The 57,671-nt window shown below is 43.5% G+C and carries 51 protein-coding genes (2 of these 51 cut by a window edge); 24 read left to right on the top strand and 27 right to left on the bottom strand.

What is annotated here, in order from left to right:
* Both FHS68_RS14190 and FHS68_RS14185 read right to left on the bottom strand, forming a co-directional pair.
* Window positions 1-645, bottom strand: partial view of a DUF481 domain-containing protein gene (locus FHS68_RS14190; RefSeq protein ID WP_167271226.1) — the 5' portion only. The gene continues 180 nt to the left of window position 1, outside the view; 645 of the gene's 825 nt are visible here — the first part of the coding sequence; its start codon is at window positions 643-645; the stop codon falls past the left edge of the window.
* A complete protein-coding gene (locus FHS68_RS14185) occupies window positions 642-1,085 on the bottom strand; it encodes an RpiB/LacA/LacB family sugar-phosphate isomerase (RefSeq protein WP_167271224.1) in 444 nt (147 codons plus the stop codon). The genes FHS68_RS14190 and FHS68_RS14185 overlap by 4 nt, the downstream gene beginning before the upstream one ends.
* 138 nt (window positions 1,086-1,223) lie before the next feature.
* Here FHS68_RS14185 and FHS68_RS14180 point away from each other — a divergent pair, with 138 nt between their 5' ends.
* Window positions 1,224-4,625, top strand: a complete 3,402-nt coding sequence (locus tag FHS68_RS14180; RefSeq protein WP_167271222.1) for a DEAD/DEAH box helicase — start codon at window positions 1,224-1,226, stop codon at window positions 4,623-4,625.
* Here the strand turns inward: FHS68_RS14180 and FHS68_RS14175 are convergent.
* From FHS68_RS14175 to FHS68_RS14145, 7 genes are all read right to left on the bottom strand, one after another.
* On the bottom strand, window positions 4,606-5,733 hold the full coding sequence (locus tag FHS68_RS14175) for a glycoside hydrolase family 18 protein (protein WP_167271220.1): 1,128 nt from the start codon (window positions 5,731-5,733) through the stop codon (window positions 4,606-4,608). The genes FHS68_RS14180 and FHS68_RS14175 overlap by 20 nt on opposite strands.
* 21 nt (window positions 5,734-5,754) lie before the next feature.
* Window positions 5,755-7,227 (bottom strand): fibronectin type III domain-containing protein, encoded by a 1,473-nt coding sequence (locus FHS68_RS14170; RefSeq protein WP_167271218.1) that lies wholly within the window; start codon window positions 7,225-7,227, stop codon window positions 5,755-5,757.
* A gap of 41 nt (window positions 7,228-7,268) precedes the next feature.
* Window positions 7,269-8,171 (bottom strand): magnesium transporter CorA family protein, encoded by a 903-nt coding sequence (locus FHS68_RS14165; RefSeq protein ID WP_167271216.1) that lies wholly within the window; start codon window positions 8,169-8,171, stop codon window positions 7,269-7,271.
* 56 nt (window positions 8,172-8,227) lie between these two features.
* Window positions 8,228-9,490, bottom strand: coding sequence for an NAD(P)/FAD-dependent oxidoreductase (locus FHS68_RS14160; protein WP_167271214.1), 1,263 nt, complete (start codon window positions 9,488-9,490; stop codon window positions 8,228-8,230).
* 131 nt (window positions 9,491-9,621) lie between these two features.
* Window positions 9,622-10,014 (bottom strand): response regulator, encoded by a 393-nt coding sequence (locus FHS68_RS14155; protein ID WP_167271212.1) that lies wholly within the window; start codon window positions 10,012-10,014, stop codon window positions 9,622-9,624.
* A 29-nt stretch (window positions 10,015-10,043) separates the two neighbouring features.
* Entirely contained in the window at window positions 10,044-11,870 is a 1,827-nt protein-coding gene (locus tag FHS68_RS14150) for a tetratricopeptide repeat-containing sensor histidine kinase (protein ID WP_167271210.1), read from the bottom strand.
* 5 nt (window positions 11,871-11,875) lie between these two features.
* Complete coding sequence (locus FHS68_RS14145; protein WP_167271208.1) at window positions 11,876-15,364, bottom strand: PAS domain-containing hybrid sensor histidine kinase/response regulator; 3,489 nt, start codon at window positions 15,362-15,364, stop codon at window positions 11,876-11,878.
* Window positions 15,365-15,616: 252 nt separating this feature from the next.
* On the opposite strand from FHS68_RS14145, the gene FHS68_RS14140 reads away from it, so the two are divergent.
* Genes FHS68_RS14140 through FHS68_RS14125 form a run of 4 tightly spaced genes read left to right on the top strand, consistent with a single transcriptional unit; the run spans window position 15,617 to window position 18,258 of the window.
* A complete protein-coding gene (locus tag FHS68_RS14140) occupies window positions 15,617-16,957 on the top strand; it encodes an amidohydrolase family protein (protein WP_229211906.1) in 1,341 nt (446 codons plus the stop codon).
* Between the two features lie 3 nt (window positions 16,958-16,960).
* Window positions 16,961-17,269: a DUF6922 domain-containing protein gene (locus FHS68_RS14135; protein ID WP_167271204.1), complete on the top strand. Its 309-nt coding sequence runs from the start codon at window positions 16,961-16,963 to the stop codon at window positions 17,267-17,269.
* A complete protein-coding gene (locus FHS68_RS14130) occupies window positions 17,224-17,853 on the top strand; it encodes a nucleotidyl transferase AbiEii/AbiGii toxin family protein (protein WP_167271202.1) in 630 nt (209 codons plus the stop codon). The genes FHS68_RS14135 and FHS68_RS14130 overlap by 46 nt, the downstream gene beginning before the upstream one ends.
* Window positions 17,854-17,889: 36 nt before the next feature.
* Window positions 17,890-18,258 (top strand): VOC family protein, encoded by a 369-nt coding sequence (locus tag FHS68_RS14125; RefSeq protein ID WP_167271200.1) that lies wholly within the window; start codon window positions 17,890-17,892, stop codon window positions 18,256-18,258.
* 54 nt (window positions 18,259-18,312) lie between these two features.
* On the opposite strand, the gene FHS68_RS14120 is transcribed toward FHS68_RS14125, so the two are convergent.
* Window positions 18,313-19,191: an alpha/beta fold hydrolase gene (locus FHS68_RS14120; RefSeq protein ID WP_167271198.1), complete on the bottom strand. Its 879-nt coding sequence runs from the start codon at window positions 19,189-19,191 to the stop codon at window positions 18,313-18,315.
* Window positions 19,192-19,386: 195 nt separating this feature from the next.
* Here FHS68_RS14120 and FHS68_RS14115 point away from each other — a divergent pair, with 195 nt between their 5' ends.
* The 9 genes from FHS68_RS14115 to FHS68_RS14075 all read left to right on the top strand — a co-directional run bounded on the left by FHS68_RS14115 (window position 19,387) and on the right by FHS68_RS14075 (window position 30,051).
* Window positions 19,387-20,397, top strand: a complete 1,011-nt coding sequence (locus tag FHS68_RS14115) for a hypothetical protein (protein WP_167271196.1) — start codon at window positions 19,387-19,389, stop codon at window positions 20,395-20,397.
* A complete protein-coding gene (locus tag FHS68_RS14110; RefSeq protein WP_167271194.1) occupies window positions 20,397-21,542 on the top strand; it encodes a glycosyltransferase family 4 protein in 1,146 nt (381 codons plus the stop codon). The genes FHS68_RS14115 and FHS68_RS14110 overlap by 1 nt, the downstream gene beginning before the upstream one ends.
* Window positions 21,543-21,594: 52 nt before the next feature.
* Window positions 21,595-22,752, top strand: a complete 1,158-nt coding sequence (locus FHS68_RS14105; protein WP_167271192.1) for a glycosyltransferase — start codon at window positions 21,595-21,597, stop codon at window positions 22,750-22,752.
* A 48-nt stretch (window positions 22,753-22,800) separates the two neighbouring features.
* Window positions 22,801-23,727 (top strand): glycosyltransferase family 2 protein, encoded by a 927-nt coding sequence (locus FHS68_RS14100; RefSeq protein WP_167271190.1) that lies wholly within the window; start codon window positions 22,801-22,803, stop codon window positions 23,725-23,727.
* On the top strand, window positions 23,684-24,250 hold the full coding sequence (locus tag FHS68_RS14095; RefSeq protein ID WP_167271188.1) for a WcaF family extracellular polysaccharide biosynthesis acetyltransferase: 567 nt from the start codon (window positions 23,684-23,686) through the stop codon (window positions 24,248-24,250). The genes FHS68_RS14100 and FHS68_RS14095 overlap by 44 nt, the downstream gene beginning before the upstream one ends.
* Window positions 24,247-24,990, top strand: a complete 744-nt coding sequence (locus tag FHS68_RS14090) for a glycosyltransferase family 2 protein (RefSeq protein WP_167271186.1) — start codon at window positions 24,247-24,249, stop codon at window positions 24,988-24,990. The genes FHS68_RS14095 and FHS68_RS14090 overlap by 4 nt, the downstream gene beginning before the upstream one ends.
* A 150-nt stretch (window positions 24,991-25,140) precedes the next feature.
* A complete protein-coding gene (locus tag FHS68_RS14085; RefSeq protein WP_167271184.1) occupies window positions 25,141-26,349 on the top strand; it encodes an MraY family glycosyltransferase in 1,209 nt (402 codons plus the stop codon).
* Window positions 26,350-26,443: 94 nt separating this feature from the next.
* Entirely contained in the window at window positions 26,444-28,738 is a 2,295-nt protein-coding gene (locus tag FHS68_RS14080) for an NADP-dependent malic enzyme (protein WP_167271182.1), read from the top strand.
* Window positions 28,739-28,944: 206 nt separating this feature from the next.
* Window positions 28,945-30,051, top strand: coding sequence for a T9SS type A sorting domain-containing protein (locus FHS68_RS14075; protein WP_167271181.1), 1,107 nt, complete (start codon window positions 28,945-28,947; stop codon window positions 30,049-30,051).
* A gap of 18 nt (window positions 30,052-30,069) precedes the next feature.
* Here FHS68_RS14075 and FHS68_RS14070 read toward each other — a convergent pair whose 3' ends face one another.
* Complete coding sequence (locus FHS68_RS14070; RefSeq protein ID WP_167271179.1) at window positions 30,070-30,984, bottom strand: alpha/beta fold hydrolase; 915 nt, start codon at window positions 30,982-30,984, stop codon at window positions 30,070-30,072.
* A 195-nt stretch (window positions 30,985-31,179) separates the two neighbouring features.
* Between FHS68_RS14070 and epsC the strand changes: the two genes are divergently transcribed.
* Window positions 31,180-32,016: a serine O-acetyltransferase EpsC gene (gene epsC / locus FHS68_RS14065; protein ID WP_167271177.1), complete on the top strand. Its 837-nt coding sequence runs from the start codon at window positions 31,180-31,182 to the stop codon at window positions 32,014-32,016.
* Here the strand turns inward: epsC and FHS68_RS14060 are convergent.
* The 4 genes from FHS68_RS14060 to FHS68_RS14045 form a co-directional block, all read right to left on the bottom strand.
* Entirely contained in the window at window positions 32,009-32,602 is a 594-nt protein-coding gene (locus FHS68_RS14060) for a TetR/AcrR family transcriptional regulator (RefSeq protein WP_167271175.1), read from the bottom strand. The genes epsC and FHS68_RS14060 overlap by 8 nt on opposite strands.
* 207 nt (window positions 32,603-32,809) lie before the next feature.
* Window positions 32,810-34,906 (bottom strand): polyphosphate kinase 1, encoded by a 2,097-nt coding sequence (ppk1, locus tag FHS68_RS14055; protein WP_167271173.1) that lies wholly within the window; start codon window positions 34,904-34,906, stop codon window positions 32,810-32,812.
* 87 nt (window positions 34,907-34,993) lie between these two features.
* Window positions 34,994-35,635, bottom strand: a complete 642-nt coding sequence (gene pyrE, locus FHS68_RS14050; protein ID WP_167271171.1) for an orotate phosphoribosyltransferase — start codon at window positions 35,633-35,635, stop codon at window positions 34,994-34,996.
* A 2-nt stretch (window positions 35,636-35,637) separates the two neighbouring features.
* Window positions 35,638-36,942: a hemolysin family protein gene (locus FHS68_RS14045; protein WP_167271169.1), complete on the bottom strand. Its 1,305-nt coding sequence runs from the start codon at window positions 36,940-36,942 to the stop codon at window positions 35,638-35,640.
* A gap of 101 nt (window positions 36,943-37,043) precedes the next feature.
* Here FHS68_RS14045 and FHS68_RS14040 point away from each other — a divergent pair, with 101 nt between their 5' ends.
* Entirely contained in the window at window positions 37,044-37,730 is a 687-nt protein-coding gene (locus FHS68_RS14040; RefSeq protein ID WP_167271167.1) for an NUDIX hydrolase, read from the top strand.
* Window position 37,731: 1 nt separating this feature from the next.
* Here the strand turns inward: FHS68_RS14040 and coaD are convergent, their stop codons facing one another.
* The 4 genes from coaD to FHS68_RS14020 all read right to left on the bottom strand — a co-directional run bounded on the left by coaD (window position 37,732) and on the right by FHS68_RS14020 (window position 40,232).
* Window positions 37,732-38,214 (bottom strand): pantetheine-phosphate adenylyltransferase, encoded by a 483-nt coding sequence (gene coaD / locus FHS68_RS14035; protein ID WP_167271165.1) that lies wholly within the window; start codon window positions 38,212-38,214, stop codon window positions 37,732-37,734.
* 12 nt (window positions 38,215-38,226) lie between these two features.
* Window positions 38,227-39,132 (bottom strand): DUF3822 family protein, encoded by a 906-nt coding sequence (locus tag FHS68_RS14030; protein ID WP_208408319.1) that lies wholly within the window; start codon window positions 39,130-39,132, stop codon window positions 38,227-38,229.
* Between the two features lie 27 nt (window positions 39,133-39,159).
* Window positions 39,160-39,660 (bottom strand): NUDIX domain-containing protein, encoded by a 501-nt coding sequence (locus tag FHS68_RS14025; protein ID WP_167271163.1) that lies wholly within the window; start codon window positions 39,658-39,660, stop codon window positions 39,160-39,162.
* Window positions 39,661-39,791: 131 nt separating this feature from the next.
* Window positions 39,792-40,232: a CBS domain-containing protein gene (locus FHS68_RS14020; RefSeq protein WP_208408318.1), complete on the bottom strand. Its 441-nt coding sequence runs from the start codon at window positions 40,230-40,232 to the stop codon at window positions 39,792-39,794.
* 141 nt (window positions 40,233-40,373) lie between these two features.
* Between FHS68_RS14020 and FHS68_RS14015 the strand changes: the two genes are divergently transcribed.
* The gene (locus FHS68_RS14015; protein ID WP_167271161.1) at window positions 40,374-41,801 is read left to right on the top strand and encodes an ATP-dependent DNA helicase; all 1,428 of its coding nucleotides are present in this window, start codon (window positions 40,374-40,376) and stop codon (window positions 41,799-41,801) included.
* On the opposite strand, the gene FHS68_RS14010 is transcribed toward FHS68_RS14015, so the two are convergent.
* Window positions 41,786-42,742: an L-threonylcarbamoyladenylate synthase gene (locus FHS68_RS14010; protein ID WP_167271159.1), complete on the bottom strand. Its 957-nt coding sequence runs from the start codon at window positions 42,740-42,742 to the stop codon at window positions 41,786-41,788. The two genes, FHS68_RS14015 and FHS68_RS14010, sit on opposite strands and share 16 nt — an antisense overlap.
* 169 nt (window positions 42,743-42,911) lie before the next feature.
* Between FHS68_RS14010 and FHS68_RS14005 the strand changes: the two genes are divergently transcribed.
* Both FHS68_RS14005 and FHS68_RS14000 read left to right on the top strand, forming a co-directional pair.
* Window positions 42,912-44,651, top strand: a complete 1,740-nt coding sequence (locus tag FHS68_RS14005; RefSeq protein ID WP_167271158.1) for a GMC oxidoreductase — start codon at window positions 42,912-42,914, stop codon at window positions 44,649-44,651.
* Window positions 44,652-44,681: 30 nt separating this feature from the next.
* Window positions 44,682-45,317: a gluconate 2-dehydrogenase subunit 3 family protein gene (locus FHS68_RS14000; protein WP_167271156.1), complete on the top strand. Its 636-nt coding sequence runs from the start codon at window positions 44,682-44,684 to the stop codon at window positions 45,315-45,317.
* 43 nt (window positions 45,318-45,360) lie between these two features.
* Here FHS68_RS14000 and FHS68_RS13995 read toward each other — a convergent pair whose 3' ends face one another.
* The 5 genes from FHS68_RS13995 to folP all read right to left on the bottom strand — a co-directional run bounded on the left by FHS68_RS13995 (window position 45,361) and on the right by folP (window position 50,607).
* A complete protein-coding gene (locus FHS68_RS13995) occupies window positions 45,361-46,974 on the bottom strand; it encodes an ABC-F family ATP-binding cassette domain-containing protein (RefSeq protein WP_167271154.1) in 1,614 nt (537 codons plus the stop codon).
* Window positions 46,975-47,108: 134 nt separating this feature from the next.
* Complete coding sequence (locus FHS68_RS13990; RefSeq protein ID WP_167271152.1) at window positions 47,109-48,383, bottom strand: lactonase family protein; 1,275 nt, start codon at window positions 48,381-48,383, stop codon at window positions 47,109-47,111.
* Between the two features lie 170 nt (window positions 48,384-48,553).
* On the bottom strand, window positions 48,554-48,817 hold the full coding sequence (rpsT, locus tag FHS68_RS13985) for a 30S ribosomal protein S20 (RefSeq protein ID WP_167271150.1): 264 nt from the start codon (window positions 48,815-48,817) through the stop codon (window positions 48,554-48,556).
* Window positions 48,818-48,914: 97 nt separating this feature from the next.
* The gene (cdaA, locus tag FHS68_RS13980; RefSeq protein WP_167271148.1) at window positions 48,915-49,718 is read right to left on the bottom strand and encodes a diadenylate cyclase CdaA; all 804 of its coding nucleotides are present in this window, start codon (window positions 49,716-49,718) and stop codon (window positions 48,915-48,917) included.
* Window positions 49,719-49,755: 37 nt separating this feature from the next.
* A complete protein-coding gene (gene folP / locus FHS68_RS13975) occupies window positions 49,756-50,607 on the bottom strand; it encodes a dihydropteroate synthase (protein WP_167271147.1) in 852 nt (283 codons plus the stop codon).
* Between the two features lie 80 nt (window positions 50,608-50,687).
* Here folP and FHS68_RS13970 point away from each other — a divergent pair, with 80 nt between their 5' ends.
* From FHS68_RS13970 to FHS68_RS13960, 3 genes are read left to right on the top strand one after another with little or no spacing between them, the layout of a single operon-like run.
* On the top strand, window positions 50,688-51,233 hold the full coding sequence (locus FHS68_RS13970; protein WP_167271145.1) for a DUF1599 domain-containing protein: 546 nt from the start codon (window positions 50,688-50,690) through the stop codon (window positions 51,231-51,233).
* A 39-nt stretch (window positions 51,234-51,272) separates the two neighbouring features.
* The gene (locus tag FHS68_RS13965; RefSeq protein WP_167271143.1) at window positions 51,273-52,364 is read left to right on the top strand and encodes a BT_3928 family protein; all 1,092 of its coding nucleotides are present in this window, start codon (window positions 51,273-51,275) and stop codon (window positions 52,362-52,364) included.
* A complete protein-coding gene (locus FHS68_RS13960; RefSeq protein ID WP_167271141.1) occupies window positions 52,364-52,867 on the top strand; it encodes a shikimate kinase in 504 nt (167 codons plus the stop codon). Before FHS68_RS13965 ends, FHS68_RS13960 begins: the two co-directional genes overlap by 1 nt.
* Window positions 52,868-52,913: 46 nt before the next feature.
* Here FHS68_RS13960 and FHS68_RS13955 read toward each other — a convergent pair whose 3' ends face one another.
* Together FHS68_RS13955 and FHS68_RS13950 are read right to left on the bottom strand one after the other, a co-directional pair.
* Window positions 52,914-54,470 (bottom strand): hypothetical protein, encoded by a 1,557-nt coding sequence (locus tag FHS68_RS13955; RefSeq protein WP_167271139.1) that lies wholly within the window; start codon window positions 54,468-54,470, stop codon window positions 52,914-52,916.
* A gap of 115 nt (window positions 54,471-54,585) precedes the next feature.
* The gene (locus FHS68_RS13950; RefSeq protein WP_167271137.1) at window positions 54,586-55,899 is read right to left on the bottom strand and encodes a hypothetical protein; all 1,314 of its coding nucleotides are present in this window, start codon (window positions 55,897-55,899) and stop codon (window positions 54,586-54,588) included.
* Between the two features lie 181 nt (window positions 55,900-56,080).
* Here FHS68_RS13950 and proS point away from each other — a divergent pair, with 181 nt between their 5' ends.
* Window positions 56,081-57,556, top strand: a complete 1,476-nt coding sequence (proS, locus tag FHS68_RS13945) for a proline--tRNA ligase (RefSeq protein ID WP_167271135.1) — start codon at window positions 56,081-56,083, stop codon at window positions 57,554-57,556.
* A 66-nt stretch (window positions 57,557-57,622) separates the two neighbouring features.
* A protein-coding gene (locus FHS68_RS13940) for an FKBP-type peptidyl-prolyl cis-trans isomerase (protein WP_167271133.1) crosses the window boundary here: on the top strand, window positions 57,623-57,671 show its start. 383 nt of this gene lie beyond the right edge of the window; only the first 49 of its 432 coding nucleotides appear in the window; it begins with the start codon at window positions 57,623-57,625; its stop codon lies beyond the right edge, outside the window.

Genomic DNA, 57,671 nt, shown 5'->3' with positions numbered 1-57,671 from the left:
CTGGATGAAAGTGAGGTGATTCAAACGGATCTTATCCTGCATAAAGGCGTGTTTTCCTTTGATCCGGAAAGAATTACGGATGGTACTTACGTTTGCTATCTCCTGAAAGTTGGTCGATTCGTACAGGATCGCATTGGTAAGACTTAGAATATTGTTTTTGCTCCGCATAACCCGATATCCTATTCCGGCTCCCGCCATTTGCCTGGAATCAATTTTTCGGAGATTACTCGTTTCCAATGCTGCAAGCCCGAAAACATAAGTTCTTCTTTTTTTAAAGATGTCTACAAAAAGATCTGCATAACCATCCCTTTCCGCCAGGACGCCATTTTGTTTACCATACGTGAATCGCGGGTTGGTTGCAATATTGATCAACGGCCCGCTAAACGTCAGTTCAGCACGAAGCACCATTAATGTGCGGTTCACATTACCTTTTGTAAAATTGCCATCTCCAATAAACCGGTATCTCACGGTATCGATCAGCGCTTTTGATTTTGAAGCCGAATCAATTTTCGCGGCAGCAAGGGAATCGGCCGGGAGGGTCTTAGTTTTGTCAGCGGTAGTTTGCTGGGCAAAGACCGGTTTGATTGAGATGAATAAAAAGAAAGCGGCAAGCTTTATTAAAAGGGGGCATGTCCGATTTTTCATCTTTCCAGCGCTTTCACCTTGCCTAGTCTGCGCATATGCCGTTCCTCGCCGGTAAATTCTGCATTTAAAAAAGCTTCAACTAGTTCCTGCGCGGCCATATTTCCGGTTACCCTGCCGCCAAGACATAGCAGATTAAGGTCATCATCTTCCACACCCTGATGCGCCGAAAAATGATCATTGATCAGCGCAGCCCTCACACCCATAACTTTATTCGCCGCAACCGAAGCGCCTACCCCACTGCCACATACGGCGATCCCGCGGTCTACCTCTTTTGCAGCAACGGCCTTGGCCAGCGGAATGACAAAGTCAGGATAATCGTCCTTGCTATCAAGCAGATATGCACCAAAGTCGCTGACATGATGCCCTTTTTTCATCAATATTTGTTTTAAAAATTCCTTTAACTCGTAACCTCCATGGTCTGCTGCTAATCCGATCTCCATTTGAAAAATTGTTAAGTACGATTGAAATGGTGAAATACTATATCGACCCCACGGCGGTAATTTCGCTATTTTTAGCAAAACATTGTTATTCCTTTGGTTGTTCACCTCGCTTTCGGGCGCAGTTAATTAATTTGCCGTATGAGAAAGAATGAGCCTGCCGCGACCGCAAATCCAAGTTTGCACAACTTCACTTTTCCGGATTTTAACATCTCAGCTTTATCTACGGCGCACATTCTGCAAAACAGCGCCGAACTTCCGTCAACAGACCGCAGGGGTTTTTTTGACATTCAACCGTATGAAATAGACGTGAATTACAGCGCATTTAAAATTCCCGGAAGCGCAACGGAAAGTTTCAAAGTAGTCATCAAACAGAATGAAAGTGACGTCAATTTGTATTGCTCGTGCAGTACGCCCAAGCGGAAACTTTGCGAACATCAGATCCAGGTTTTGTATAACCTGATGAAACACAAGGACCTGCGCGCATTTTTTGATCAGAAACTCAGGTTTGAAAAAATAAGACAGGTAGCCGTGGATTACGGACTTGAAAATGATCCCGATCCCGATCATTACTTCAAATTGGAATTGGTTAATAAGGAATTGTTGATCAAGCCGAAGTTAAAAGAAATGATACCGGTTAATGCTGCCTGGACAACCCAATTGGCCGATCAGCTTGTGTCAAAGCCAGTATTGCAGCTTCCGGGCGCAGGTAATGTTCCGGAAAATCTTAAAACCATCGCGGTATTCGGGCTGAATAAATATTACGAACATTTCTACATTGAGCTTTATGAAGCATCCGTCACGACAAACGGAAAGCTAAAAAATCCATTGGCGCCGTCCAATCCGCTGGAACAAGTTTGGGCAACTGAGGATACCACGGTCATTAAATTTCACACGGCCGTTTCTGCATTTCAAAACAATTTCAGGAAAAGGAAGCCGGAGACAGACATTGCGGGGCTGAAATCCATTTTAAAAAATCCGCTTAATCTGGAATTTTATTATCACGATAATGCCGCTTCCGAGAATTTCAGCGCGGCTTCGCTGATTCCCGTTCGCCTGGCACATTCGGCCACGGACATGCAGCTTAGCATTGACCAGAAGGATAAATTCTACCATATATCCGGCCATTTAATCCTCGATGGCATTTATCTGGATTTGGAAAAAGTGCAGCTGCGCTATGACTATTTTGTTTTGTACCAAAATTCACTCTATCTGATTGATAGCGAAGATGTTCTGAATACAATTCAGTTTTTCAGGCAGCATAACCAGAAGATCATCATTCATGAGACCAAATTTGAAGATTTCCGGCAGAGTGTCCTTTCTAGAATTGAGGATAAAATCGGTATCATTTATTCCTATCTGAAACCAGCCACTGAGGAGCAAAAAGAAGAGCAGGGATTTAATAATGAGGTCCAAAAAATCATTTACCTGGAAGAGTTTGGCAATTATGTGCTGATCACGCCGGTGATCAAATATGGGAATGTTGAGGTAGCACTATTTTCCAGAAAGGAAATATATTCGGTTGATAATCATGGATTTCCCTTTACGGTAGAGCGGGATCAGGACCTTGAAAACCGCTTTGCCAGCACGGTATTACGCCAGCATCCGGATTTTGAGAATCAATTGGGTAAAAATTTCTTTTACCTGCACAGGGCCCAGTTTCTGAATGAGGATTGGTTTCCCAATGCATTTGAGGAATGGCGAGACCAGGGAGTTGCCATTCTTGGATTTAACAATCTTGCAAAAAATCGCCTGAACGTACATAAGGCCACGGTATCTGTAAGTGTAATTAGTGGCATTAACTGGTTCAACACCACGGCCAATGTAAAGTTCGGCAAACAGAAAGTGACGCTGAAACATTTGCATAAGGCAGTGAAAAATCGCAACAAGTACGTCGAGCTCGGGGATGGTACATTGGGGATTTTGCCCGAACAATGGATTGAAAAGTTCGCTAAGTTTTTCGAGGTTGGTGAGATCGTCGAGGAAACGATTCGTACACCTAAAATAAGCTTTGCTTCGGTAAGTGAATTGTACGAGGAAGAGCTGCTGGCAGCCGATGTGAGGGAGCAGATCGAATTTTATAAATCGCGTTTTGAATCCTTCGATACAATCCCATCTATTGCCGAACCTCCTGCATTGAACGCGACGCTGCGGGATTATCAGAAACAGGGATTGAATTGGCTCAATTTCCTGGACGAATTTGAGTTCGGAGGTTGTCTCGCTGACGATATGGGGCTTGGAAAAACCATTCAGGTCATTGCATTTTTACTTACCCAAAGAGAAAAACCGGTTAGAAATACAAACCTGATTATTGTTCCAACTTCCCTGATTTTCAATTGGCAGGCGGAGGTTGAGAAATTTGCGCCGGACATGAAAATCCTGACCATTTATGGCTCAGACCGGATCAAGGAAACCGTTAGTTTTGACCAGTATGAGATCATTCTGACCTCCTATGGTACATTGCTTCTGGATGTTCAGTTTTTGAAAAAATACAACTTCAATTACATTATCCTCGACGAATCCCAGGCGATCAAAAATCCTGAATCTCAACGTTATAAAGCGGCAAAACTTCTTCAATCCAGAAATAAGCTGGTATTGACAGGAACGCCGGTCGAAAACAATACTTTCGATTTATATGGCCAGCTTTCGTTTGCCTGTCCGGGGTTATTAGGGAGTAAATTTCAATTCAAACACCATTTCTCGACACCGATTGACCGGTTCAAGGAGAACGACAAGGCCAGGGAATTGCAAAAAAGAATTAATCCATTCATTCTCCGCCGGACAAAAAAACAGGTAGCGACCGAGCTTCCCGACAAAACGGAAATGGTCATTTATTGCGAAATGGGCGATGAACAGCGGAAGGTTTACAATGCATACGAATTGGAATTTTACACTTTCCTCAATACCAAAAATGAAGTTGACATTCAAAGGCAAACCCTGCACGTTTTGCAGGGATTGACCAAACTTCGCCAAATCTGCAATTCCCCGGCGCTATTGAACGACGACGCATATTACGGGAATGCTTCGTCCAAAATCGACACATTGATGGAGCAGATCGAGACCAAATCGCCGCAGCATAAGATTCTGGTGTTCTCGCAATTTGTTACCATGCTGGACCTGATCCGGCCGGAATTGGAAAAACGCGGTATTGGCTTTGAATATCTGACCGGGCAAACGAAGGACAGGGCTTCCAAAGTGGAAAATTTCCAGACAAATCCGGACGTGAGAGTATTTCTGATCAGCCTCAAAGCAGGTGGTACAGGACTTAACCTCACCGAGGCTGATTATGTTTATCTGATCGATCCGTGGTGGAACCCGGCGGTTGAAAACCAGGCCATTGATCGTAGTTACCGCATTGGACAAAAGAAAAATGTGATCGCTGTCCGGCTTATTTGTCCGGGCACCATTGAGGAAAAGATCATGGAATTGCAGGAATCCAAAAAGGACCTTGCCAATGATCTTGTGAAAACGGATACCTCGGTTTTGAAAAGTCTCACCAAAAAAGACTTGCTGGCGCTGGTTTTTAATCCAAATTCTTACTGATCTCCGTCAGCAGGTATTTTTTCGGATCGCTGAAATATTCCCAGAAGAAGATACCGGCTAAGTTGTTCTTTTTGACATATTTACATTTCTCCTTAACCGTGTCCTCGTCTTCGTAAGTAATCAGGACTTTGGTGGAATCGTTGAATAGATAAGGTGCGTGGGCCTTTTTATCGTAGTATTTCTTATACCCGTTTTGGTCGATCATTGTGTCTTTCAGCTTGGTATACCCCCCACCCTGCACTGCTTTTACGCGCTTCTCACCTAATCCGTTATTGGTACTGGACGCTGCTTCCCAACCTTTTCCGTAAAATGCTGCACCGAGACCGATTTTGTTTGCTGGTACGCCTGCGGCAATAAAATTTTTAACGGACCGATCTGCGGAAGAGCCTTCTTCCGAATCGCCGTAATCGTATAAATTGGTGTGATGCCCGACTGTACCATTTCTGCCGCCGTAATCGTAAGTCATGATCAGAACGTAGTCGAGGTATTGCTGCGCGAGGCCCATTTCGGTATTTTCGATGAATGATTTGGAACCTCCCACCGCGGTTGTCAGCAGATATTTTCCTCCTTTTTCCTTTTCCAGCACATTGAGTTCGTCCCGGATCACTTTGAACATTAATGTAAAGTTCTGCTTGTCTTCCGGACGGAAAATGTTTCCTTCTTCACCCCGCATTCCCGGATATTCCCAGTCGATGTCCACGCCATCCAGGTTGTATTGCCGGATAATGTCAACGCTGGATTTGGCGAATTTCAATCTGGACGATTCGGTCAATACGGCATCCGAAAAATTCTCGCTCCATGCCCAGCCGCCAATGGATATCACAATTTTCAGATCAGGGTTGATAAGCTTTAATGCATTGAGCTTTCTGAAATTGGTCGAATCCGTCGCCAGATTGGTCAGCACCGCCATGCTATCCTTCACATCCACAAATGCGTAATTGATATGTGTGAGTTTTGCGACATCAATATCCTCTGTCATTACCAAACCCCGAAAACCTCCTACATAGGCGTTGACGATATATTTTTTCTTTTTTTGCGAGAAAACAAAGTCCGGATTGAGAAGAAGAAGGGCAACGGTAAAGAGCAGAAGTTGGGATAAATGTTTCATGGTTCAGGATTTAGGTCTTGGTTAATAAAGCAAGATCCTGCGTGTTATTACTTCCCGGTCGGTTTGGATTAAAACAATGTAAATACCCGACGGCAATGTGTTGAGATCTGTCCGGCTGGAAGTGTTTATTGCTATTGACTTATGGAGAATACCTCGTACATCATAAATAGAAAGATGCGCATTCGGCGAATTTTTCAATTCGGTTACTAATTTCTTTTCAAGAGCAAAAATAAGGTTACCATCCCGGCCCGGTTCCACGGCAGTGATGATAGATGAAGCTCTGACAATTGAAATGAGGCTATATGGCGAAGTTCCGCCTGCATTTGAGGCCTTAATGCGGTAATAGTAATCAGCGGTTTCTAATTTTCCCTTGTCCTCGAATTGAAGAATAGCAGCGGCTTGCTTGCCGATCTGCACAAAAGTTTCGTCCGAATTTTTAGCACGTTCAATGATGACCTCGGTAGCATTGCCAGTCAATGGCGCCCAGCGCAACTGAATGAGCTCGGGCTCAATTGGAACAGCCGTGAGATCGAGCGGCATATTGGGTACGGGAATATTTAAAGTTTTAGCCGATGCTACATTGCTATATGCGGAAACGCCAACAGCATTGACGGCCCTGATGCGATAGAAATATTGGGTTGCTGGCGAAAGGCCGGTGTTTTGGTACGTCACTACACTCGCGGCAATGTCTGCGATTTTTGTAAATGCGGTACCGTTTATCGACCGCTCCAATTGAAAGCCCGTTTCATTAGCTGATTTATCTAACCACGTAAGATTAATTTGGCTGACAGAAATGGCAGAGGCTGTAAGTTGCTCGGGTGCAGCTGGCACGACTTGACGAGTAGTCGCATTCACGACATTGGAATAAGCCGATTTCCCGGCTGCATTTTTAGCCAGGACGCGATACAAATAGCGGGTTGCGGGAATCAGACCTGTGTTTTGGTAAGATATTGTATTTAATGCCAGGTCCGTCAATTTGGTAAAAGTGACCCCATCCAATGACCTTTCCAGCTCAAAGCCAGTTTCATCAACCGCATTATCCACCCAGGTAAGGTTGATCTGCGTTCCGGAAATCACTGCCGCAACGAGATTCGTCGGGGCTTTTGGAATGGTAATAACAGGGGCTTTGGTGACCGCGGGCGCAATGTTGGAATAGGCAGAAAAACCTGAGGCATTTTTCGAGCGGATGCGATACCAGTATGGAGTCGAGGCCGTCAGTCCAATATTCGCATAAGTGGCTGTATTGACAGGCAGATCAATGACTTTCACAAAAGTCTTATTATCAATGGACCTTTCCAGTTCAAAGCCGGTTTCATCCAGCGAGGCATCCTGCCAGGTCAATGTGATCTGTACTTGTGAAACGGCGACCGCAGTGAGATTGACAGGTGGTTTTGGTATTACTAAATTTGCTGCGGCGGAGGCATGTGACAGAATATTTCCGGCAATTAAGAATGCAAGTGATAGCGTAAAATACAGTAATCGTTTCGTAATCATTTTAAATAAAAGCAAGGTGTGCTAATCATGCGCTTTGTTCTTTACAACCAGTCTTTTTTTCTAAACCAAGCATAAATGCCAGCGGTGATCAAGCCCATCAAGATCATTACACCTGGATAGCCAAGCTTCATCCGCAATTCAGGCATATAGTCGAAATTCATCCCATAAACCCCGACTATGAATGTTAACGGCATGAAAAATACAGAGAACAGTGTTAAGACGCGGACAATTTCATTGGTTCGTTGCGAGGAAATTGAGAAATAAATCATAACCAGCTGATTCATATTCTCAAAAAGCGTATCGTAAATATTGTGAAGTTTTACATACAAATCCCTCGTATCCCGGGTGTGGGTATTGGTATGTTCGGGACTGTCGATCTTATCGATGATCTCATGTGACAACATAATGATCCTGCGCGTCACCTCCGTTTGCCGTCTCAGATAATAAAGACCTTTGAGCAAAGCCGGTTTACGATTTTTCAAGAACATATTCTGCTCATAGTATTCAATATCCTCGGTGAGCTTTGCCGAGGGACCTTCGTAAGTAGACAGACAATTTTTGACAATCTCATTCACCACATCAAGGGTATTCTTACAATCATGCTTTTCAATCTGATTGTCCCTGATCTTTGCCGGTGCCTTCCATTCTTTTTTATGCAGGGTAATGATCCTTTCATCGCTCAGGAAAATAACGACTTTATCGGTAAGCTCCTGTATGGTGTCGGCTTCTTCGGCTAACTTTTCGCAATGTATCCTGAAAATGATCAGCACATAATTGCCGACATTTTCATATTTGGGAAGGTGGTCAGATTGCAACCAGTCTTTGATGGAAGATGGATGGAGAGAATACTTTTCGGCAATGCTTTTTAACTCTTCCTCGTCCGGATCCAGAATATCAAGCCACTCGTAAGCGTACTTGGATTTGTCGGTAATGGTTTGGATCATAGCTTAATTTAAAGGGTAACTAACGCTGTTAAATTTAAATATAACAGAAATTGGCCCTATTTGTCAGGTTTCGCATCGAGAATAAATCGCAATGACTGATCTCTCGTAACAAATGCGGCCATCCAATTGTAAAAGGTTTTGACCTGATTGCGGTAACGGATCAACGAAAACAGATGGACGACCAGCCAAAGGAAGTAGGCTATAAAACCCTTAAAATGAAAGCCTGGCAAATCGGCAACGGCCTTATTGATACCGATGATCGCCATGGTACCCTTGTCCTTGTAATGGAAAGCTTCCAATGTTTTATTCTCGATAAGCTTCTCAAAGTTTTGAGCCAGATTTTTACCCTGCTGAATCGCTACCTGGGCGACCTGTGGATGGCCTTCCGGGAATTTTTCGTCGGCTTTCATCAGGCAGATATCCCCCAGCGCGAAAATATCGTCATAGCCAGTCACTCTGTTGTAAGCGTCAACCAATACCCGTTTACCTTTGCCGAGCACCTCTTTTGGAATACCTGGCAAATCGGTAGCGGTCACACCGGAAGTCCAGATCAATGTCCCGGTTTCGATGGTTTTCCCATTTTTAAAGCTCACGATCCCGTTGTCGTAGTCACTCACTTCATGATCCAGCAATACATTAATTCCAAGCCCCTCTAATTCTTGCAGCGTTTCTTCTTGTGCTTTTTTGCTCATGGGGTTTAGGACCACCGGCAGGGCGTCTACCAGATAGATCTGCACTTCCTCGCGTTTAAGCTCGGGATAATCTTTTTTGAAAATATTCTTGTGCATCTCTGCCAGCATTCCCGAAATTTCTACACCGGTTGGACCTGCGCCAGCCACGACAATGGATAGAATCTTTCTTCTGTCACTTGAATTCAGCATTTTAGTAGCCTTTTCTTTATTCCAGAGTATGTGGTTCCGCAATGCCAGCGCATCCTGCAGGGTTTTCATGGGAACCGAATTTTTCTTCACATTCTCCATTCCGAAATAATTGCTTTCAGTACCTGTGGCAAAAACCAGGTAATCATAATAGAATGCTCCGCTATCTGTTCTGATCTTCTTTTCCTGAGGGAAAACTTCTTCAAATGCACCCAGGCTGAACCTGAGATTACTTTTATTCTGAAAAAATTTTCTGAACGGGTAACTAATATTTGAAGCCTCCAAAAAGCCGGTTGCTACCTGATATAATAAAGGCGAAAAGAAGTTGTAATTGTTTTTATCGACCAATGTAATCTCAAACCGCTTATCTCTGGACAGCTTTTGTGCCAGATTTATCCCTGCAAAGCCGCCACCAACAATTACCACTTTTTTGGAATCCATATTTCAATGATTTTTAACTGAGAACAACTTTTCACGCGCTATTATAATTATGCCCGACGCCATACCAAGATTTTGCTGCTCGCGCGATACCGGCGGCAAACTCATCCCAATGGTGGGCAGGTCGTGAACGGTTAACCTTCGATTTCGGGGCGTTGGAGGGCATTTGCTACACAGCTGAGCAAAGTAACTTGCCGGTAAGGCTTGGTAATATAGGCCGCTGGTGAAGTATCCTCAGCGCGACGGGTAGTTTCCGGGTCGACATAGGCGGTGAGGTAGATTATGGGCATATTTGGTTTTATTTCCTGAACTTTCCGGGCCGTTTGTATGCCGTCCAGGTCTCCCTTGATATGTATATCCATCACAATCAGGTCAATATCCCCTGTCCTGACGAATTCAAGAACATCTAAACCGTTATCGGAAACGCCAGCCACAGAATAACCTGCCTGTTCCAGTGTTTCTTCAAGCCCCATTGCCTGAATGCCCTCATCTTCTACAATGAGTATAACTGCTTTCTTTTCTTTCATAAAATACGCTGCCGTGGATGTGCATACGTTCAGGTTGCTGCATTGTGCTTCGGCAATGGAATCTGCATTAAGAGCCTGGTTCCATTGTCTACCGTAACCCTACAATTCGCATCCAGTTGACGGGCCAGCACTTTTACCAGTTTTATTCCAAATGAATTCCCGGGCTTTTCCCACTTTTGCAGGTCAATTCCAGGCCCGTTGTCTACAATTTCGAGGTATAATTTGTCCTTCTCTACCAATATTACTGATAATTTCGGATCTTCCACATTTTTGTAGGCATGTTTAAAGGAATTGGTAATCCATTCATTTACAATCAGCCCGATTGGCATTGCGATGTCAATGTCCAGCATTTTCACTTCAATGTTTATGTGGGGTATGAGCTTATCCTCATAAATGCCAAAACTTTGCATGATACTCTCCACCAGGTTCGTCACATATTCGTTCATGTCGACCATGTTGACGTTATCATGACTGTACAGACTTTTATGGACCAATGACATCGCTTCAATGCGCTGCTGGCCTGTCTTCATACTTTGTTTTGCATCTTCATCCACGAGCCGGCTTGATTGTAAACTAAGCAGATTGGAGACTGTCTGAAGATTGTTTTTTACGCGGTGGTGCAATTCCTTCATCAACACTTTCAGCTTTTCCGATTGCTCATTGATCTTCTGATTGTTGACTTCCAGGATCCGGTTGCTATGGGTAATGATGCGGTATTGAAAAAGCATGAACACGGACAAAATAACAAAGACGCCAACACCCACAAGTGCCCAGATGATTTCACGCGATTTGACCTCATTCACAGCGGCTAATGCGCTGATCTGCTGATCCTTCTTTTCAGCTTCATACTGAATTTCCAATTCGCCGATCTGGCGGACATTTTCTAAAACCCTCAATGAATCCCTGATCTGGATAAAGCGGGTATAAGCTTCCAGTGCATGTTTGTAATCCCCAGTAGGTTCCAATGCCTGGTACAGGTAGCGGCTAATTTCCATCTCCCGGAAAGGATTTTTCAATTCGTGGCAAATTCTAAGCGCCTCTTGCAGATATCGGGTGCCGTTTTCAATATCATTATTTTTAAAATAGACCTGTGAAAGCCAGGTATAACTGTAAGTAAGGGACAATCGTTGGCGGTACTTGTTAGCCAGGATGATCGCTTTTTTTACATAAAACAGCGCTTTCTCAGGCTCGTCTCTTTTCACATAAACCTGTGCAATGTTGTTGTAGTAACCTGTCAGCTGCCGTTCGAAACGGGGGGATGATTCGGCGATTTTCAATCCTTCCAAATGCATGTCCAGCGATCGGTGGATCATTGCGGTGTCTTTTTTCTGGGACCCTAACCCTTGTGTGAACATGGCTTTGAGGCGGATAAGACCAATTATCGCCATGGTGTCTTGGTTCATTTGCGCTGCTCTCATTCCCTTATCTGCTGATGCGAATGCCATATCATAATTGGCCTTTTCTTTATGAAGATTGCCAATGATGGTATAAATGTCAGGGATCTCGGAGACCGTTTTCCATTTTTCGGCGTCAGAAAGCGCCTTGATTGCCAGCTTCATCGCCTCTTTGTGGCTTCCCAATCGCCATTTGGCTTGTGCCAGATAGCGCTCGCCGCGTACAATTGCCTGCTTATTATTTGCCCTGAGGCCTTCTCTTTTAATTTGCTCGGCGACAATGAGAAGCGAATCTGGCCAGGACGCTATATATTCTTCTGCTTTGCTATATAAAACAGAAAGCCTTGCCGGTGCATATTTCCCCTGGGAAACAGCCTGGGCTTCTTCCGGCTTGCAGCTGATAAGAGTGTACAGGTATACAAAAGATAGAGCAAGAAGAATGGAATTCAGGGAATTTTGCATTATGGTCAATCCACATTAAACAGCCACTGTTGGATCGCTTTTTCAAGCGTATTCTCCAAAACCGGCTTGGTCAGGTAATCGTCCATTCCTGCTTCGAGACACTTTTCCCTTTCACCGACAACCGTTCCGGCCGTGAGCGCAATAATCGGTACATGTCCCTCAATTTCCAAAGCTCTGATCCCTTTTGTGGCTTCATATCCGTTCATTTCCGGCATTTGGATATCCATCAGAACAATATCCGGTTTTGTTCTCTGAAATTCTTCAATAGCCTGCTTTCCAGTGTAGGCTTCGATCATACTAACATTTGGCAATATCCTTCCCAACATTGATTTGGCCAGAAGCATGTTGATTTTGTGGTCTTCCGCAATCAATACAGTAATCAGCCGCGAACCGTAGCGCGTACTTTTTCCAATAAACTCTCCTGCAGGTATTTTGGGCCTATGATTTTTATGACCCAGATTAGATAAGGTAAAAAACAGTTGCTGAATCTTGACTGGTTTGATGAGAAAATGCTGGATATCCAGCTCATCGCGCACAGCATTGAGCATATCTTCTTCAAAAGAGTCATTCAATAAAATGATCGACGGCATTTTGAAATTACGATCATCGAGCATTCTAATCCTTCTGATCGTCTCAATCCCGTCCCATCCCGGCATTTGGCAATCCATCAGCACCACGTCATATTTTGCTTCGGACGACAGCAGCCTCAACGCTTCCTCTCCGCTGGTAACAAAATCGGATGCAATATCCTTGTTATGGAGCATATCTTCCAGAATGTGACCATTGTTTTCACTATCGTCAACGATCAGGATTTTTTGGATATTGAAAGCATTTTCCCACTCAAACTGATCCTTCCCTTCCACCAGCCTGAAACTGACATCGAAGAAGAAAGTGCTGCCCTCGTCAGGCGAACTGATCAACTGCAGCTCACTATTCATCAACCCCAGCAAGCTATTTGAAATTGTAAGGCCAAGCCCTGTTCCCCCAAATCTTTTGGTGGTTGACGAATCCCCTTGCGCGAAAGCTTCAAAAATCCTGCGTTGATTCTGGGCATCAATACCAATACCTGTGTCGCGCACGGAAAATCTGAAACTGTAATCGTTTTCGCTTATTTTCATGAAAAGCTCTATTTTGAGCTCAATTTCTCCGGTTTTAGTAAATTTTACCGCATTGCTCAGGAGGTTGACCAATATTTGGCGAAGCCTGACGGAATCTGCCCAGACGAAATGCGGAATGTCGGCGGGAATATTCAATAGCATTTCCAAATGCTTCTGCTGGGCTTGATAGGTAACCATATCAGCTACCTGACCACATACTTCCAGGAGATCTGTTTTTTCATATGTAAGTTCCAGCTTGCCCGCTTCAATCTTTGAAAAGTCAAGAATGTCGTTAATGATGTCGAGCAGCGAGTTGGCCGACTGGAACACCATCGACATATATTGTTGCTGCGTTTCGTCCAGGTTCGTTTTCATCAGAAGGTCTGTAAATCCGACAACACCATTCAAAGGTGTGCGAATTTCGTGGCTCATATTTGCCAGAAACTCTGATTTCAGCTTGTTCGCTGCTTCGGCATGTTCCCGTGCTTCGAGCAACTCTGCTTCTGCTTTTTTACGAATGGTAATGTCCCTTACCACCGCCTGGATAATCTGCTCGTCCCTAATATTGATTAGCGTCAGTAGCACTTCGCCAAAAAATGGACCCTCATTTGCACCAAAACGTTTGAAAATCCATTCGAGACTGTGACTGCCATTTTTGTAAAGAAGCCTGATATTATTTCTGTAAGACTCGATCATTTCATCGAAATCAGACTCCTCATGTCCTGATAAATCTACCATAGGCATTGAAAGCAATGTTTCCACGCTATCCAATCCGTACATATTCAAAGCAGCCTGGTTGCAGTCCAGGAATTTGTCCTTATTGAACAGGATCACAGCGTCACTTGTAGAATCATAGAGCCCTCTGAATTTGGCTTCTGAGGCAAGAATCTCTTCCTCCGCTCTTTTCCGGGCTGTGATATCCCTTCCTACCGCTATGAAATGGGTGCAGATACCGATATCGCTGAATACAGGCGTGATCTTAATGTCTACCCAATATTTTTCTCCCAACCTGGTATAACATTGGATCTCCTCCTGCACGATCTGCTCCTGGACGCACCCTCGGTATATCCGGTCCACGGTTTCCTCGTCAGTTTCAGGTCCTTTCAGCAAATTTGCCGGATTGAGCCCTGTTATATCTTTTCGCTTATAGCCCGTTTGCTGTTCATAAGCCTTGTTGACCCAGGTGATATTTCCCTTGTTATCGGTAATAATGATGTAGTCTGTGGTATTGGACGCGACTATCGCAAGTTCTTTCAGGCGCTCCCTGGAATTGCGGAGTTCAGTGATATTATGGCTCGTTAAAATGATTTCCTTGCTGCCTGGATCCACATTTGCATTGGTATTGCTCCACGACCAATCGCCATTTTTGTGTCTGATGCGGTGCTCAATTCCTCCCGGGACAGGCTCTCCGGTTTCAGCTGTGATTTTTAGTGCCTCGTAACAGATCTGGAAGTCGTCCGGATGAATGAATTGGGTAAAAGACCGCCCTACCGTTTCCTTGACGGTATAACCGTACATTGTGGTCCAGCTTGGAGAAACGTATTTGAAAGTCCCTTCACGTGAAATGGTGAACAGGACATCCTGCATATTCGAAACCAATACGGAAAGATCTTCCTCTATTTTCACGTGCTCGGTAATATCGTAGCCAATGCAAAAAAGCTCGGATACCAATCCATCATTGGCAATACCTGTAAATTCCCATAAGGTTGTCTTAATCCCGTCATTCAAGGATTGCTTCCTGAGAATTACTCTGTTGGGGGTACCAGGATTGGTAAAACAAAGGTTTCCTGTATTAACACATTTTTCTACGTCTTCTGGAACAACACCGATCAGGGACGACTTACCAACAATATCCCCCCTGGTCAATCCATAAAACTCACAATAATAGTCATTGACGTAAATGTAATTTCCTTCAGAATTGATCCCCACCACATAAAGCGACTTACTGCTTAAAAAAGTCGAATAGAGTTTGGTATTTGTTAATGCAGCGGGAATTTGGGCGACCTGACAATCTCTTCGGAAACCGGAAATAATCAGCAGTTTCTTACTTTCGTGATCAAATACAGCAATGGAATGTATGATCAGGCGGATGGTAGAATTGACGTCATCACCAATCCTCACCTGGCCTCTGGACTCGATGGTTTCGAGCTGAAAATGGGCACCGGCCTGTAGTCGATAAATTTCGAATTGTTCGTTTTGAATTAACAAATCTAAACCTGATTCATCTTGGCCGTCTGTTCCTTTCAATGTGCTTAACAGCTTGCTGTCGGCCCAATAATGCTGCGGACTGGCATGCTCCCAAAAAAGTAATCCATCTGTTGCCGAATCCAGGATAAAATCAAAAACGCTTTCATCCTTCCTGAGTAATTTATATAGTGTCTTTTTAAGATTAGTCATGATTTAAGGTATCCTTGTCGTGAGACGTCGGAAGAAGGGTTTTATAACCTCACAATATAGGTCTTTTTGACTATTTATAAAGCTGTTTGTAAACGTTTAACTACAATAGTTACCCGGAAAATCTTGAACAAATACTACTTGCGAGACGTTGACGACTCGACAGTTTATATGGTGTTTTTGAATATTTAATCATGATTTCAAAATTAAATGGATGGATTATTTAACTTACTTTTTATCCATCATAGCATGCTTATGAAAAGCCTTGTATTCTGTTTGACCGTTAACATCCTATTCCTGGGGATAACACAATCGTTTTCCCAAACGCCGACGCGTGTGATCTTGAAACATGCAACATTGATTGATGGAACAGGAGGTCCTTCGAAGCAAAATATGGATATCCTGATCGAAAATGGGTTGATCAGCGCTATTGACAAGGAGATCAAAGCCAATGGCGTAAGAGAAGTTGACATGAAAGGAAAAACGGTTATGCCTTCGCTGATTTGCGCACACGCACATGTGGGCACTCTGAAAGGAAACGCGGCCTCAGCCGAGTACTATACCCGGGAGAACATTTTGCGTCAGCTGAAAAAATACCAGGATTATGGCGTCGGCTCTGTGCTAGCCATGGGTACCGACCGCCCTCTTATTTTTAATGGCTTCCGGGATTCAACTGTCGCCGGGCTGTTGCCGGGTGCGCGACTATTCTCGGCCGGGTATGGATTCAATGTGCCCGACCCAAAACCGGGTTCGTGGATGAACTTGTTACTGAGACCTGCGACGCCCGAGGATGTGCCGGTCCTGATGGAACAACTTGCTGCCGTAAAACCCGATGTCGTGAAAATGTGGGTGGACGATCACGGCGGCGCGCAGAAGATGAAGCCTGAGATATACAACGCCATTATCCGGGAGGCACATCGGCGAAATATCCGTGTGGCAGCGCATTTGTTTTATATGGAAGATGCGCGTACGCTTGTCGAAGCCGGACTCGACATCATTGCGCACAGCATTCGCGACAAAGAAGTGGATGCCGATTTGCTTAGCAAAATGAAGCAAAAAGATGTTATTTATATTCCTACACTTTCCCTGGACGAATATCAGTTTGTGTATGCAGGCAACGTGGATTGGATCAATGATGTGTTTTTCAAAGCATCTTTGGAACCGGGCGTATACGAAATGATCACGGAAAAAGGCTATGCGGAAAAAATCCGCAATTCGCCAGATTACGAACGTAACCTTGCTGCCCACAAAATAGGAATGTTGAATCTAAAAAAGATCTTTGACGCAGGTATTACTGTTGCACTCGGTACAGATTCTGGCGCTTTTCCAATCCGAACCCAAGGATTCACCGAACATCTGGAAATGGAATTAATGGTCCAGGCAGGTCTTACACCAATACAGGCCATATCAGTCAGTACGCAAAATGCTGCAAAAGCTTTGAAAGTTGACCGTGATTATGGTACATTGGAAAAAGGGAAAAAAGCCGATCTCATTATTTTGGGTTCAAACCCTGAAAAGGACATTAAGAATACAAGAAGCATTGAAGCAGTCTGGAAAGATGGCATTGAAGTAAGTAAAGGACCTTTGGCAAAATGATTTATGGGAAATTTAGTAAAAGATTGTCCTGATATCTCGCAGATCGCCTTTTGGGATGTGGATTTCAGCAAAATAGATTTTAGAAAAAATGACTTATTTGTGATGGAAAAAGTGGCCAATTATGGTAGCTGGACGGATTTCATTGAGACAGTCCGGTTTTACGGGACGGATCTTTTCAAACAAAAGATCATCGGGTCAGCTTATCTCAAAAAGGACGTACTGAATTTCCTATGTGTTGTTTTTGAACTGGATCAAAACGATTTTACATGTTACACACGCAGACAGTCACCAAACCTACCCTGGAAATACTAAGGGGATTGTTAAATCTTCCTGAAATGTCCGGCTTTGCTCTGGTTGGCGGCACTAATTTATCTTTGCGATTCGGACATCGCATCTCGATTGACCTTGATCTGTTTACCAGCGAATCATTTGATTTACAGGATTTAAGAGAGACAATTCGAGACAAATTCCCTAAGAGTCTTGAACTGTCTGCGCGAAAACAAACATTGCTTCTTAATATCGATGGCGTAAAAACGGATATGATGCGCCACAGCTACGCTGTTCTAAAGCCAGTTGAAACAATAGAGGGTATAAGGTTAATGTCCCTACCGGACGTTGCTGCTATGAAACTTGGCGCTGTTGCGGGAAGAGGTGCAAAAAAAGACTTTTGGGATATCCATAAATTACTGGAAATGTACTCGGTCGAAGAGATGATTTCCTTTTATAATCTCAAATATCCTGATAGCGATCCAAGCCAGGTGCTTCGTTCTCTGGTCTATTTTGAAGATGCAGACCAACAACCCAATCCTGAGGACTTACAAAATACTTCCTGGGATCAGATTAAATTGAAAATTTCTGAACAAGTTAAGAACTACACCAAGGATGCCATTGGATAAAAATCCCCAACCAAAATATTCACTCCCTATCACAAGATGAAAATTGAATTTAAGAGATTAGACCACATTATGCTTTGCATTCCCGAGGGCAAAGAAAACGAAGCCCGGGATTTTTATAGTGGGGTCTTGGGTCTCCCAGAGCTGACCGATATGGGTTATCCGCTTCCAAATGGGGCGATCTGGTTTCAAATGGGAGATATCCAGCTACATATCCGGGCCGAGAAAGTCCATGATTTGTCACAGCGCCATCCGGCATTTGAAGTGCATAACCTGGAAGCCGCCCGCTCCGTTCTCGAACAAAATGGTTTTTCAGTCAGCAATGAAAGTAAGATCCCCGACAGAAACCGGTTTTCATTCCGCGACCCATTTGGTAACCGCATTGAGTTTATTGAAATGATGGCATAAAAAAGCAGCTGGAATCAAAATTTCCAGCCGCTTTTGTCGTCTCTCCGATCGATATTAGCTCGCAATATCGGTATAGGGATTACTGATCGTCACAACCTCCTGATTGATAAATTGCACCAGATTCTCGTTCAGCCTTTCTTTATGCGTGATGAACAATCCGTGCGGCGCTCCCTCGTATATAATGTACTCTGCACCAGGAAGCATGTCGGACGTTCTGTCGCTGCTTGCCGCAATCGGCACCGTTTTATCCGATTCACCATGAATGATAAGCACCGGAACATCCAATAGAGAAACTTCATTTCTAAAATCGGTGGCGCTAAAACTCCGGATGCATTGGGTCGTTGCACGCCCCGAAGCCTGCAATGAAAGTATGCTATGCCACTGCAATATTTCGTCACTCACCGCATTGTTAAGCAAGCTGTTACCATAAAAGTCTTTTGCAAAACCTGCCAGAAATTTAGGTCGGTCTTCCTCCGCATCCTTTACGAATTTATCGAAGATACTCTGCGGAACTCCTTCCGGATTATCGTCTGTTTGAAGCATGTAAGGCACCACAGTACTGATCAGGACTGCCTTAGACACGCGGTCGCTGCCATAAGTGCTCAGATATCTTACTACTTCGCCCCCGCCCATTGAAAAGCCAACCAGCGTTACGTCCGTCAAGTCCAGTTCTTCGATAACGGCTTTTAAGTCTGCTGCCAGGGTATCATAGTCGTAACCATTCCATGGTTTATCGGACTTACCAAATCCACGTCTGTCGTAACTGATACAACGTATGCCATGTTTCGGAAGCACATTAAACTGGTACTCCCACATTTCATGGCTCAGCGGCCATCCAGAAATGAAAATAACCGGCTTTCCCTCACCTACTTCGTGAACAAATAACTTAACCGGCTCCTCAGTAATCCCCGTTTTTGATTCAATGAATTTCATAACATTCTGATTTTAAGAAAAGATTTGCAATTTTCCTGTAATCCGCAACTATCATTCCAGCAGGGCTATGTTTTGATTTCGGGCCTAAACCGGGTAAGTATGTAAGCAATCGGTGCGCAAACCGCGCCACGCAATGCAGTTATTGGAAAGTAATCCTAAATTTGCATCCACATTCGACGTACACAACTTCCTTTAATGTTAAAGTACTTATACTGGTTTTTACTATTTCTTGTCATTCTTGCCGCAATAGCAGAAGTTATTCTAAGAGTTGCTTTTGGATTTTGCAACTCCCCTCTTTATGTTTCCGACCCCGATTTTGAGTATATCTACGCGCCCAATCAGAATGTAAAACGCTTTGGGTCTGTCCTCCAGACCAATCGATTTTCCATGCGAAATGAAGAGGTTTTACCGACCGATAGCCTTGTAATCCTGTTGATCGGAGATTCAGTTGTGAACGGGGGAAGCCTGACAGACCAGGAAAATGTTGCGTCAACGATCCTGGAAAAGCGCTTTTTGAAAGATTTCAACAAACGCGTGAGGGTACTGAATGTCTCTGCAGGATCGTGGGGACCAGATAATATGGCTGCTTATCTTAAAAAATATGGCCTTTTCAAAGCAAAACTCATGTGCCTGGTCACGAGCAGCCACGATGCACATGATATCATGTCGCCGTACAGTCCGGTCGGCATCGATCCCAACTGGCCCGATAAACAATATAAGGTTGCGCTATACGAATTGTGGGACCGGTACCGATGGATGTTCTTTTATTTCTATGAGAACTTTTTCTTCCCCCCGTCGGCCCCGCCAGCAGAAGAAGGACCAAAGATTTCTGTTGCAGACTCGGTAAAGAAAGAGGTTGCAAAAGAGGAAAAGTTAAATGATGCAGGTATCCGCAAACCGGGCGTCGGCTTTAATCCCGGGTACGAGCAACTTTACGAAATGGCAAAGGCGGCAAACATTCCATTGTTCATTTACCTCCATCCTGAAATTTCTGAAATAGATCTGGGCCATTTTAATGACCAGGGAGATGAGATCATTCTGTTTGCCAAAGAGAAGAATATAAGGTTAATCAATGAATTTGGCCTGGGCATTTCAAAAGCCCTCTATCGAAAAAATGACGTGGTACATTATAATGATAAAGGACAAATATTTTTTGCCAATAATGTGTATCCCTTGTTTCAGGACTATCTAAAAATCAAGCGATAATGCGTGTTCTCGTTGTTCACAACCAATTATGGGCGCATTATAAGTCGAGGCTTTTCAGCGAAATGAACCGCGTTTTGAAGGAAACAGAGCCAGATAGCGAGTTTTTGGTAGCGCAAATCGCCCTGTATGAGGCCAGCCGCAGCGCTATGCAAAATGATGAAACAGTCCGGTATGACTATCCATACCAGGTTTTATTTGAGCGCAGCCTGGATTCGGTGAGTTTGAAAGATCGGTTAACCGCTCTTTTCAAAATATTTAAAAGTTACAATCCGACCGTTCTCAACATCACAGGCTACTTCGATATGGCGCAGATTGCACTGTTGTTCTACGCAAAGGCAAAGGGCGTGAAAGTGGTTATATCTTCTGAGTCCTCTCCTGGCGACCACGAGCGCTCGGGATTTCGGGAATTTGTGAAAAAGTGCATGATCAGTCCGGCGAATGGTTTTTTTTGTTTTGGCAAAAGCTCCGCCAATTATATTGAAAAACTGGGCATTAATCCTTCCCGCATTCTGGTTCGGAATGCTGCTGTTGTGGATGAAGAAACGATTAGGAGCCGTTTTGAAATGGCAAAAGAAGTCATCGAAGCTCCCGAAAACATTGCCAGGCAATTTATCTATGTTGGTCGACTTGCCCCTGAAAAAAACCTTGAATTGATGATCAGGGCATTTAAAGGTATGTTAAAAAATTCAGTCACTGACCCTGGTTGGAACTTGCTGCTGGTTGGCAACGGTCCGGCGCGTTTGGAATTGGAAAAACTTGGGGCAGACCTAGGACTAAAAGGCAGAGTAATATTTGCAGGAGGCTTCCCCTGGTACCAAATACCTGAATGGTTGGCCAAAAGTGATGTGCTCATTTTACCGAGCAAATCGGAACCCTGGGGATTGGTAGTAAATGAAGCAATGATATGCGGAATGCCTGTGATTGTTTCTCAAAAGTGCGGATGTGTGGACGATCTGGTGAAAAATGAGCGGAACGGCTTTATTTTTGATCCGAAAAATCAAAAAGAACTTGAAAATGCCATGCAACACTTCGTTGAAAATCCAGAAAAAATAGCAGCGATGGGTTCTGAATCCCTAAAACTAATTGCGCCATTTTCATCGGCCAAGGTTGCATCCAAAATGATTGAAAGTTATAAAATGCTTTAAAGGGCACCAGGATGCTCAACCAGTTGCTACTCCATTTTTACCAAATCCAAGCATGCGAATTCTGAATATTTGTGCATATACATGGGCTATCGGCGGTCCGGCAAGGATCATCTACGATCATACAACAGAAGTGTTGGCGCAGGGACATCAGGTGGACATCCTGAGTCCAATGACTCCCGGAGAAAAAATGTACATGGTTCCAGACGGAGCACGATTAATTGAATGTGCCCGCACTTCCCCGCTCAGCAATTATTATCGTGAGTTTTCAACCGAGATGTATCAATTTCTCAAAAAACACATTCATGAATACGATGTGATACATATGCATGGAATCTGGCATTTTGGAAGTCTCGCGCCATTCTTAATACCTAACAATGCGGTCAAGGTAATCACGATCCACGGCTTGCTCGATAAATGGGCTATTGCGCATAGCAAGTGGAAAAAGCAGCTGGTCACATTACTTTACCAGAAACGATTGCTCGGAAAAGCAGACCTGATCCAGATCAATAATACGGACGAAGAAGAAGATGTAATCCGCTATTTGGGTTACCGTCCCAAGAATATGGTGATTGTGCCCAATGGGATGAAATTATCTGATTATGAAAGTTTACCGGCGAAAGGGACTTTCCGAGCTAAAAATCAGATTACTTCTGACCAGCAAATGATCCTTTTTATGGGAAGGCTGAACATTAAAAAGGGGCTTGATTTGTTACTTCCGGCTTTTAAGCAAATTCAGGAACAACTTCCCACCGCAATTCTCATCCTGGCAGGGCCAAATGACGGATATCAGGCTGAAACCGAAGATTTCATTCAAAGAAATAACCTGGATGACCGGATAAAACTGGTCGGAATGCTTACGGATACGCTAAAAAAGGAAGCATTGGCGGATGCGGACTTATTTGTCTTACCCTCCTACTCTGAAGGCTTTTCTATTGCGGTCCTGGAAGCCATGACCTGCAAAATTCCAACGGTAGTCTCAGATAGGGTCGGATTTGGTGACTATATCCGCAGATATGAATCGTCCTACTTTACACCCCTCAGCAGCGAAGGGGTTGCGGCAGGAATTCTTAAAATATTACAAGATAAATCTTACGCCGAAGAACTCCGTAATCGTGCCTACCGCATGGTTACAGAAAACTTTGACATCAAAGTGGTGGCCAATCACTTATTGGAAGAGTACAAGAAAATTAAGAAAAGTAGTTATCTTTGAATACTGAGATAACCGCTACACGCAACTTTCAACTGTTTCACACTGGGTATGATTGATTTATCTGTCATCATTTTGACAAACAATGAATCCAAGCACATTGAGCGTTGTATTAAAAGCTTGCATCAGATCACCGACAAGATCTTTATTGTCGATTCATTTTCTACTGACGACACTGTTTCAATAGTCCGCGACCTTGGCGCCGCAGTGATCCAGAATCCCTGGGTTTCCTATTCTTTTCAATTCAATTTCGGCATTCAAAACAATCCGTTTAAAACCACCTGGTTGATGCGGATGGACGCGGACGAATATCTTACGCCTGAACTTGCAGTTGAGTTGAATGCTTCCATGCAGCAAATTCCGCACGATGTATCCGGACTCTATGTAAAACGGCGCGTACTGTTCATGGATAAATGGATCCGGCGCGGCGGCTACTATCCGATATGGTTGTTGAGGATCTGGAGAAATGGCATTGGTACCTGCGAGGAGCTTTGGATGGACGAGCATATCAAACTGAGCAGCGGGAATACATTGCAGCTGCAAAACGATATTGTCGATCACAACCTGAATAATCTTACCTGGTGGACCCAAAAGCATAACAATTATGCAATAAGGGAGGTAATTGACTTATTGAATATTAAATATAATTTTGATAGTAAAGAAACCGTACAGCCGAGTTTCAGGGGTAGCCAGGAGCAGCGTACACGTTTTCTAAAAGTCAAATATGCCAGCCTGCCGCTTTTTACGAGGCCGTTTATCTATTTCGGTTATCGCTATATTTTCAAAGGAGGTTTTTTGGATGGATCAAAAGGGCTGATCTGGCATATTTTACAAGGGTTTTGGTACCGCTTTTTGGTCGATGCCAAGATCTACGAAGTTTACTTCCGGGCAGGAAGAAGCAAAGAAGATATCATATCGCATTTCAGGACAGAATATGGAAAAGACCTTAAGAACCCAAACCAATCTGTCCGGGTATAACAACGACTGGTACCAACCGGGAAGTTTTGCCAAACAGCTGCTATGGTATTTTGCGAACAGATTGTTCATAAACACATATCTACCCTACCCCTCGGGCTTCAAAGTTTGGTTGTTAAAAATGTTTGGTGCCCAATTGGGTCCCGGGGTGGTGATAAAGCCGAAAGTCAACATTAAATATCCCTGGTTTCTTAAAATCGGTGAAAATAGCTGGATAGGCGAAAATGTGTGGATCGATAACCTCATTATGGTGACAATCGAATCAAACGTATGTCTTTCACAAGGCTGCATGCTGCTAACGGGCAATCACGATTATACTAAGAGTTCATTTGATTTAAAAGTGAAACCGATTGTGCTGGAAAGTGGGGTATGGATTGGGGCCGGGGCGGTGGTTTGTCCGGGCGTTCATGCGGGTTCCCATGCCGTGCTGACTGTGAATTCGGTGGCAACCGGCAACCTGGACACTTATTGCATATACCAGGGTAATCCTGCAAAATACGTTAAAACGAGAGAGATAAGCCATTGAAAGTTAGCATACTCACTGTTGTATATAATGGTGCCAAAACGATCCGTCAGTCCATTGAATCGGTTTTGAAACAGGATTATTCTGATATAGAGTACATCATTATCGACGGGGGTTCCAGGGACGGTACAAAGGAAATTATTGAATCTTACGGTGAGAAAATCGCCGTATTTGTGAGTGAGCCGGATGCTGGGATTTACGATGCCATGAACAAGGGCATACAATTAGCAACAGGTGATATTATAGGGATCCTGAATTCTGATGATTTTTATGCATATCAGACGGTAATCAGCGAAGTTGCTGAAACAATAAATTTTGGCAATTTTCAGGGAGTATATGGCGATCTGGAATATGTGGATGCAGTAAATGAGCAGATAGTTAAGCGTAAATGGATTTCCGGCAGTTACAAGAAAGGTGCCTTTATCAATGGATGGATGCCTCCGCATCCGACCTTCTTTGTCAGAAAGGACATTTATAAGACCAAAGGGAATTTTCGTCTGGATCTTGGAAGTGCGGCAGATTACGAATTGATGCTTAGATTTGTACATAAAGGGGAAATCAGCATTGCATACATTCCTAAGGTACTGGTAAAAATGAGGATCGGAGGGGTCAGTAACAGCACCGTGAAAAACAGGATTGCAGCGAACCGAAATGATTTGAAAGCCTGGAAAGCCAATGATTTAAATCCTAGGTTTTACACACTTTGGCTGAAACCTTTAAGAAAGATTTTTCAGTTTTTTTAGAATGACAAAAGTGAAAAGCGTTGCTGTGCTGCATAATAAATATTTTGATTATCAGCCAATTGCATATTTTTTATATTGAATTTATTTGCGTCATTTGAATTAGATTTTTCCTTTACCTACTTAACGCACTTCCTAACATCAGCAGGCACTATGGAATTCAAATTACCCCTACAGATTTTGAGTGAGGGAGATTTCAGTAACATTATACACCACGATGTGTATCAATGCCTGCTCTCCTTCCTGATTGCCTGTTTTTTGTCCATTATTTCTATCCCGATTATTATTAACCTGTCCAATCTGCTGCATTTAACAGCAAAGCCAGGTTTCCGTAGTTCTCACGACATTGAAACACCAACGCTGGGGGGAATCGCAATTTTTGCCGCTACTCTAATTGCCTATTTCCTTTGGCCGCATTCAGAAAATATCCTTGATTCTAACCTGATCAGTCTGGCAATGACCGGGGTGATCATTTTATTTTTTCTGGGTATTAAAGATGATATCCTGGCTGTTGACCCTACAAAAAAGCTTATTATACAGATTTTCGCATCGCTGATCCTGGTGGCGATGGGGAATTTCAAAGTGGATAACTTTTACGGAATTTTTGGGATCCATGCTGTTTCTGACTTTGTCAGCATTCCGTTAACCGTTTTTATTTTCATCGCCATTATCAATGCGATCAATCTCATTGACGGTATCGATGGTCTTGCAGGGGGAATTAGTCTGATTGCAGGCCTTGGTTTTGGAATCTGGTTCATTCTGAATGACCATTTTTCTTTTGGATGCCTGGCTTTCGCAATGTCCGGTTCGCTGCTTGGATTTCTCCGTTTCAATTTCTCGAAAACCAGCAAGATCTTTATGGGAGATACAGGCTCTCTGATCGTTGGATACTTACTTTCCATTTTTTCAGTCGAGTTCTTATCATTGAATGTTGGTTATCTGCATGATCCAAATGCCTATTTCAATGCGCCTATCATTGTGATGGTACTTTTAATCGTGCCGATTTTCGATACGCTCCGGGTATTTATTGTAAGGATTTTTAAAGGTGGTTCACCATTTGTGGCTGATCGTAACCACATGCACCACATCCTTATCGATATTGGGCTAAATCATTTTTGGGCGTCTTGCTCTTTATGGCTGATAACGGTTGTAAATACGGCATTGTTTTTTGCTTTCCACGGGGACATTACCAACACGGCCTCGCTTTATATTTACATCAGCATGTTCGGTTTCTACATGCTTTTCGCGCATCTCCTAAAAAGGCGGGTCGTTTTTATCAGACAGAAAAAAGAATTGTCTGAGAGTCCGTCATTCAATGAAAATGACCTCCCTTCTACCGGCAATCGTCGGAGAAAACTCTAAACAAATCAGTGTCGGTTGGGTTGTGAATGCTTATCAAAATTCATCGCCATGAATTGAATGTTTGTACCTTAGCGCCAAATTCAGACACATAGGTATGGACAAAAAGATCAGAAAAGAAGACGCTTTATACTACCATTCCAAAGGAAGGCCCGGCAAGATCCAGGTAATCCCCACCAAAGAAACCAGCACGCAGCGTGACCTATCGCTGGCTTATTCTCCGGGCGTCGCAGAGCCCTGCCTGGAAATCGCTGAAAATATAGAAAACGCCTATCTATACACCGCCAAAGGCAATTTGGTTGCTGTTATTAGTAACGGAACAGCCGTTTTGGGCCTTGGTGATATTGGCCCGGAAGCCTCCAAACCTGTCATGGAAGGTAAAGGACTTCTCTTCAAAATATATGCGGATATCGACGTTTTCGATATCGAGCTCAATACAAAGGATGTCGACGAATTTGTAAGGACTGTTAAAATCCTCGAACCTACTTTCGGAGGCATAAACCTGGAAGATATCAAAGCTCCCGAATGCTTTGAAATTGAATCCCGGCTCAAAAAAGAACTTAGTATTCCGGTCATGCATGACGATCAGCACGGAACGGCGATTATCAGCGCAGCGGCGATGCTAAATGCATTGGTCATCGTCGAAAAAGATATCAAGGATATCCGCGTGGTGGTTTCGGGAGCCGGCGCCTCGGCTGTCTCCTGTACTAAGCTTTATATCTCCCTTGGCGTTGATCCCAAAAATATCGCCATGTTTGACACCAAAGGCCATATTCACAATGGACGGCCTGACCTGAGCGAAATGAAGAAACAGTTTGCAACGGATGTTACTTATGCTTCATTGGAAGATGCAATGCGCGGCGCTGACCTGTTTCTTGGCCTTTCAACGGCAGACATTGTTTCCAAAGAAATGGTAAAGTCTATGGCCAAAGATCCGATTGTGTTGGCGATGGCAAATCCAAATCCTGAAATCCCCTATCCCGACGCAGTGGAGGCGAGGGAAGACGTCATTATGGCAACAGGACGATCAGACTATCCTAACCAGGTGAATAACGTCCTTGGTTTTCCTTACATTTTCAGAGGTGCGCTGGACGTCAGGGCGACGGAGATCAATGAAGAAATGAAGTTGGCTGCTGTTCACGCGCTGGCTGATCTGGCAAAAAAATCGGTTCCTGACATTGTTAATCTTGCGTACAATGAAACCAACATTGTATTTGGGAAAAACTACATTATCCCAAAACCGGTCGATCCTCGGCTGCTAACTACCGTCGCCCCGGCTGTCGCCAAAGCGGCTATTGCCACCGGTGTAGCCCGTAAGATCATTACAGATTGGGATGCCTATGAACAGGAACTTTCCAGTCGGTTGGGCCGCAATGAGCAGATATCCCGCGTGATCCTCAATAAGGCTAAACTGGCACCGAAGCGGGTTGTTTTTGCTGATGCAGAAAATATCCAGGTGTTAAGGGCAGCACAGCAGGTGCGTGATGAAGGCATCGCTATTCCTATTCTTTTGGGGAGCAAGGAAATGATCCAACATCTGATTAGGGAGAGTAAGCTCGATCTGGGCGATGTGGTGATCGTAGATCCGCGTGCCGAAGAAAATGAGCATATGATTGATACCTATGCCTCGATGTTATTTGATAAAAGAAAAAGAAAAGGCCTGACGCCGATTGAAGCACGCAGGATCATGTATTTCAAAAGCTATTTTGGATCTATGATGGTGGAGAACGGGGAAGCAGACGCCTTCATATCCGGCCTGACCCGAACCTACCCGGATACGATCAGACCAGCATTACATGTGATTGGAAAACAGGATGGGGTAAATAAAGTGGCAGGTATGTACATTCTGCTTACACCAAAAGGCCCGCTTTTCTTTTCCGACACCACCGTCAATCTCGAACCTACCGTAGACGAAATCGTTGAAATTACGGAACTGACCGCCAAAGCGGTTGAGAGATTCAACATTCATCCACGCATTGCATTGGTTACCTACGCCAACTACGGAAGTGCCGGTGGGACAGATGCCGAAAAAATGCGGGAAGCTACTGCGATCCTGAAAAAAAGAAATCCAACCATGATCGTGGAAGGTGAAATGCAAGCCCACCTCGCCTTTAATACGACATTGCTCAAAGAAAACCATCCTTTCAGCGATTTAGCAGATGGCGGCGCCAACACACTCATTTTCCCTAATCTCTCCGCCAGCAACATTGCATATAACCTGCTGAAAGAAGCCGCCGAATTGGAAACAATCGGGCCTATTTTATTGGGATTGAAAAAGCCTGTGCACGTTTTGCAGCTGGGAAGTTCAGTCCGAGAGATAGTGAATATGGTGGCGATTGCAGTGGTGGAAGCACAAATGCAGAAAGTCACCCAAACAATCATTTTAACATAATCCTCAATGGCTGCCAATGATGCTGCAAATGGAGTCGTCAGGAAAAATTGGTCGAATGTTATGAAGATCGACTTCCAAATGTTGCCCATTTAACAGTCTTCAACAACATCTTTTTTTTCTCTCCTTGTAACTGATCGTACAATACAAAATTGACCGTTTTTGACGTTTTGGTTTCAGTATATTATCTACGACGTCCTTTCAATACTATGAAATCAGTTTACAGAATTTTTCTGCTGATCATCCTGCTTTCTCCTCTTTGCTACGCTACACACTTTCGAGGCGGCGAGATCCTCGCAACACATGTTTCGGGTCAGACTTTCAAAATTAAAGTGCGCTTGTACATGGATATTAACTACGGAGGTAGCGATGGTTCAATCCCGCAGATCAACGTATGTTTTGGTGATGGTAATACCCAGGCTTTGCCTAGAACTACGGTTCAAATCCTTCCAGGCGATGGAAGTACTGTGGTAAATGATTATGAGGGTATTTACACATATGGATCATCTGGGACATTTCAGATTGCCGTGGCTTCTGACCAGCGGAGCCTCACTTATTTAAATTATCAAAATCCCGAGGCCGGCAGCGCTTTTATATGGACGGTGCTTAATACGCAGCTTGCCAATTCTACGCCCGTCCTGCCTTATCTCAATTTTTCCGGAGCCGTACGTCAGGTATTTGCCATTGACCTGAAACCTACTGTCGCAGACCAGGATAGCATCAGCGTCCGCGTTCAAAGGATCAGCAAAGCTTCGCCCGGAACTTGCGGTGTTAGGATGCTCGAACGCAATTATCAATTTCCAAATGAAGTAAGGAGCACGGGCACCTTCAAAGTTGATACAAAATTGAAACAATTGGTGTGGAAAGCACCCGAAGTGGTGGGTAATTACATTTTCGCAATGGTCGTTTATGAATGGAGAGACGGGGTCGTGATATCGGAAACGTATCGGGAGGGTACCATTAACGTCATTGACAAACCCGGCCCGAACATCGAAATTCCTCCTTACGAATCGTCTGAATATGGTGGCTTGATTACCTCCGCACCGGACGTTGAATCACCAGAAGTTTCGATGGCTATTCAGGCTTATCCGGTTCCAACCGACGATTTTGTGACAGTGAAGGCTTACAGCAAAAAACGGTCTATCATTAAACTACAGCTGATTGATATGAATGGCCGGATTATCCGAGAGATTTCATCGGCCAGTCCCGAAATCCTGATGCAGGAAGAGTTTGATATGCGGAGGCTTGCGAGGGGAATTTATCTGATCAAAGCAAGTAATTCTATTGATGCGGTATCTCAGAAAGTAATCCGCTAAGAAAATTTGCCAATAGCATTAGTTCCCCAGACTCCCTTCTTTATTACTTACAACAATGGATGATATCTTATCCTGAAAAAGCCTGTTTTTCATAAGCATTTCCTTAATCATCGATAAATGGGTGTAAGTAATCATATGCCCCGCATTGTAAAGGAATATGTATTGGGCGCGCCTGCTCTTAATGTGTTTCTTGGCAAAATCAATGTTAGTGGGATCGGCTATCCAATCATTACCTCCCTGTATTACTGTAGTTGGAACTTCCAGATTTTGCCAAACAGGTAATAACTTTCTCAATTCATCCGAATGGCTATATTTTTCAGCGGTCGCTGTATTGAACTCTCCCGGAAGGAAAAGCTGTATAAAGGAATTCCGGCCCCATTTGGAAAACCAATAGAATTTTTCCTTTTCAGGATCTATAACAGGAGATATCATAATAAGCTCTTTAACCTGGTCTGGTACCAGGGATACCAGCTTTGCGGCAATGGGAGCACCATACGACCGTCCCAACACAGTTATCTTTTCATCACTTTTATTAAGTGCGAAAATCGGCAATAACACTTTCGCCTGCATTTCAATCGACGTTACGAAGCGTTTCCTTTTTAATTTCGACTTGCCGTAACCAACTCTATCGACAGATACAATGTGAAATTGCTTTTGCAAATCCTCGTCATCCATCAAATTCATATAACCCCATAAAGAACCAGGTGCTCCGTGAATAAGCAGTAACATTGGCAAAGTATCTGCGCCCACGCTGGCAACACAAAGTGAAAGGGTGTCGTTTTTTATAATCGTCTCAGTAGGTCTTACCTTTTTCAGGGCGTAATGTTTCTTGACTTGCTTAGCCGAAATAATATACCTTGAAAAGCAGGAGCTTAAAGAGGCTGAAAGGGCAAAAAACAGGATTGTGGACCGAAGGAATTTAAAACTTAACATACGTCACGAAGAATGTTACTTGATTTTATAAATTCACAGGATATTTCAATATACGATTTTACCGGTTGAAAAGGCGAACGATTTTGGATTTTTTTAAAGAAATTACGCAATCCAAATTTTTCCGTCCTTTTCTTTGTTGCCTATAAAATTACGTTTAGCCATCCGTTTTGACCTTGCAGTAAACTCTTATTGTTAATGACAGCCATCCACCAAGAACAGTTTTTCATGCGCTTGAATGGGCAAAATGAAAAGTATCGTTATCAGTTGCCCTCCAGGCATGATGCAGGAAAATTTATTCAAAACCTGATTAACTTTTTATTCCCCATCAGCAAGGACTGTCCCAGTTGTCCATCAAAAGATCTTGCCATGAAATATGCGGACCTGAGAAATGATCTCAGCTGCATGCTTCAACCATTATTACCACAAATTGAGCGGGATCGGGAAGAAATTCTTGATGAAATATTTGCTCAGATTCCCGCTATTTATGAGCAACTTTTAATGGATGCGAAGTCCATTACGGACAACGATCCAGCTTCTGTCAGCATTGAGGAGGTTATATCTGTTTATCCAGGATTTATGGCGATCGCAACGTATCGGTTCGCACACTCATTTGCCAAGAGTGGGATCCCACTTTTGCCGCGGATGTTAACCGAATTTGCACACAGCCAGACTGGAATTGACATTCATCCAAATGCAACAATCGGTCATTCCTTTTTTATTGATCATGGGACAGGCGTGGTAATTGGCGAAACCACGCACATTGGAAATAATGTGAAGTTATATCAGGGCGTGACGTTGGGTGCTACCTATGTTTCCAAATCCCTTGCCTCACTCAAACGTCACCCGACCATTGAGGATAATGTGGTTATATACGCCAATGCGACGATTTTGGGTGGGGAAACTGTGATCGGGCATGATTCTGTGATTGGCGGAAATGCCTGGTTAGTAAGAAGCGTACCTCCATATTCCCAGGTTTATCACCAAAGTAAGATAGAGATACGCCAGAATTCGGTTGCAATAACTGTTACATAATACTCCGGATGAACCTCCGGATGCCTTCCATGTAAACAGGCTCTGCCTGAGGAAAGGCAGAATGTGGTTGCGTAGTCATGGTAATGCTTACAAAACCATAGGTAAGGCACCACCATTCATAGTAAGTTTTAGTAACCGCCTCGCCGGATTTGGGGCGAAGGCCTGCAATCATTTCCCAAACAGGATTTCCCCTGATGCTCATCGCCTGAGAATAGGCTTTTTTGGAATCGCAATAGGCACCATCCAGATTGAACATGACCTGGAAAACTTCCGGGTTTTCTACCGCAAAATGCCATATGCTTTGCGCAACCTCAACCAACTGTTTTTGAGGGTTGCTAAAATGTCCTTTTATTTTGACAAACTCAGACTGAAGATAGTCAAACCCTTCAATTCGGATTGCTTCCAGTAGTTTGTCTTTGCTATCGAAATATTCGTAGATAATCGGCGGGCTGTACTCAATCACGTCAGCAATTTTGCGAATCGAAACAGCGGTCCACCCGTCTTGCCGGGCGATATCCTTTGCTGTTTTAACGATATCTGAACGCACCTGTATTTTAAGCCGTTCTCTTCGTTCCACTATTCCCATGCTACAATGTATCTTTTATGATTGAGTCAGAATCTTATACTTTCAAATATAAACATATAGTCCTTATGTCTCAAGGGCATTGGACACCCAATTTGTAAAAATGCTACTTCAAATTTCTATTTTTTTACTACAAACAGCGTCTGTCAAATGCAGGGCCAGATTACAAAATTTTACCGGTGAAAAATTTTTTTTAACCGTTAAATTTGCTTATTCCGCTTTACGGGTAGGTCCATTTTTCTCAATTTTCTCCACTAATCGGTAATTAGCGTCCTGAGCCCGCACTTTGCCTTTTGAATCTTCGGCAATGCGCAAATTGTTTTGGTACAGGTCAAGCCGGACTGATTTCTGGTTATCATTTGCATAATTTCGCAGCACCATCCGCATCTGGTTTTTCAAGCTTTCGTCTAGCACCGGAAAGCAGATGTCAATGCGTCGGTGAAGGTTTCGGTGCGTCCAGTCGCACGAAGTCAGAAAGATCTCGTCATTTCCACGGTTGCCGAAATGGAATATCCTTGTATTCTCAATATACCTGTCCACGTGCCTGCTCACGACAATGTTATCACTCAGGGACGGTAAGCCTGATATTAATCCGCAACTTTCACTCACAATCACATGCACCGGAACGCCCGCCTGGCCGGCCTGATAAAGCTTGTCGATCAATAAATGGTCTTGCAACTGATTGATCTTGATGGTAACAAAGGATTTAAGTCCGGCATTGCAATTGGCAATTTCGCGGTCGATCAGTTCCAACAATTTTTTCTGGAGTGTGAATTGAGTTACCTGCAAAAAATTGAACGGCAGATATTTATATTTTTTGGGCTCATCCTGGGTAGACAAATAACCAAAGAGTAATTCCAGTTCATTGGTAAGTTCCCTGTGATTAGTCAGCAATGCATGGTCAACAATTTCCCTGCTGGTTAATCTGTAAAAACCGCCTGTTCCCAAAAACGCATAACGCTCCCAACCTTTTTGGACTTTCCGCTTTACGAGCGCCATTTTTGCATGGACTTTCAGACCGGGAACACTCAAAATAATCTTGACCCCCGCATCCCTCATTTTCTTGGACCATTGGAGATTTTCCTGAATATCCATTTTTGTATTCAGCTCAACATAAGTAGTCACTCTTTTGCCATTTCTGGAAGCGCTGATCAATGAATTAAGAATGAAAGAGTTGGGGCTGATTTTATAAAGAGATACGTGTATTTCACGAACATGAGGATCGACTGCGGCTTCGTTAAAAAACCGAACTATGGGCTCGTAAGATTGATATGGCAAATGCAACAACTGATCGGCCGTTTGGATAGACTCGAAAATCGACGTGTACTCATCAAAGTCAGGATTTTGAACCGGTCGCTGATATGGATAATCGAGTCGTTTGGACAGCATTGGGAATTTGCCCAAGTCTTGCATGTAAATGTAGTCGCCCCGCTCATGAAACTCATTCATGGGGATCGCAACCTTATTGACCAGGTATTCCCGCATGTAAAGCGGCATTCCCGACTCGTAAAAATACTGGGATGGCTGAATGAAGTTCCGTTTTTCAAGCTGCTTCAATATCCGTTGTGCAAGCTGCATCGGATATTCATCCTCAATGGAAAGCTCGGTTTCCCTTTCAACTCTGATTGCATAGCTTTCAAGAATGTCGTAGCCTGGAAATAATAATGGAAGATTTTCCCTAATTACATCTTCAAGAAAAGCCACATGTCGCTTTCCATCCAATTCAGGTAATTCCAGAAAACGCCCAAATGGCTCAAAAGGCACATTTACGGAGGCGTACCAATCCTCCTCTGAATCTTCACGATGCTGAAGCCTTACTACCAGGTACAATTGTTTGGACTCAAATACGGGCGTCTTAGAACTGCGTCTGCTATCGAGAAAAACAGGCTGGAGACATCGGAACACCTTGTCAATAAAAAATTTGCGTAAATAGGGTTGATGATCGGGCGCAAAGGGTTCCCTATAATATAGGTGCACCCCCTGCTCAATCAGCGCTGGCAAAATACCCGAAACGAGTATTTCGTTGAATTCAGTCAGCTGATTTTCAACGGTTTCATATATATGTTCAAGAAGTGACTCGGGAAAAAGGTTCAGCTTGGTGCGAATGTCATTGCTCACCTCTGCCATTGCCAGCAGGTTCGGAACGCGTACCCTGAAAAACTCTTTCGTCTGGTAAGCGTAGATTCCAAGAAACCGCAGTCGTTCCCTCACAGGTACCGTTTCATCGTTGGCCTCCAATAATAGTCGGTAATTATTAGACAGCCAACTCAGATTAGTATCAAAGTAGGGATAGGCAACATCTATCATTCATCGTGGTGAAAAAGATCCGAATTTGGATACAATATAAAGATATTTGGGCGGGAAGGATATAACTTGTAGAAGAAAACCGAACGCCTATTTGCCCCAGCTTTCCGGAGCCAAACGCCAGGCGCTCAGGCTTTCCAAATTAGAAGCATTGATGTAATTATGCTCTAATGCCACTTCAATCAATGCATTATAATTGCTTATGGTGCTGAGCTTTACATTTTTTTCATTGAAATTGTTTTCGGCAATCTCGAAGCCGTAGGTGAAAATCGCAATCATACCCGCTACTTCAATACCAGCTTCCCGCAGTACATCCACCACTTTTAATGAACTACCGCCCGTGGAAATGAGATCTTCCAGTATGATAACGGACTGCCCTTTTTCAAGCCTGCCCTCGATTTGGTTGCCCATCCCATGTTTCTTAGGTTCGGGACGCACGTAAGCGAAAGGAAGTTCAAGTAAGTCTGCGACCAGGGCGCCCTGTGCAATACCGCCGGTAGCCACTCCTACCACTGCATGAACATGCGGATATTCTCTTCTTATCAGTTCGGCTAGCGTCTTTTTGATGAATGTCCTCGTATCCGGATAGGATAATGCAACCCTGTTGTCGCAGTAAATCGGCGAAAGCCAGCCAGAGCTCCATTGAAAGGGTTTTTCGGGGCTTAATTTAATTGCCTGGGCTTCGAGCAGCAATTCAGCTATTCTCTTATTTATATCCTGGTTAGTCAGCATTGTTACGATTCTGATTCCTCTTTTTTAAGGTGATTAATGACTAATAACTTATCAATTCTGCTACGATCCATGTCCACTACCTCGAAGTCGAAATGCTTCCACTTAAACTGTTCTCCGACTTTGGGAATGTTTTTAAGAATGTGCAATACAAATCCGCCTACGGTATTGAAGCCCACAAGTTCCCGCCGCTCGGTGTCCGGAATATTGATATTAAAATATTGCGAAAAATCGTCGAAGGGCAATTGGGCGTCCACGAGATAGCTGCCATCTTCACGCTTCACAATTTCAGATGCTTCTTCAATATCCTCTGAAATATCACCGACCAATGCATCCATAATATCGTGCATGGTGAGTACTCCCAATAACCCGCCATACTCGTCCACAATGATTCCGAAATAGACCCTTTGTTCCTTGAATTTCTCCAAAGCCTGGTATGCCCTGTTGCTTTCGGGCAAATAAACCGGATCACGTACAATTGCATTCAAACTTGCCAATTGCACGTCAATGTCAGTCGCAATCAGATCTTTCACATAAATAAGCCCGACCACATCGTCGACCGTTCCTCTGCAAACTGGATAAATAGAATGTCGGGAATCGAATATTTTTGCCTTGTTTTCCTCGACGGTATCTTCCAGGTCCAACCATACAATTTCCTGTCGATTGGTCATCAATGAAGTAACTTTCCGGTCGCCGAGCTGGAAAACATTGTGAACGATTTCCTGCTCAATTTCCTCAAAAACACCACCTGAAGTTCCTTCCTGAATCAGGCTTTTGATTTCTTCTTCGGTAACGGAGTTTTCACTTTGCTTGATATTCAGCACTTTAATGATAAGGTCACTGGAAAATCCAAGTAGGGAAATAAATGGTGCAGTGATTTGAGAAAGCAGGTTCATCGGCGTGGCCATGACCTTGGAAATCGCTTCCGGATTGGCCATACCGATGCGTTTGGGAACCAATTCTCCCAAAACGAGGGATAGATACGTGATAAAAACAAGAACTGAGCCTACTGCCAAAGAATGACTGTAGGGCTTTAAGATATCAATTGAAGATATCATTCGCTCGAAATCAGTGGTGATGTTGTCGCCACTGTACATACCTGTTAAAAGTCCTATCAGTGTTATTCCAATCTGAACTGTGGACAAAAAACGTGTAGGTGAATTGGCTAAGTTTAATGCTGCTTTGGCACTGGAATCTCCATTTTTGGCGGCAGCTTCAAGACGAGATTTGCGGGAGGAAACGAGTGCGATCTCTGACATGGAAAAAACACCATTGAGAAGCACAAGAAGTAGAATTATCAGGAGTTCCAAGAACTTTTTATTTGATACTTACACAAATTTATCAATAATAATCTCTGTCTAAACTAAACTCTTTACTTAATTTTGGCATCGATTCACGTACCATTTGAAAAATGATCATTTTTTTTGACGACCGTCCATTCAAAATTGTACGGACCAATCAGCTGACTGGAGACACGACTCAATTTGATCAGATCGTTGATCTGAGGCTGGAAAAGCTAGGAAGAAACATGCTTCTTGGCCACATTTTATTTCTAAACTCAACAGTTACCACTGCTTTCCAGGTTATCCAGCTTCTTGAAAAAGAACTACCCAATGAAATGTTGTCCATCACAATGGCAACAAAGGAGAAGGTAGAAATTGAAGATAAAATCAAAGCTTATTATAAAGTGATCAAGGCAGCGGGCGGCGTGGTGGTTAAGGATGGCAAATGGCTTTTTATGTACCGTCGGAAAACCTGGGATCTGCCTAAGGGGAAATTGGACAAGGGAGAAAATTCGAAAATTGCTGCCGTCAGGGAAATTGAGGAGGAAACGGGCGTTAAGGCATTAATCCGCGGAAAGATATGTACAACTTGGCATACTTATACTCTGAATAATAACCGTATTCTGAAGAGGACTAAATGGTACCTTCTAGATTGTGTCGACGACTCAAAAATGGAGCCGCAGGCAGAAGAACAAATCGAAAAGCTGGATTGGTTTACTCGTTCTGAAGCGAAATCACTACTCATCAATTCTTACAGCTCTATCCGTTATGTTGTGGATAGCCTTAGCAAATTGCCTAACATCAAGGAATTGTAATCTAGCTTTCCTGGTTAAGCTTATCTAGTTCGGAGAGGGAATAAGGTAGAAAATCATCCACACGCTGACCGTAGCGGTGCAAATCGCGGATAATGCTGGAACTGATTGGGGCAAGCAGAGGTGAAGTAATTAAAAAAACAGTTTCTATTTCTTCGTACAGGTATCGGTTAACCTGTGAAATCCCATTTTCGTATTCAAAATCCGTGGTATTCCGAAGGCCTCTGAGCAAAAATGTCGCTCCAATTTCGCGGGCAGTATGGGCAGTCAGGTCTTCATAAGTGATCACAATCACGTTGCTTTCACTGGAAAAGGTCTTTTCTATCATTTCCTTCATCACATTCAAAGGAAAGTATCGCTTCTTCGTCGCATTGTTCCCAATGCCAATCACCACCTGATCGAAAAGCCGAAGTCCTCTCAAAACGATATCTTCATGCCCTTTTGTAAAAGGATCAAAAGACCCCGGAAATAATGCTACGCGCTGCATAAAGTGGGTACGCTAGGATGAAACAAGATAAGTATTGAATAGACCAAAATACCTGTGGCCCGGCACTTCGGCACATTGAGTACTGTATTTCAATGTTGTAGGCCTGTTCCCTATTTGCAAATTTGGAAAAAATCTCGAAAGTTCAGCATAAACATCCGACGCGGTCGAGATTTCACCATAGCATAACACTTTTACTTCCTCCGCGAGCAAGTCGAGCTGACTCAATGTGAAAAGTATGATGTAAGCAAGCTCCTGCACTTGTGAATATCGGAAACGGTTACAAAGAATCAATTGCTGACTTTCGCTGACAACCAGCGTGAAATGGTCTTTCTCGAAATAAATCGAAGCAATTCTGATTTCCTGCTGCTCAACGTGACTTACCAACGCGCCAATGATCAGTGAGCTTGTCAAGTGATAAAATGTAATATTGGAAGTGCCGAAATGATTGATGATCCAGTCATACCAAAGTTCGGGAATGCTAAAAACATTGTGCGCATGAACCAAAGGCAATTCATGAAAAAGCACCTTATCGTGTTTTGCAATAGGCATTCCCAAAGCGAAAGCCAGGTAATCTTGCGTTGCGCCCTGATCGAATAGAAGATTAGGAATCAGGCTGAATGCGTGTGAGTTGACCGAGATTCGAACATTCTTCCAGTTTGCCGAAGACCATAACATATGTCCGGCAAAAATTCTTTTTAACTTTTCAAAAACCTCAGCGGTCGTAAGCGCGGTATCAAAACTATAATCTTCCAGCCAGATACATTCCATGTTTTCGTCACGCACAATGCACAATCGAATGCGACGTTCGTCTACTTCTATGCACAATGTGCAAAACGGAATACTTGCCGCATCAAAGGTGCTATCTCCAACCAATAGCGTTGGAATGATCTCAATGACCTGGTTTTGGGAATTTGCCAAAATGATAAGTTATAATTTTTATGATGATCAATCCCGCGTTGAGTCGGAAATGTAGTTGCCCAAATTGAATATTCCTTCCAGCGAATCTGAAAGTGAAAATAGGCGGTGAAGCTGGCTTTCTTCAAATTTCTGAATCTCAGTCCAGCTCATAAAGCTTACTTCTTCAATAATCTGGCCATCGGAAGTTATTTCAGGATCAGAACCTTTTACCAAAGTACCTTCAAAAGAATCGATCCGAAAGAACAACTCGATGGCGTGCAACGGGTGGCCAATGTGTTCATGGATAAAAAGCAATGATCCCACCTGCACCTTCAGACCTGTTTCTTCCTCAAATTCTCGTTTCAATGCATCCACCGCAGTTTCACCGTACTGAATCCCACCACCGGGAGGACTCCAGAACAACTGATTTTTGCCGTAAAGAGAATGATTAACAACTAAGATACGTTCATTTTTAACACATATACCGCAAACCCGAACACGCACCGATCCTCCGTACAAAGCTCCGATTTCGTCCTTAACAGTTTGCAAAGCCTGGATTTTTTGAAGGGGCAAAGATAACTATCCAGCCATAACTGACAAGGGGATATTTTAAGAGGAAGGGCTTTTGAAGCGTTATTGCCTCGCAAGCCCTTGCTCAAAAGTTTCGGTAAATGTCAGTTTCATGAGTAAGGACTTCCGGATATATAGCTTTCCAATGTGCTGATATGCTCCTTTTGTTCATGGATGATAGCAGAAACTATGTCATTGATTGATATGATTCCGATCAGGATACCATCCCTGTTTACTGGTAAATGGCGAATGTGCTTATCGGCCATAATCTGCATACATTCCTCGATCTTCTGGTCGGTTTCGACGGTAATGACTTTACTGGTCATAACATCCCGGATCAACGTATCGCGCGAAGCCCTGCCCTGAAGAATAACCTTTCTGGCATAATCTCTCTCAGAGAATATACCGATCAATTCATTATTCTCAAGAACCAAAACTGCACCAATGTTTTTCTCGGCCATGAGTTCCAGTGCCTCAAAGACGGTCTTGTCCTGCGTTATCGACCAAATCGCATTGAAAGGCTTGTTGCCCATTACATGTTGTACCAGCATAGATGTTTAGGTTTGGGAGTTGTGAGAATAAGGGATCCTAATATATGGAATTGACGCATTAAAGTCCAATAAATTCTGAGTATATTTTTGTACCTGAAAGGCTACTTTGATTTTAATTCTCCTTCCAGTAGATTCGTTATTATGGAAACCGATAAAATCTTACCTTCTCAATTACTTCGCAAAAAATTTCCTTTTAAACCCACTGAAGGCCAATTCCGTTTCTTTGATCAAGCCAATGATTTCCTTATTGAGGAAAAAGGTCTCGAACGATACCGAGATTGCTTTCTGCTTAAAGGTTATGCTGGAACAGGCAAAACGACCATCATTAGTACGTTAATAAAAATTCTTTCCAACTTCGGATACAAATCAGTTTTGCTGGCACCCACGGGCCGGGCAGCCAAGGTAATGTCGGGTTATTCGGACAAAATTGCATTAACTATCCACAAAAAAATCTACAAACAAACGGCAGATTCATTTTCCGGGACCCTCACATTTCAGCGTCAAAAGAATTACCACGACAATACCTTGTTTATTGTAGATGAAGCCTCGATGATTACAGATGAGGCCGATTTTGGAAGCCGCAGCCTGCTCGCAGACCTGATTGAATTTGTTTTTGAAAACCCAGGAAATAAATTAATGCTGGTAGGCGACGTGGCCCAGTTACCTCCCGTAGGTAGGGAGCTAAGCCCGGCCTTGGACAGGGAATATCTGGAAAAGACATTCTATATGTCTGTGTTTCAGGAAGAATTGAAAGAGGTAATGCGCCAGGACGAACAATCCGGGATCCTGTTTAATGCTACTCTGTTGAGGACGCAGCTGGCCACAGAAAAGCCTGAAATTCAAATCACTACGCGTAACTATAGGGATGTTTTTAAGATGACAGGCGAGAAATTGGAAGAGGGCCTTCGTTACTCCTATGACAAATACGGGCAGGAAAATTCCATCATCCTAACGCGCTCCAATAAGGCCGCAGTCCAGTATAATCAATACATCCGTCGCACCATTCATTTTTCAGAAGAGGAATTGGATGCTGGTGACCGGCTTATGGTGGTGCGGAACAATTACAATATTTTAGATGAAGATTCTCCCGCTGGTTTCATCGCCAACGGTGATTTTGTAGAGTTATTAAAAATCCGGAAAACGCAGGACCTGCACGGATTCCGCTTCGCAGATGTCACATTAAGATTGACGGATTACGAAAAACAGCCCGAATTTGATGCCAAAATCTTCCTGGATACATTACATTCTGCCTCTCCCTCCATGTCAACGGAAGATAATCGTAAGCTGTATGACAGCGTTTTGCAGGATTACATGGATATTAAATCAAAAAAAGAACGGATTGAAGCTTTGCGTAAAGATCCTTTTCTAAATGCATTACAGGTAAAATTCGCCTACGCTTTAACCGTGCATAAGGCGCAAGGCGGTCAATGGAGTTCTGTTTTTATTGATCAGGGATATCTGCCTGAGGAGCAAATCAATACCGAATTTATCAGGTGGCTTTACACCGCTATTACCCGCGCGACTGATGAGCTCTTTTTAATGAATTTTCATCCTCATTTCTTCAAATAAGAGGCCCTTTGTAACCTGTCATTGATAGCAGGGCCTAATCCGTTCATCGGTACCCACTCCGCAATAATTGAATCAACAGGCATATTATCCAGCTCCCGCAAAAAAGCAAACAAGTTATGCGCGGCTTCCTTCATATCGCCGGTCGGGCTGAGTACGCGCTGGTATCGCCGATCTACATGGTCAAGATATTCGTTAAACAGAAGATAACCTGTCGTTCCAGGCGATTCAATATTTACGGCTTTACGCTCCAAAAACAGAGGTTTACGTGGCGCATAGTGACTTTTCAGCATTCCGGGAGCCTTTGGATCCGAGGAAGAATGAGGCATCAGGATAACTGGGCCAATCACATCCTGAATCTTCTCAACCTCCAAGCCACCAAGTCTGTATATGATTGCTTCCCCATTTTCAAAACCCACAATGGTCGATTCAAGCCCTAGTTCGCATTCACCCCCATCGAGAATGTATGGAATTTGATCGCCTAACTGCGCATTCACGTGATCTGCACGCGTGGGACTGATGTAACCGAATGGATTTGCGCTCGGTGCCGCCAGCGGAAAATCGATTGACGCCAAAAGTTCAAGCAAAACAGGATGCTTGGGAATCCGGATTGCAACTGTGTCAAGACCCGACGTTACCAGATCGGGTATGATTTGATTCTTTGGCAAAAGCAATGTGAGAGGCCCAGGCCAGAAGTGGTCGGCCAGCAACTTTGCTTTCTCGGAAAATTTTAAAACATATTGATTGGCTTTCTCCAATGAGTCAGTATGAATGATCAACGGATCGAAAGCAGGCCTGTTTTTTACTTCAAATATGGAAAGTACTGCTTTTTCATTTAATGCATTACCCGCTAGTCCATATACGGTTTCCGTAGGTATTGCCACCAGTTCCCCTTTTACTAAAAACGACTTTGCAATGTTGATATCGTCTCCTGTGATCGCCAAAATGTGAATTCGGTTTGAATTGCAAAAATACGGCTGCTGTCATTAAATCCGAGCGATCCCATTTAGATTGTTTTTAAATAACCCTCAATGTTTCAGTTAACCATACCTCTTACGTAATCCGTGTTTATATTTATTGATCAAATAATACTATCTAAAAAACCCTTAATATATGTTTCAAATCAAAGAACAACCTGCTGTTTTTGATGTCTGCATTGTTGGCTCAGGAGCGGGAGGCGGGATGGCGGCTTACCAACTTGCAAAGGCAGGTGCCAAGGTTGCACTTTTGGAAGCCGGTGGATACTTTGACCCAGCTGATCCTAAATACATTACACAATTAAAATGGCCATACGAATCACCAAGGCGTGGCGCGGGTAACCACCGCCCGTTTGGTGATTTTGATGCGGCCTGGGGAGGTTGGGAGATTGAAGGAGAACCATATACCCGTAAAAACGGTACACAATTTGACTGGTTCAGGTCGCGTATGCTTGGCGGGCGCACCAATCACTGGGGAAGGATTTCCCTGCGTTTCGGGCCCAAAGATTTCAAAAGAAAAAGCATTGATGGCCTGGGAGACGACTGGCCACTCAGCTATGATGACGTAAAACCATATTATGATAAGGTTGACAAACTGATCGGCGTATTTGGTACCGTTGAAGGGATGGATAACGAACCTGATGGCATTTTCCTGCCGCCACCCAAGCCACGTTTGCATGAACTTTTTATTAAACAAGCTGGTAAAAAAGCGAATATCCCGGTTATTCCGTCCAGGTTATCGATTTTAACAAAACCGATCAACGACGATCGCGGCGTTTGTTTTTATTGCAGCCAATGTTCCCGCGGTTGCCAGGCTTATGCGGATTTCTCGGCTTCATCGGTATTGTGCATTCCTGCAATTAAAACCGGCAATGTTACACTGATTAACCATGCCATGTGCCGCGAGGTACTTAGCGATCCGGCAACTGGTTTAGCAACGGGTGTTTCCTACATTGACCGCGAAAAACTAACTGAACATAACATTAAGGCAAAAGTGGTGGTACTGGCTGCCAGTGCTGCTGAATCTTCCAGGCTATTGCTTAACTCAAAATCAGAACGCCATCCGAATGGTATGGCCAATTCAAGCGGCGTAGTCGGACATTATTTGCACGATTCCACAGGTGCTTCGCGTGGCGCATTTCTTCCGCATTTGATGGACAGAAAAAGGTACAATGAAGATGGTGTTGGCGGTATGCACGTTTACACGCCATGGTGGCTGGACAACAAAAAATTGGATTTTCCAAGAGGTTACCACATTGAGTATGGTGGGGGGATGGGAATGCCTAGCTACGGTTTTGGATCCGGTATTGAGAATTTGAATGGCAAGTATCCTACCAAAGCGGGGGTTACAAAACCAGCAGGCGGTTATGGCTCATCCCTAAAAGAGGATTACCGTCGTTTTTATGGCGCCAACATTGGCATGGCCGGCCGCGGTGAAGCAGTCCCTGATTTCAACAACTATGCAGAAATCGATCCGAGTGTTGTGGATAAATATGGTATACCAGTCCTTCGGTTTCATTACAAATGGTCTGACTATGAAATCAAACAGGCTAAGCACATGCATGATACGTTCGAAGAAATGATCCATGCATTGGGTGGAATTCCAAGCGGTGTGAAGCCTGGCGCTGATACTAACTATGGCATTGCCGCACCCGGCCGGATCATTCACGAAGTAGGTACCGTCAGAATGGGCGATGATCCGAAAACATCTGCACTTAACAAATTTTCGCAGGCTCACGATGCTAAAAACGTATTTGTCGTGGATGGAGGGTCATTTGTTTCACAGGCAGATAAAAACCCAACCTGGACGATACTCGCGTTATCGATGCGGGCATCCGAGTTCATTGTAGATCAGGTTAAACAAAAGAATATTTAATATTTGAACATTGTTTCAAATGATACTGATATGAAACGTAGAGATTCACTTAGAGCATTAACCCTCAGTTCTCTTGGCCTTACCGCGTTAAATCCGCAGATCGCCATGGCAGAACAGCGGGAACTGGAAACCCAGTTTCCACCAGAAACCCCGTTAAAAATCCCGGGAGGCCGCATAAAAGAAGAAGCGATCAGGGATGCCAAGCTGATGAAGGAGAAATTCTTCACTTTGGCTGAGCTGGCAACCATCAAAGTGTTGGTAGATATCATCATTCCGGCAGATGACAAATCAGGCAGCGCGTCACAGGCTGGGGTGCCCGATTTTATTGAATTCATCGCCAAGGATATGCCACAGAATCAAACGCCTCTTCGTGGGGGCTTGAAATGGCTTGATCGGGAATCGAATAAGAGGTTTGGGAAAATTTTCACGCTGGCTACAAAAGCACAACAGATTCAAATCGTTGACGACATTGCTTATCCTGAAAAAGCAAAACCAATATACAGCCAGGGCGTCGCATTTTTCAATATGATGCGTAACCTCACTGCCTCCGGATTTTACACATCCAAAATTGGCATTGGTGATCTGGGTTACGTGGGTAACACGCCCAATGTATGGGAAGGCGTTCCCCCAGACGTGCTGAAGCAGTATGGATTGAGTTACGAGTAAAATCAAAGCATTAAAAAAACCGGCTCTCGCCGGTTTTTTTAATTTAGTATAATTTCTGTCTTTGCAATTTTACTGTTTCATCCTGCAGGAACTCATCATAGCTCATGAGTTTATCCAAAATCCCCTTCGGCCCTATCTCAATAATTCTGTTTGCAATGGTATGAACAAACTGGTGATCATGGGAATAGAATAGCAAACATCCGGTGAAATCTATCAGGCCATTGTTAAGTGCCGTAATCGATTCAAGATCAAGGTGGTTGGTTGGATCATCCAATATCAATGCATTGGCTCCCGATAACATTGTGCGGGAAAGCATACAGCGCACTTTTTCTCCACCAGACAATACTTTCGCCTTTTTTAGCGATTCTTCTCCCGAGAAAAGCATTCTACCCAAAAATCCGCGGATAAAACTTTCGTCTTTTTCCTCGGAATACTGACGCAGCCAATCCACCAGATTCAGATCAACGTCAAAAAATTGCGTAGGGTCTTTTGTAAAATATGATTTAGTGATTGTGACACCCCAGGTATAAGTGCCTTTGTCTGCTTTTTGTTCTTCATTTATAATATCAAAGAAGCCGCTGATCGCATTGACATTGCGGCTTACGAATGCTATTTTATCACCTTTGTTAATATTAAAACTCAGATTTTCAAACAATTTTGTGCCATCTTCCGCAGTCTTGGCTAGTCCCTCAACCCGCAAAAGCTGATCACCAACCTCCCGCTCCGATTTGAAAGCGATGTAAGGATATTTTCTTGAAGACGGCTTGATATCATCGATGGTCAGCTTTTCAAGAAGCTTGGAACGGGACGTAGCCTGCTTGGACTTGGATGCATTGGCACTAAACCTCCGAATGAATTCTTCCAATTCCTTGCGTTTGTCTTCCGCCTTTTTGTTCGCATCTGTCCGTTGTTTCAAAGCCAGCTGGCTTGACTGATACCAGAAGGAATAATTACCCGAGAACATTTGCACTTTACTAAAATCAATATCGACGACATGCGTACAAACTTCATCCAAAAAGTGTCTGTCGTGGGAAACTACAATCACGGTATTTTTGAAGTCAGCCAGAAAGTTTTCAAGCCACAAAACAGTTTCTACGTCGAGGTTGTTGGTAGGTTCATCGAGTAAAAGCACATCGGGGTTGCCAAACAGGGCTTGTGCAAGCAGTACCCGCACTTTATCATTGGAATTCAAATCACCCATTACTTGAAAATGCTGCTCCTCTTCCAATCCCAATCCGCTCAATAATTGTGCAGCCTCAGTTTCCGCTTCCCAACCATTCAGGTCGGCAAATTCTGCTTCCAATTCTGCTGCCCTTTCTCCGTCTGCATCTGTGAAATCCTCTTTTTCGTAAATAGCCTCACGTGCCTTCATGGTTTTGTAGAGACGCTCATGGCCTAGATACACAGTATCCAAAACAGTGTAGGCATCGAATTCAAACTGGTCCTGTTTCAGGAAAGTCATCCTTTCGCCCGGGTTCATGCTTACATTCCCTGTTTGCGGTTCAAGCTCGCCCGAAAGAATTTTTAGAAAAGTAGATTTCCCTGCGCCATTCGCGCCGATCACGCCGTAACAATTCCCTGGGACAAATTTTATATTTACTTCGTCGAATAATATCCTTTTACCGTACCGCAACGATACGTTCTGAACCGTAATCATCTCTACTTATTGATTGTTTATGAATGAGACCGCGAAATTACAAAAATCGGGCTTATGTAGCTTACCCGGATAACTTAAAACAACAAAGCAGGCCGTAAAGCGCGGCCTGCTTTGTTCAAAAAGGTTGTTAATGATTAAGGAATAACCCGTAATGTATGAGCTCCTTTGCCGACGCTTATTTTTGCTCCCTGCTTCTTTAGGGCTGGCGCATCGCCTTTGCCAACACTCCAGAACTCTATTCCACCATTTCCAATACCGTATTCCAGGTACTCGTAAACGGCAACAGCCAAATTGGAACCATCTTTATCAAAAGCAACGCTTTGTGGGTAAATTCCTTCAAAAGGATAATCAGCCACTTTTGTCAATGCACCAGTTGCAGCGACTTTGAACAAAGCCAGAGAAGCTCCGGAGCCTGCTCCCGCCTCAGCCCACGGCGAACCGCTTTTTGCTGCATTAACCGTTACAAGCATTGTACCATCCGGACTAATTGCAAAAGAACCGGTATTCGTCCCGATCGGCGTTTGGCCTGCTACTTTATGCTCTGCAGATCCATCCATTGAGAAATCCACCACCAAAATTTCGCCTTCACCAGTAGCCTTACCCTGTGCACCTTTTGCATCCAATACAAAGTAATGTTTTCCGTCTGTTGAAAATTCTCCAAATGTTGGTTCAGTCCCTACTTTCACTGGCTTTCCAACCATTTCAACATTTTTCAATTTACCGGCTTCGCGTATCACCTTGTAAAGTCCTACTTCATTAGAGTTGTCCAAAGTGAATGCGATAAAGTCGCCTGAGGGATGCCAGGTTATATCAATGATCTTATTAGCAGTATCGAGTGCCGCAGGCAAGTTCAAAAAACGTGCTGGCTTACCATCCGGCCCGGCTTCAATAAATACAAGCTCTTTCCCGGCATCAGAAGTTGAAAGGATCAGTTCATTTTTGTTTACATCTATGGAAGTTGGCCTCTTACCTACTGGAAAACCGAATTTCGCTTTCGGGGCACCCAGGTTCAGGATGTCAACTACAAATAATTTTTCACCGGCAGGAAATTCCTTTGCAAGGTCTTTATACTCCGCCACTCCGTCTTCGGGACGAATTCTATTCTCCAAAACGTAGGCCAATCCACCATTTGAAGGGACAGCCAGCGTTTTTGAAAATCCCAATGCGGAGTTTGATACAACTGCGCTTCCTAATCCTTTGCTACCCCTTTCGACGGGAAATTTAATTGTGGTAAGCTGATCTTTTGATGTGTTGTCCCTTAGTAGCTTTCCATCCACAAATGCGGAGGCGGACATATCGCCGTCTGATACAACGACCAGGCCCCGGGCATTAAAGGTGATGGGTGCTTGGGCAAAGGAAGAAAAACTTCCCAAAGCTGCCAAACCAGCGAATAATGCAACTTGTTTCATAAAAGGAATTTAAGTTTTAGGTGGTTTGAAAAAATAACTTGAACATTAAAAGAAACCTTGTAATGCAGAAAATGCACCACAAGGTTTCTCACATAAAAGGCAATATACAATAAAAATAGAAAACCCCGAAAGCAGAGCTTTCGGGGTTAAAAATCTGTCAAGAAAAATTACTAAGCTGTTGCTGTCAACGAATTGACCAATCTTGCCAATTTTGATTTTTGGTTCGAAGCTTTTTTCTTGTGAATGATATTTTTCTTTGCCAAACGATCCAACATTGAAGAAACAGTTTTGTAAACTTCAACAGCTACTGCCTTATCAGTCGTTTCACGCAATTTCTTAATGTATGAACGTGTAGTTTTGTGCTGGTAACGATTACGCAAACGCTTGGTTTCGTTCGCGCGTATTCTTTTTAATGCTGATTTATGATTTGCCATTTTCTATTAATATTTTTCTATCTTCCATTTCGGTGTGCAAAAATAGAAATTGCTTCCTGAAATGCCAAATTTAGCTTTAAATATATTTCCCAAATCCTTATTTGCGCATTCTTTGCACGTCCGACGACAGGTACTCTTCAATCCGACTCTCCAATTCGTTGTTAGGGATATTACTGTGCAGCTCGCCTTCCACAGCCAGTGAAATCTTTCCGGTTTGCTCAGAGATGACAATTACGATCGCATCAGTTGCTTCGCTCATGCCCATTCCTGCCCTATGCCGGAAGCCCAATGACGATGGGACGTCTACCCCATCGGCAACCGGTAATACACATCGGGCAGCCTTCAACACACCGTCAACAATAACCACTGCCCCATCGTGTAACTCACTATATTGGTTGAACAATGAAACCAGCAATGGTTTAGACACACGTGCATCCAGTAATTCTCCGGTTTCTACAAATTTGGTGAGATCATCCCTTTTGTTAACCACGATCAGCGCCCCTGTAAAATTGGCGGCAATGGTTTTGCTGGCATCCACGATTTCTCTCAGATTTTTCACCTTAAGATCAAGTACCGAATTTCCCAGTACCTTTTTAAGCAAACCGTTGTTGGTATAAATGGTTGATTTACCTATAATCAATAAAAAACGACGGATTTCCTGTTGAAAAATAACAATCAATGCTACCGCTCCTACGCCCATGAAATATTGAAGGATCGCAGTTAAAAGGCCAAGGCCAAGTCCTTTTACAACAAGATAAAAAACGTAAACAAATAAATAACCCAGAAAAACCCTACTCGCAATACTGCCCCTGACAAGGGTATATACCTGATAAAGAAGAATTGACACTAAAAAAACATCGAGGACATCGGCCCAGTTGATGTTCAGGAAACCCACATTCATAAGAAAATCAATATTATTTCGCGTCTAAATTACTATATTAATTCATACAACGGCCAGCAGCATTCCATAGTTTTATTGCTTCCACCGCAGGCCTCACATCATGCACCCTAAGAATAGAGACGCCTTGCTGCAAAGCCATAATATTCAAAACCGTGGTACCATTAAGTGCCTCATTTGCAGAGATATCCAACGTTTTATAAATAGTTGTCTTCCTTGAAATACCCACCAGCAGCGGGTAACCAAGCAGGTTAAATGCATTCAGATTTTGAATCAATTCAAAATTTTGCGAAATCGTTTTTGCAAAGCCAAATCCAGGATCAATAATCACATCAGCTACTCCTAATGCCTTCAATGCCAGTATTTTATTTTGAAGATCCTTTAGAATATCCGGAACAAGTTGATTGTAAGAAGTCATCTGATTCATAGTCTGAGGGGTCCCGCGCATGTGCATTAGTATGTATGGGACTTTAAGATCCGCGGTTACTTTAAACATCAGATCATCCAGCGTTCCGCCGGATACATCGTTGATCAATGAAGCGCCTTTTCCCACGGCCATGGCGGCCACTTGGGAGCGAAAAGTATCTATTGAGATAACCAGATTAGGGAAATATTTTACTAATGGATCCAATGCGGCCTCGACCTTTTCCATTTCCTTAGAAATGTCGATTTCCTTTGCACCGGGACGGGTAGAATAGCCTCCTATGTCAACAATTTTAGCACCTTCTTCAATCATTTTGCCCGCCATTTCCACGATCTGCTCGGAATTGCCCGCCCTGCTCTCTGCGTAAAAAGAATCGGAAGTTAAATTGAGGATTCCCATTGCCACGGGTGTGGACAGATCAAGCAGTTTGCCCCGGATGTTGAGTGTTTTTTTGTTAACTTGCACCATGCATTTGTTCAATTAGGACGAAGGAATCAACGATTAAGCTTGTCCCGATCTTTCGAAATCAGAAAACTTTATTTGTAGCAGTGAAATCCACAGAATCGGAATATCAGGAAATCATTCAGTATTGCCAAGATCTTTTCAGTAAAAAAAACAAGGACTACGGCACCTCGTGGCGCATCCTGCGCATCCCTTCCGTTACCGATCAAATCTTCATCAAGGCACAGCGTATCCGCACAATTCAGGAAAAAGGCATTCAAAAGGTCGATGAAGACGCGTCGTCTGAATTCATCGGGATTATCAACTATTGCGTAATGGCTTTAATACAAATCAGCGCACTGGAAGAAAAGCAAGAAATCGATGACGCTGAACTTACTAAACTTTACAATCAACAGGTGAACGAAGTGAGGGAGCTTTTGTTTAATAAAAATCACGATTATGGTGAGGCCTGGCGTGATATGAGGGTGAGTTCGATGACTGATATTATCCTGATGAAATTGTTAAGAATCAAGCAAATTGAAGATAACCGGGGGCTAACATTGGTTTCAGAGGGAGTGAAAGCCGGTTACCAGGATATCATTAACTACTCGGTTTTTTGCCTGATCAAATCCAATGCCCTTCAAACCAATTGATTCACCGGACCTTGCCGCTTCCTCTTTAAATGTTTTAAAATGAAAATTGCCGCTCAGATTTCGCGTGTCATTGTTGGGTTGTTATTTATTTTTTCCGGTGCGATAAAATTGAATGATCCGATCGGTACCCAATATAAGCTTGAAGAATACTTTGAGGTTTTTGCAGCAGATCTTCCGGCTTTGCATGATTTCTTCATGTCACTGGTTCCTCTTTCATTATATTTTTCGGTATTCCTTTGTACTGCCGAAGTGGTTTTGGGAATTGCTTTGCTTGTGGGCTATAAACCAAAAACAATATCCTGGCTCCTATTGCTTATCATCCTGTTTTTTACATTTCTTACATTTTACTCCGCCTACTTCAATAGAGTAACAGATTGCGGCTGCTTTGGTGCAGCTATTAAGTTAACACCCTGGAGTTCATTTGGTAAAGATCTTTTTCTATTGGTTTTGATCATTATCATTGTTTGGAATAGGCGGAAATTTCAGGCCATGCCCACCGGAATAATCGTTGTGCTCTCAACCATAGCATCATTGGGAGTTGCGGTGTATGCGCTCAGGCACTTACCGATTATGGATTTGCTACCCTATCGAGTTGGCGCCAGCATTCCAGGTCAACTCAAACCATCGGAGCCGCTCAGGTATCTTTATATTTTTGAAAAAGACGGAAAAACATCTGAATACGAAAAGTATCCAAGCGATACGACGCTCGTATTCAAGGAGATGGTGGTGCTAAATGAGGATGCTAAACCAAAAATCACGGATTACAAAGTTTGGAATGACGCGGGTGATTTTACCGAAGAAACATTCAAGGGTAGTAAGCTTTTTTTGATCATTAAGAGTCTCAGTGACATTAATACCGCTGCATTGCCGGATATAAATAAGCTGATTAGCTCTGTTAAAACAAAGGGCATCGAACCAATCATACTTACCTCAGGCAACAGTGAAGAAATTGTAAGCTTTCTAAATGCGCACCAGCTCACTGCGCCTTATTATTATGTCGATGCGACCGTTCTAAAAACCATTCTGAGGTCCAATCCGGGCCTATGGCTTTTAAAGGATGGTATTGTCAAAGGAAAGTGGCACTACAATGATACACCCACTCCCGAGGAAGTCTTAGATCTGGTGAAATAATGAAGAATATTATTTTGGTCGGAATGATGTCCTCTGGCAAGACTACGTTAGGTAAGCAGCTTGCCCGCTTGCTAAACTACCGCTTCGTGGACCTCGATAAGCTGATTGAGAGGGATCAAAATATGACCATTTCATCCATATTTTCAGAAAAAGGGGAATCCTATTTTCGGCAGGTTGAAAATCGAATCTTGAAAGAAGTGAGAAGCCAAAGCAACATTGTGCTTGCCTGCGGAGGCGGGACACCTTGCTTTTTTGACAATATGGATGTTATCAATCAAATGGGTGTCAGCATTTATTTGGATGTACCGGCGGCAGAACTTGCAAAACGCATTGAAAGTCACGGCAAAGACGATCGCCCCATTTTGTCTGGCGCTACATCATTAAAGGAAACGCTTGCAAACAAAATCGCAGAACGCAGAACATTCTATTCCAGGGCCCACTTTACATTAACGGGGGCAATAGACCTATCACATTTACTGGAAGTGATTAAGCCTAATTTGTAACAGAAAAACCTGCTTTCGGCAGGTTTTTGTTACAAATTGGGCTTGATCAAAAGAATGTCCCAAGTGTCAACAGCACGTTGACAGGCTTGTTAGATATTTCCACAGATGAATAATCCTGAATGTTATTTAATGCATAAGGTGTGTAGGCCGAGTTGTACGATGTGAGTGAGCCTGTCAGGTCAGCAAAAAACTTGTTGCCACGATACCCTACGCCCGCTGAAAATATCATTTTGTCACGCTTGATCCCATCGGTATTCACGTATGGGTCGGCGAGGTAAGCACCGCCGACCCGTGCCCTAAACACGCTTGCGCGAAACTCAGCTCCTAACCGGACATTGACAGAATTTTTATAAAGGTCCGTGATCTCAGCCCTAGTATTATCCTTAAAGGCTTGATTGTCAGAGCTGCTGAGATAGCTTGTCCTTACCCTCATTCCACTGTATCCGACATACTCAACCGAGCCGGTGATGAAACCCTTATCCTGCAAAAAGAAAGTAGCTCCAAAATTACCCCTGAACGGACCTGTCATTGAGTATTCGAAATCATTGGGTGCAATTTCAAGATTAGTATATGGCGGCGTTATCAACGTACCATCAGGTCCGGTGACCTTTCCATCAATATATGCCGCATTTACATTCTGATAAAAAGTCTCTTTAATCGATGTAAAGGTTGGGCTGATTATTACACCGCCCAGCTGGAACATTGGATTGATCTTGTAAATGATACCCAGGGAAAGGTTCACACCACTTCCCGTGACCGTCAGGTCTTCACTTTGTCCCACAGAAACCAGCTCAGGGCTGTCTACATAACTGTCCTGGAAGGTTCGCGTGTATTTATAGCGCAATCTGCTGAATCCGAGATTACCTCCGATGTAAAATTTATCATCCAGATTTCCTGCATAAGCCAATGTCCATTGCGTATTCGCGCCGGTCGCACTATAACTACCAAACTGGTCTACAACACTGTTTCTATCCAATGCTTCGTAGGGCGATCCGTCCGCGGTAGTCGGGTTAAGAAGGTACATCTGATAATATGCGGCTGGAAGTGAATAGGCGACCGGCCCGCCAGTTACAGAGCCTGTTGCGTCAAAATCCTCTTCCAATCGTGTAACCGGCAGGTTGTCATTATTTGCATCTTCGACGACTTTATCAACATAAGCACTTCGATTATTCAATCCTGAATAATTATAAACATCTTGAAAAGATTGCTGGCGCGAAAAGGAAATTCCAAGGGAAGATCGCTTCCACCTTCTCTGGAAGCCGGGTTGACTTGATATAACAAGAGAGGCTTGGGCAACATTACCCAATGACTTACTATCAGAATTGCTTTCTCCCAGATATTTTCCTTTTGTACTAATGCTTGTTATTCCCGGTGTTATGGAAATCTCAGACCTGTTGTAAAAACCAAGTCCGGCGGGGTTGCCGTGAATTGTGCTGGGATCGCCACCCAGCGCGGCATGATTTCCACCCAGCGCCTGAAAACGGGCCGAGCCGGTTTGGTTCATTTCCGAATACCTGAATGCATCCGAAGCATACTGACCATATGAAATTGATGAGCTAAGAAGTGCAAGGAGGAACGTAGCCCCTGCGTTTTTTTTAATCATGATTCTTGTAATAAATGTCTTGTTTGTTGAACACTTAGTAAACGAAAACCCTGCAAAATTATGACATCTTGCAGGGTTTGTATATGAATATCTATAACATCAAATCACATTCGGATTATCTTGGTCCTCTTGAAGAAGAACGGGTTGCTCCGCCTCCGCCGCTGGACGATCCGCTTGAAGGTGCGCTATAACTTCTTGATGGCGCACTGTAACTTGGCGTGCTTGGAGCACTGTAAGTTCTGCTCGGCGCGCTGTAAGATTCAGACCTATTCGGCGCAGAATAATTACCTCTTGAAGGAGCGCTGTAATCAGACTGGCTTCTTGCGGGCGCACTGTAAGCCGGTGAATTATAAGAAGAATTGCTTCCTCTTGAGGAGCGTGGTGAAGAGTAACTACCTCCTCCATTATTTTCAGGCGTATATGTACTTGCGCTTGCCGAACGTGGGCGAGAGTAATACACATTATTCCCTTCGCTCGCTCCTTTTGAACTGATTGACTCACTGCTAGTCCTTCCCCCAGCCACACCTGAACCGCCTCTGCTGTATGATCTGTCAGATCTTGGAGAAGCATAAGTATCATTTGCCGACACTGTATTGCCTGATCTTCTTCCACTTCTATCTCCTGAGCCAGCCGCTGATCTTGGAGAGTTCACGAAATTTGAATTGTATCTATCCGAGGTCCTCGAACTTCTGCCGTTAGTGGCAACTCTTGGCCCGTACGTTCTCGAAATACCTCTTTCGTAATTATTGTTGACTACAATAACCGGTCGGCTGTATGCCCATGGTGAATATCCGTATCCGCCATAAAAGCTGTCGTAATATCCGGATCCGTAACCATATGGGCTATATCCCCATGAATTATAGCCAAATGGATCATAACCATAACCCATCATGCCGCCATAACCTAGCATACTTCCATAACCCATCATGCTATTGTATCCCCAAGGAGAATAGCCCATTCCCATCATCATGGAACCCATTCCGAAACCCAGGTAAGGGCGCATTCTAAATCCATTTCCAAACCCAAACTGGAATCCCATTGAACTGCCAGGCCAGTATGACCCTAAGCCACCATAATAAGGATTTGCATTCGCGGTAGCCCTGTTATAACCATCTACAAACCCTGCATTGTAACCTACATCATTAGAAACAGCACGGTTAACGCTGCGCGATGAAAGGTATGATTCGTCATAATAATCACTGGTTCCGGATTCTGTATTATCACCGGTATATGCATAATCCGGATTATCGGAACGGGATATTTCTTGATCTGTACCTCTGTCTCTTGACACAACTCCGGCACTTGGATTACCACCATAAAGGTCGTCATAGCCCCCAGCCGAACGTGATACATATTGATTTGAAGTACATCCCAAAGCTCCCAACAACACAAACAAAGACAAGTATTTTGCTTTATTGATCATACTCATGGCTTTAAAGGATTAAAAGTTTGTTGCTAATTTATATATAAAATCATTCCTAACTAGTATGTAAACGACCGTTACAATACATTAATTCCAAAGTTAACATAAAAAACTATCTTTGCAAGTCCTGCAAAAACGGGTTTTCGACGATGATATTCTCCATTTTAATTACAAAATAATCCTAATAATGAGTAAAGCACTACCTACCCGAAGTGAAAACTACTCCGAATGGTATAATGAACTAGTGAAAAGGGCTGATTTAGCCGAAAATTCAGCTGTACGGGGCTGTATGGTGATTAAACCTTATGGTTACTCCATCTGGGAAAAGATGCAGCGGGCATTGGATGATATGTTCAAAGAAACAGGTCATAGCAATGCTTATTTCCCATTATTTATCCCAAAATCCTATCTGAGTAAGGAAGCTTCACATGTGGAGGGATTTGCCAAGGAGTGCGCTGTTGTTACGCATTATCGGTTAAAAAATGATCCAAACGGCAAAGGGGTTATTGTCGATCCGGACGCCAAACTGGAAGAAGAACTGATTGTTCGTCCTACTTCTGAGACAGTTATTTGGAGTACTTACAAAAACTGGATCCAATCTTATAGAGATCTTCCTTTACTGATTAACCAATGGGCCAATGTAGTTCGCTGGGAAATGCGTACCCGGCTTTTTCTGAGAACCGCAGAATTTCTTTGGCAGGAAGGCCACACCGCCCATGCTACTTCCACCGAAGCGGTTGCAGAAACAAAGCAAATGCTTGAGATATATGCGCAGTTTGCAGAAGAATGGATGGCAATGCCAGTTGTCAAAGGCAGAAAAACGGAAAATGAACGCTTTGCAGGAGCAGAAGATACCTACTGTATTGAAGCCTTAATGCAGGATGGCAAAGCTTTACAAGCCGGTACGTCACACTTTTTAGGGCAAAATTTCGCGACAGCGTTTGATGTGAAATTTCAGGATAAGGACGGTAAGCTTGAATATGTTTGGGGAACGTCGTGGGGAGTGAGCACGCGTTTAATGGGCGCTTTGATTATGGCACATTCAGATGATAATGGCCTAATCCTGCCTCCAAAACTTGCCCCGATCCAGGTAGTCATTGTTCCGATTTACAAAAATGAAGAGCAGCTGTCGCAAATTTCTGATAAGGTATCCGAAATAGTGAAAGATCTTAAAAAGCTTGGCATCAGCGTAAAATATGACAACAATGATGCTTACAAGCCAGGCTACAAATTCGCTGAATACGAATTGAAAGGAGTTCCCGTACGTCTGGCAATGGGCGCAAGAGATCTGGAAAACGGAACCGTGGAAGTTGCAAGACGGGACACCAAGACCAAAGAAACAGTTTCTTTGGATGGTATTGCATTGCATATTCAGTCGCTGCTGGACAACATTCAGGAATCGATTTATAATAAGGCGCTGGCATTTAAGAATGAGAATACCTTTCGGGCCGATACCTTTGAAGAATTCAATAGCATTTTGGATACCACAGGCGGATTTGTTCTGGCCCACTGGGACGGGACTTCCGAGACTGAAGAGAAGATAAAAGAAGAGACAAAAGCCACCATCCGGTGCATCCCTCTTGATCAGAAGCAAGAAAATGGGACCTGTATCTACTCTGGAAAACCCTCTGCGGGCAGGGTTGTTTTTGCACGAGCATATTAATTTTGACAACCTATTTCTGATCGCTTTTCAGGAGCAGGACATTTTTTAACTAGATAAATAATTACGATGAAGCAGGCGCAGACAGGTGATAATGTGGAGGTTCACTATAAAGGAA

The organism is Dyadobacter arcticus (assembly GCF_011762185.1).
Classification (GTDB): domain Bacteria; phylum Bacteroidota; class Bacteroidia; order Cytophagales; family Spirosomataceae; genus Dyadobacter; species Dyadobacter arcticus.
Note: the sequence above shows the minus strand (reverse complement) of the source record. Positions and strands in the feature narration are given on the sequence as shown.

Coding starts and splice junctions, on each gene's coding strand:
- FHS68_RS14110 (WP_167271194.1), top strand. CDS start 20,397: ATGCGTGTTCTCGTTGTTCACAACCAATTATGGGCGCATTATAAGTCG.
- FHS68_RS14130 (WP_167271202.1), top strand. CDS start 17,224: ATGTTACACACGCAGACAGTCACCAAACCTACCCTGGAAATACTAAGG.
- FHS68_RS14085 (WP_167271184.1), top strand. CDS start 25,141: ATGGAATTCAAATTACCCCTACAGATTTTGAGTGAGGGAGATTTCAGT.
- cdaA (WP_167271148.1), bottom strand. CDS start 49,718: ATGAATGTGGGTTTCCTGAACATCAACTGGGCCGATGTCCTCGATGTT.
- FHS68_RS13950 (WP_167271137.1), bottom strand. CDS start 55,899: ATGAGTATGATCAATAAAGCAAAATACTTGTCTTTGTTTGTGTTGTTG.
- FHS68_RS14140 (WP_229211906.1), top strand. CDS start 15,617: ATGAAAAGCCTTGTATTCTGTTTGACCGTTAACATCCTATTCCTGGGG.
- ppk1 (WP_167271173.1), bottom strand. CDS start 34,906: ATGATAGATGTTGCCTATCCCTACTTTGATACTAATCTGAGTTGGCTG.
- FHS68_RS14095 (WP_167271188.1), top strand. CDS start 23,684: ATGGAAAAGACCTTAAGAACCCAAACCAATCTGTCCGGGTATAACAAC.
- FHS68_RS14185 (WP_167271224.1), bottom strand. CDS start 1,085: ATGGAGATCGGATTAGCAGCAGACCATGGAGGTTACGAGTTAAAGGAA.
- FHS68_RS13955 (WP_167271139.1), bottom strand. CDS start 54,470: ATGATTAAAAAAAACGCAGGGGCTACGTTCCTCCTTGCACTTCTTAGC.
- FHS68_RS14040 (WP_167271167.1), top strand. CDS start 37,044: ATGATCATTTTTTTTGACGACCGTCCATTCAAAATTGTACGGACCAAT.
- FHS68_RS14070 (WP_167271179.1), bottom strand. CDS start 30,984: ATGTTAAGTTTTAAATTCCTTCGGTCCACAATCCTGTTTTTTGCCCTT.
- FHS68_RS13960 (WP_167271141.1), top strand. CDS start 52,364: ATGAAGAATATTATTTTGGTCGGAATGATGTCCTCTGGCAAGACTACG.
- folP (WP_167271147.1), bottom strand. CDS start 50,607: ATGGTGCAAGTTAACAAAAAAACACTCAACATCCGGGGCAAACTGCTT.
- FHS68_RS14135 (WP_167271204.1), top strand. CDS start 16,961: ATGGGAAATTTAGTAAAAGATTGTCCTGATATCTCGCAGATCGCCTTT.
- proS (WP_167271135.1), top strand. CDS start 56,081: ATGAGTAAAGCACTACCTACCCGAAGTGAAAACTACTCCGAATGGTAT.
- FHS68_RS14020 (WP_208408318.1), bottom strand. CDS start 40,232: ATGCTGGTACAACATGTAATGGGCAACAAGCCTTTCAATGCGATTTGG.
- FHS68_RS14080 (WP_167271182.1), top strand. CDS start 26,444: ATGGACAAAAAGATCAGAAAAGAAGACGCTTTATACTACCATTCCAAA.
- epsC (WP_167271177.1), top strand. CDS start 31,180: ATGACAGCCATCCACCAAGAACAGTTTTTCATGCGCTTGAATGGGCAA.
- FHS68_RS14075 (WP_167271181.1), top strand. CDS start 28,945: ATGAAATCAGTTTACAGAATTTTTCTGCTGATCATCCTGCTTTCTCCT.
- pyrE (WP_167271171.1), bottom strand. CDS start 35,635: ATGCTGACTAACCAGGATATAAATAAGAGAATAGCTGAATTGCTGCTC.
- FHS68_RS13990 (WP_167271152.1), bottom strand. CDS start 48,383: ATGAAACAAGTTGCATTATTCGCTGGTTTGGCAGCTTTGGGAAGTTTT.
- FHS68_RS14160 (WP_167271214.1), bottom strand. CDS start 9,490: ATGGATTCCAAAAAAGTGGTAATTGTTGGTGGCGGCTTTGCAGGGATA.
- FHS68_RS14170 (WP_167271218.1), bottom strand. CDS start 7,227: ATGATTACGAAACGATTACTGTATTTTACGCTATCACTTGCATTCTTA.
- FHS68_RS14145 (WP_167271208.1), bottom strand. CDS start 15,364: ATGACTAATCTTAAAAAGACACTATATAAATTACTCAGGAAGGATGAA.
- coaD (WP_167271165.1), bottom strand. CDS start 38,214: ATGCAGCGCGTAGCATTATTTCCGGGGTCTTTTGATCCTTTTACAAAA.
- FHS68_RS14100 (WP_167271190.1), top strand. CDS start 22,801: ATGATTGATTTATCTGTCATCATTTTGACAAACAATGAATCCAAGCAC.
- FHS68_RS14115 (WP_167271196.1), top strand. CDS start 19,387: ATGTTAAAGTACTTATACTGGTTTTTACTATTTCTTGTCATTCTTGCC.
- FHS68_RS14120 (WP_167271198.1), bottom strand. CDS start 19,191: ATGAAATTCATTGAATCAAAAACGGGGATTACTGAGGAGCCGGTTAAG.
- FHS68_RS14165 (WP_167271216.1), bottom strand. CDS start 8,171: ATGATCCAAACCATTACCGACAAATCCAAGTACGCTTACGAGTGGCTT.
- FHS68_RS14060 (WP_167271175.1), bottom strand. CDS start 32,602: ATGGGAATAGTGGAACGAAGAGAACGGCTTAAAATACAGGTGCGTTCA.
- FHS68_RS14155 (WP_167271212.1), bottom strand. CDS start 10,014: ATGAAAGAAAAGAAAGCAGTTATACTCATTGTAGAAGATGAGGGCATT.
- FHS68_RS14180 (WP_167271222.1), top strand. CDS start 1,224: ATGAGAAAGAATGAGCCTGCCGCGACCGCAAATCCAAGTTTGCACAAC.
- FHS68_RS14125 (WP_167271200.1), top strand. CDS start 17,890: ATGAAAATTGAATTTAAGAGATTAGACCACATTATGCTTTGCATTCCC.
- FHS68_RS14175 (WP_167271220.1), bottom strand. CDS start 5,733: ATGAAACATTTATCCCAACTTCTGCTCTTTACCGTTGCCCTTCTTCTT.
- FHS68_RS14015 (WP_167271161.1), top strand. CDS start 40,374: ATGGAAACCGATAAAATCTTACCTTCTCAATTACTTCGCAAAAAATTT.
- FHS68_RS14150 (WP_167271210.1), bottom strand. CDS start 11,870: ATGCAAAATTCCCTGAATTCCATTCTTCTTGCTCTATCTTTTGTATAC.
- FHS68_RS13995 (WP_167271154.1), bottom strand. CDS start 46,974: ATGATTACGGTTCAGAACGTATCGTTGCGGTACGGTAAAAGGATATTA.
- FHS68_RS14005 (WP_167271158.1), top strand. CDS start 42,912: ATGTTTCAAATCAAAGAACAACCTGCTGTTTTTGATGTCTGCATTGTT.
- FHS68_RS14000 (WP_167271156.1), top strand. CDS start 44,682: ATGAAACGTAGAGATTCACTTAGAGCATTAACCCTCAGTTCTCTTGGC.
- FHS68_RS14105 (WP_167271192.1), top strand. CDS start 21,595: ATGCGAATTCTGAATATTTGTGCATATACATGGGCTATCGGCGGTCCG.
- FHS68_RS13965 (WP_167271143.1), top strand. CDS start 51,273: ATGAAAATTGCCGCTCAGATTTCGCGTGTCATTGTTGGGTTGTTATTT.
- rpsT (WP_167271150.1), bottom strand. CDS start 48,817: ATGGCAAATCATAAATCAGCATTAAAAAGAATACGCGCGAACGAAACC.